Source organism: Acetobacter fabarum (assembly GCF_040702925.2).
In the GTDB taxonomy this organism is placed as follows: Bacteria; Pseudomonadota; Alphaproteobacteria; order Acetobacterales; family Acetobacteraceae; genus Acetobacter; species Acetobacter fabarum_B.
The window spans coordinates 341,398-398,158 of the sequence record NZ_JBFCXX020000001.1; the positions used below are offsets into that span (position 1 = coordinate 341,398).

A 56,761-nucleotide genomic window follows, 5' to 3' on the forward strand; every position below is an offset into this window, starting at 1 on the left:
CTCATGACACGCTTTGTCTTTATTACTGGTGGTGTGGTGTCCTCTCTTGGCAAGGGCATTGCTTCAGCCGCTCTCGCAGCGCTTTTGCAGGCGCGTGGCTACAAGGTCCGCCTGCGCAAGCTGGACCCCTACCTGAACGTGGACCCCGGCACCATGAGCCCTTACCAGCATGGTGAGGTGTTCGTAACTGATGACGGAGCGGAGACGGACCTCGACCTCGGCCACTACGAGCGTTTTACTGGCGTTAACGCCACGAAAGAGGACAACGCGACAACCGGGCGCATTTACTCCGACGTGATCGTGCGTGAGCGGCGTGGAGATTACCTGGGGGCCACCGTGCAGGTCATCCCCCACATTACAGATGCCATTAAGGACGTGGTGGTTGCCAACACGGATGATCTGGACTTTGTTCTGGTCGAGATTGGTGGAACCGTCGGGGATATTGAAAGCCTACCGTTCCTTGAAGCCATTCGCCAGTTGCGGAATGATCTGGGCATGGACCAGACCATGGTGGTCCATCTGACACTGCTGCCGTGGATCCCTTCTGCCGGGGAGCTTAAAACAAAGCCGACCCAGCATTCGGTCAAGGAATTGCAGAACGTAGGCCTTCAGCCGCAAATCCTGCTCTGCCGCTGTGATCGCCCGATCCCGCCGACCGAGCGCCGCAAGATTGCAAACTTCTGTAACGTTCGCCCCGAAGCGGTTATTGCCGCACGGGATGTGGATACGATTTACGCCTGCCCCCTCTCCTACCATGCGGAAGGGATGGATACGGAAGTTCTGCGCTACTTTGGCCTGCCATATGCTGAAGAGCCCGATCTTTCCAACTGGCAGAATATTGTGGACGCCCTGCGCCATCCCGCGGGGGAAGTGCGCGTGGCTGTGGTGGGTAAATACACAGCCCTGCTCGATAGCTACAAATCCCTGAACGAAGCCCTGCTGCATGGGGGGATTGCCCACCGTGTTAAAGTGACGCTCGACTGGATTGATTCTGAGCAGTTTGAAAAAAATCCGGCCACGCTGGAAGAAAAACTGAGCGGTGCAGATGCCATTCTGGTGCCCGGTGGTTTTGGTGAACGTGGCTCTCAGGGTAAAATTGAAGCCATTCGTTATGCGCGTGAAAAAGGCATTCCGTTCCTTGGCATCTGTTTTGGCATGCAGATGGCTGTTATTGAATGTGCCCGCAATCTTGCCGGTTTGAGCGATGCATCTTCCACCGAATTCGGCCGGACAGAAGAGCCGCTGGTCGGCCTGATGACCGAGTGGGCGCGTGGCAATGAACGTTTGCGCCGGAGCGAAGGCGGCGAACTGGGCGGTACCATGCGTCTGGGAGCTTATCCGGCCACTCTGGTGCCCGGCTCCCGTGTTGCGGAAGCTTACGGAACCAGCACCATTCGCGAACGTCATCGCCACCGGTATGAAGTGAATATCCATTATAAGGATCAGCTTGAAAAAGCGGGGCTGCGTTTCTCTGGTCTGTCTCCAGATGGTATTCTGCCAGAAGTGGTCGAATATCCCGATCACCCGTGGTTTATTGCCGTGCAGTACCACCCTGAGCTTAAATCCCGCCCCTTTGCGCCACATCCCCTGTTTGCCGGGTTTGTGGGGGCTGCTGCAGCCAAGGCAAAACAGGCATGATCCCGGCCAATGGCGTGCCAGTTGAAATTGGCGGGCTGAGTATTGGGAATAATTTGCCTTTTGTGCTGATCGCAGGGCCATGCCAGATTGAATCGGCTGCCCATGCCATGGAGACAGCCGCAGCTCTTAAAGAGATCTGTCAGGCTGCTGGTGTGGGGTTGATTTATAAAAGCTCGTTTGACAAAGCCAACCGTACCAGCCTTTCCAGCGCACGAGGGGTCGGGCTGAAGGATGGACTGGCTATTCTGGCCGATATTCGCCAGACATATGCTCTGCCGGTCCTGACAGATGTGCATACGGCAGAGCAATGCGCCCCGGTGGCGGAAGCGGTGGATGTGCTGCAAATCCCCGCTTTTTTGTGCCGACAGACTGATCTGCTTCTGGCTGCGGGCGAAACCGGTGCGGCAGTCAATATTAAAAAGGGACAGTTTCTAGCCCCATGGGACATGCAGCATGTTGCCGCCAAGGTTGCCTCAACCGGTAACCAGCGCGTGCTGCTGTGCGAACGCGGGACCAGTTTTGGCTATAATACGCTGGTGAATGATATGCGGGGCCTGCCGATTATGGCCCAGACCGGTTTCCCTGTGGTGTTTGATGCAACACATTCGGTGCAGCAGCCGGGTGGTATGGGGACGGCAAGTGGTGGGCAGCGTGAGTTTGCCCCCATTCTCTCCCGCGCGGCGTTAGCCATTGGCGTTGCCGCACTGTTCATAGAAACACATGAAGACCCGGACAAAGCACCGAGTGATGGGCCAAACATGTTGCCCATCAGCCAGTTGCCTGTTTTGCTTAAACAGTTCCGTGCCATAGATCGCCTGATCAAAGGCCCGTAACAGCCTCATGAATGATGCATAAAAAAAGACGCCATGGTTATCCATGGCGTCTTTTTTGTGAGCGAGTGGGGATTTTCCTTACACGTCCAGATTGGCGACCTTAAGTGCGTTACCCACAATAAAGTCACGCCGTGGCTCAACCACATCGCCCATCAAGGTTGTAAACACATCTCCGGCCTCTTCCACATCCCCAACGCGTACCTGCAAAAGGGTACGCATGGCGGGGTCCAGTGTGGTTTCCCAAAGCTGTGCGTCGTTCATTTCGCCAAGACCTTTAAAGCGGTTAATGGCAAGGCCACGGCGCCCCTGTGCAAGCAGGCGCGTAAACAGGTCAGACGGCCCGTTCAGGCGGTGTTCCGTGGTTTCAAACTTCAGCACAACGCCGGTTGCAAAGTCTTTCTGCAACCGCAGCAGTTGGGATGTCAGCCAGCGTGCATCGGCCCCTGCCAGTGTAGTGGGGTCTATGCGGTACATTTCGCCAACGCCACGGACATTGCGCGCGAGTTCCACGCCATCCACGCTGGCAACGGCTTTCCAGCCCCGCTCGGTGGAGGGAGACGCCGCATCCAGCCGCTGCTGGAGTGCAGGCATGCGCTGCTGGAGCTGTTCAAGATCAGCACTCAGTGCGCCAGCAAGAACAACCTGCTCGACAATCCATGGGGGAATACGTGTGGAAATACGGGAGATAGCCTGACACGCCTGCCGGATAAACGGCAGATCAGCCTCAAGCTCCGCATTGCTGACCGTGCGGCCATCGGCATAGACAAAGCTTGCATTGCTGAGCGCTTTATCCAGCAGATACTGCTCCAGTGCCGCATCGTCCTTCAGGTAGGTTTCCTCATTCCCGCGTTTGGCCCGGTATAGGGGGGGCTGGGCAATGTAGAGGTAACCGCGTTCGATCAGTTCAGGCATCTGGCGGAAGAAGAAGGTCAGCAGCAGGGTACGAATATGGGATCCGTCCACGTCAGCGTCAGTCATGATGACAATGCGATGGTAACGGAGTTTTTCTATGGAAAAACCACCCTGATCAACTTCCCCACGGCCAATGCCTGTGCCCAGAGCGGTAATCAGCGTGCCAATTTCAGCAGAGCCAAGCATGCGGTCAAAACGGGCGCGCTCGACGTTCAGGATTTTACCTTTGAGTGGCAGAATAGCCTGAAAGCGCCTGTCCCTGCCCTGCTTTGCCGTGCCGCCTGCGGAATCCCCTTCCACAATAAACAGTTCAGCTTTGGCGGGGTCGCGGGCCTGACAGTCTGCCAGCTTACCCGGAAGGGACGAAACATCCAGAATGCCTTTGCGGCGTGTGAGTTCGCGCGCCTTGCGCGCAGCCTCACGGGCAGATGCGGCATCCAGCACCTTGGAAACAACAGTCTTGGCTTCCTTGGGATGGGTTTCAAACCAGTGGGCAATAATATCGGCCGCAGCCGCATGCACCACAGGCTGCACTTCGGAGGAAACAAGCTTGTCTTTGGTCTGGGACGAAAATTTGGGGTCCGGCACTTTAACTGACAGAACGGCGGTCAAGCCTTCACGCATGTCTTCACCCTGAAGGGACTGGGCGTCTTTTTTGGCAATGCTTTCAGCATATTTGCCAACAACGCGGGTCAGGGCCTGACGGAACCCTGCCAGATGCGCCCCACCATCCCTTTGAGGAATATTGTTGGTGAAGCAGAGCATGGTTTCATGAAAGCTGTCGTTCCAGCTCAGTGCAAATTCAACCTTGATCCCATTGTCCGGGTTTTCCAGACTGCCGGTAATTGGCGGGGTGATCAGGGATGTGCGTGAACGGTCAAGCCAGTTTACAAAGGCTTCCAGTCCGCCTTCATAGTAGAATTTTTCTTCCCGCACGGGGGTAATGCGGGCGTCCCGCAGGACAATTTCCAGACCGGAGTTCAAAAAAGCCAGTTCGCGGAGCCTGCGTTCGAGAATGGTAAAATCGAACTCGATCCGGGGGAAGGTCTGCAAACTGGGCTTGAAGGTGACCTGTGTACCGGTTTCTTCAGCCGATGGGCCAACAACCTCAAGCGGAGCATCCCGCTCGCCATCATGGAAGCGGATGCAGTGTTCATGACCATTGCGCCAGATACGCACATCCATCCATTCCGAAAGTGCGTTCACAACGGCTGCGCCCACGCCATGCAGGCCGCCAGAAACCTTGTAGGAGTTCTGGTTGAACTTGCCGCCCGCATGTAAGCGGGTCAGCACCACTTCGGCAGCACTGATGCCTTCCTCATGGTGCATATCGGTTGGGATACCGCGTCCGTTATCGCGGACAGTTACACTGCCGTCTGCGTTAAGGGTGAGAACACAGCGCGATGCAAATCCGGCCTGCGCCTCGTCCACCGCGTTATCAATGATCTCGAATGCCATGTGGTGCAGGCCGGAACCATCATCAGTATCACCGATGTACATTCCGGGCCGTTTGCGGACAGCATCAAGCCCCTTCAGCACAGAGATAGACGCGGCATCATACTCTTCGGTACCAGCAGATGGCGTGGGCTGAGAGAGGTCTGTCATAAGAATGCTGCACTCCGCAAAAAAAGAATGGAAGCCATTGTGGTCTTATACTCCGCCCACGGCATTGCGACCAGCGCCCGAAGGCCCCTTTTGTCAGTAGATCGACAAAAAAGCGCCCTGCCGGAGTGTCGCGAACTCGGCATGCCCCTGCAATGGCGCAAACGGAGCCCGATCCGTGCCGGTTATGAGCACAGTACTTTGAAAATCTTGTAGAATTTTTTGCAAGGACAACCGGCGCTGTTCGTCCAGATGGACCAGAGGTTCATCCAGCAGCAAGAGCGGGGCAGTTCCCCTGTGATCCCTGACCAGACGGGCATGGGCCAGAATAAGCCCGATGAGCAGAGATTTCTGCTGGCCAGTGCTGGCCAGTGCTGCCGGGAGCTGTTTTTTAAGATCGGTAAGCGCGAAGTCGCTCTTATGCACCCCAAGGCTGGTGCGCCCTTTTTCCCGGTCCATCATGCGTGAAGTGGCCAGTTGTTCCCTGAGCCAGTCTTCCACCTGCAGGGCAGGATTCTGGCCCAGCCTGTCCGCTATGGTGCAGAGCAGCTTGATCTGCACTGCGGGAAATGCCTCCATGTCCTGTCGGGCGTAGAGGTTGATCTGGCGGACAGTCTCGTTCCGTGCGGCTGTGACCGATACGCCATGCCGCGCCATGGCCGCCTCCAGCCCGGATAACCAGACGGGTTCATTGGCGCGGGTTTGCAGCAGGCGGTTTCGCTGGCTCATGGCACGGTCATAGGCTGCCAGTTCGCGCGCATGATGGGGATAAGCCGCCATGACCAGCCGATCCAGAAAACGCCGCCGCCCGGATGCGCTTTCGCTGAACAGCCGGTCCATCTGCGGGGTTAGCCAGACAGCGGCCAGAGGATTTTCCCACGTGTTCTGGTTACGCAGGGGTTTGCCGTTGAGCAGAAAAATGCGACGTGGGGCATCGGTTCCGGGCTGAAGCCCCGTGCCTAGTTCCATGGGGGCGCCATCAACCAGAATTTGGGAGGCAATGCCCCAATGGGTACTGCCATTCTGGCCAAACTGGCCAAGGGATGCGCCGCGCAGGCCACGACCGGGTGTCAGGAGCGAGGCCGCTTCGAGCAGGTTGGTTTTCCCGCTGCCGTTTTCCCCCGTCAGCACAACAATAGGAGCCTGGGGGCAAAGGGTGAGCTGGTCGTAGTTCCGAAAGCGGCAGAGGGTCAGTCTGGCCAGTTGCAACCGTGTGGAAGGTTGCCCCACCTTGCTGGTGAACAAGGTGGGTAATGTGTGCAGGTGTGGTGCGGCGCTTGTCACACGCGCATCGGCATCAGAACATACAAAGCGGACGGGCTATCCACATCCCGGACAATGGTGGGGGATGCACTATCCGCGAAGCAGAACTCGACCTCTTTTTCCACCTGATCAGTAATATCGTTGAGGTAGCGGGCCTGAAAGCCGATTTCCAGCGCTTCGGCGTCATAGGAAATCCGGTTGTCGTCCAGTTCTTCCTTGGCGGTCCCCTGCTCTGCGCTGCTGGCGGAGAGGGTAAGCAGGCCGGGCTCGAGCATCAGCTTAACCGGGCGGGAGCGTTCCTGGCTAATGGCGGCCACACGGGCCACGGCATCGGAAAAGTCTTTTTTGCCAACGCGCAGAATACGCGTGTTATTGCGCGGAATAACCCGTTCGTATTCGGGGAAGGTGCCATCTATCAGTTTGGAGGTCAGGGTGATCGGTCCAACCGTGAACTGAATTCTGGTTTCAGAAAGGGCAACGCCAATGTCTTCCGGCGCTTCATCAATCAGCTTGCGCAGTTCTGCCACGGTTTTGCGCGGGATGATCACACCGGGCATGCCTGCGGCACCTGCGGGCATTTCTGCCTCCACCCGTGCCAGACGGTGGCCGTCCGTGGCAACGGCGCGCAGTTGCGGCTTGCCCTCAATGTCTGCGGCATGCAGGAAAATGCCGTTCAGGTAATAGCGTGTTTCTTCCGTGGAAATGGCAAAGCGTGTGCGGTCGATCAGCGAACGCAGGACCGCACCATTCAACTGGAACTTGTGCGGGAAGTCTCCTGCCCCCATGGACGGAAAATCGTCAACGCTCAGCACATTCAGGTGGGTGGCATAGCGGCCTGCGCGTAGGTGGAGCTGGCCATCGCTGTCTGTCTGGTCGAGTTCAACTTCAACGCCATCAGGCAGCTTGCGCACGATTTCGTACAGCACGGATGCGGGAGCAGTCGTAGCCCCCTCCCGCGTGATGGTGGCGGGTATGGTTTCAACCACCTCGATTTCCATGTCGGTGGCTTTCAGGCACAGCTGCCCGTTTGTAGCCTGCATGAGCACGTTGGCGAGAATGGGAATGGTGTTACGCTTTTCCGCCACGCTCTGGATATGAGCCAACGCTTTAAGGAGCGTTGCGCGCTCTGCCGAAAACTTCATGTATCCCTCTTTCCTGCACAGCAAGTTCTGCACTCCTGAGCGGAGATGGAACCCGTCTTATCCATTCTAAAACTAACAGGCCGCATTTATCCGTCAATCTTTTTGAAGGTACTGGTTCTAGCTCTCCAGCATGCGGCGCATCAGTTCCACATCTTCTGCAAATGCCGCGTCACGCTCCATCAGTTCCGTTACGCGATTAACCGCGTGCATGACGGTGGTGTGGTCACGATTACCAAACTTGCGGCCAATTTCAGGCAGCGAACGGCTGGTTAACTGCTTGGCCAGATACATGGCCACCTGACGCGGGCGGGCCACGTTGCGCGCACGGCGGGCGGAGGACATGTCCGTTAAGCGGATATTCCAGTGTTCAGCCACTTTTTTCTGGATTTCCTCAATGGTCACGCGCCGGTCGTGGGCCTTGAGAATATCGTGCAGCACATCCTGTGTGGCTTCGAGCGTAACCGGACGGCCAAACAGGTTGGCATGGGCGATCAGGCGGTTCAGTGCGCCTTCAAGTTCACGCACATTGGATGTGATCTTGTGTGCAAGGAACTCCAGCACCTTTGCCGGAACCACCACACCGGATGCAGCCGCCTTGGCTTCCAGAATGGAAATGCGCAGTTCAAATGTCGTGGCGTGAATATCTGCCACCATGCCACAGCCCAGACGGGTGCGGAGCCTGTCCTCCAGCCCGGACAGGTCCGAGGGGGACTTGTCGGCTGAAACCACGATCTGCCGCCCTGCATCCACCAGAGCGTTAAACGTATGGAAAAACTCTTCCTGCGTATTGTCCTTGCCGATCAGGAACTGGAGATCGTCGATCATCAGGACATCCACGGAGCGAAGCTGCTCCTTGAACTCGATCGTGGACTGGGAGCGAATGGCCGCAATAAAGCGGTACATGAACTTTTCGGCGGACATGTAGGCCACCGAGACATTGCCACTTTTAACCAGTTCCGCACCAATGGCGTGCATGAGGTGCGTTTTACCCAAACCTACGCCACCGTACAGGAAAAGCGGATTAAAGCCGACGCTGGAGGGTTTTTCGGCCACCCTGCGCGCGCAGGCATAGGCAAATTCATTGGGTTTGCCGACAACGAACGTGTCAAACGTAAACCGGCTGTCCAGCGCGGTTACAAGGTCACTGCGCACTTCGGCAACGGGGCGGCTTGCCGGGCTGCTGTCTTCCGTGGGGAGGGGGGCACTTGCTGGGGCTGCGGCAACTTCAGTGACAGGGAGCGGAGCCGGGTCGCCGGCGCGTGCGACCTGCAATTCAACCCGCCGAAGGGAGGGAACCTCATTGTGCCACAGCTCGTTCAGCCGGTCGCCGTACTGGCTGCGGACCCAGTCACGCAAAAAGCGGGTGGGCAGAAGGAGCGTAATTTCGTCACCATCAATCGGCCCGAGGGCAATCTGGGTTAGCCAGGTGCGGTATTCAACCTCCCCGACCTCACCTTTCAGGCGGCCACAGATACGCAGCCACGATTCCGCAAGGCCTTTATTGTCTTCCAGTCGGGAAAAGGCGCTTTCGTCATCGTCCACTCCGATTGTCATTTTTGCTCCCGAGCGGTCATTAAAGGCGCATATGCTGCGCAAAAAAGTCAACGGCGTCCGTGCTCTGGCACAGGCTGCCGGTGCTAGTTTATCCTGATGCGTATACCTTGCCTCAGCAGGACCGTGGATACTCTTTTTGGTCTGGCTTGCTCAAGGGTATTCTAACCAAGATAAAGCAGTGTCATGCCTGCGGGCAACGAAAAAGCATTTCCGGGCTGCAAGACAGGATGATAGCAGGAAATAGCCCTATACAAAAAACAAAGCCGAACCATCAGCCTGATGATTCGGCTTTGCTGCAAACAATCGCATGGGCTCCCCCTGCGGGGTGCCCGATCGCCTGATTACGCTGCTGCCAGCGCTTTGATACGGGCAGACAGGCGGGAAATCTTGCGGGCAACCGTGTTGTGGTGTGCAACGCCTTTGCTGGCTGCACGCTGGATTTCCGGCTGTGCAACGCGGAGGGCTTCACGAGCGGCTGCCTGATCCCCGGCTTCAATCGCGGTTTCCACTTTCTTGATGAAAGTACGCATGCGGGATTTGCGGGCCGTGTTACGGGCAGTCCGCTTTGCGGTCTGCCGGATGCGCTTACGCGCCGAAGCGATATTCGCCATGAGTTTCTATTCTGTCCAGCACTAAGAAAAAGTAAGGTGCCAACGCGCCGCAATGGCTCGTCAGCACAAAGAGTAAGCGGTGCTGTAATGCACGCATGCGCTTTCAGTCAAGCATGTTCCGGTCCGAACGCTCGAATTTTACCCGTTTTTCTGATGTTGCGGGCAGAAAAACGTCGTGCGACCGGCTTGTGTCATATGCTGCACACCCGCGCATCCGGGGCTGCCCGGGCAGGTGGGGCACGGCTGGTTCTTTTTGCCGTAAACCTGCCATGCGTGCTGGAAGTAGCCGAGCCCGCCCTCTGGTCGCACGTAGTCCTTCAGGCTGGACCCACCTGCGGCAATGGCGTCCTGCAGAACGGCGCGGATGGCGCGGACCAGCCCCCCTGCGGCTCCGGGTTTGAGGTCGCAGGCGGGCATGGTTGGCGCAATGCCTGCACGGTAAAGGGCTTCGCATACATAAATATTACCCAGCCCGGCCACTACATGCTGGTCAAGCAGGAAGGGTTTTATGGCTGTGCGCCGCCCCTTGCCTGCGTCCAGCAGGGTTTGTGAGCTGAACCGGTTGCCCAATGGTTCCGGTCCCATTTTTACAAAAGCACGGTAGGTGCCTTCCTCATCGGTGGGAACAAGGTCCAGCATGCCAAAACGGCGCGGGTCTATGTATCCGCAGCGTTTGCCGTCATCGGTTACAAAAACCACATGTTCGTGCGGTTGGGGCGTTTTGGGAGAATCGAGTAGCACCCGCCCGGACATGCCCAGATGCAGCACAATCGACTGGCCACAGGACAGGCGGATAAGAATATATTTGCCCCGTCGATAAAAGTTCAGGATCGTGGAGCCCGTAACCTGCTGTGAAAAATCGGCAGGAATCCGCCATCTCAGGTCATGGCGACGGATGATGGTCTGTTCAATGACGCGATCTTGCAGGGCTATCTGCATACCGCGCATCACGGTTTCTACTTCGGGGAGTTCCGGCATGGCTATAAAGCAGGGTATAGAGGAAACCCATGACCGACAACTCTTTTGCGCCCTCCCCCGCTCCTTCTGACGTCACTGTGGAAGAAACGGATTTTGGCTTCCGCTCCGTCAGGAAGGAAGAAAAGAAAAACCTCGTCCGCGGCGTGTTCGACAGCGTGGCCGGACAATACGACGTGATGAACGATATCATGTCGCTGGGTATCCACCGAATATGGAAGCGCATATTCGTAACGGAACTCGGCCCCCAGCCCGGTCTGACACTGCTCGACCTTGCCGGTGGTACAGGCGATATTTCGTTCGGCTGGCTCAAGGCAGGTGGTGGCCCTGTTGTTATGACCGACATCAACCGCAGCATGCTCTCTGTCGGGCGTGACCGGGCTCTGAACCGTGGTCTGGTCTCTGACCTTTCCTTCTGCGTCGTGGATGCCGAGGCTATTCCCGTGCGCGATATGTCTGTAGATCGCGTTTCCATCGCCTTTGGTTTGCGCAACTGCACGGACAAGCTGGCCGTGATCCGCGAGGCGCGCCGCGTGCTCAAGCCCGGTGGACGCTTTTTGTGTCTGGAGTTCTCGCGTGTGCAGGTTGCCGCGCTGGCTCCTATTTATGATGCGTGGTCCTTCAAGGTGCTGCCTGCCATGGGCGGGATCGTAGCCAAGGACCGGGAAAGCTACCAGTATCTGGCGGAAAGCATACGCATGTTCCCGGATCAGGAAACACTGGCGGATATGTTCCGTGAGGCTGGTCTGTCCCATGTGCGTTATCAGTCCCTGTCTGGCGGGATTGCGGCCATTCATTCCGGCTGGCGTATCTGATCAGGTATGTCCGCGTCCTCCCCTGCCCGCTCGGTTTTGCTGATTGTTGGCGGTAGTATTGCCGCCTTCAAAACCCCGGAACTGGTGCGCCTGCTGCAGGCGGAAGGCATGAAGGTCCGGTGCGTGCTCACCGAAGGGGGGAGCCAGTTTGTAACGCCCCTCACCTTACAGGCCCTAAGCGGACAGTCGGTGCATACGGACCTGTTCTCCCTGACCGCTGAGCAGGAAATGGGGCATATCGCCCTTTCACGCTCGGCGGATCTGGTGCTGGTCTGCCCGGCATCGGCCAATCTGCTGGCGCGCATGGCCGGTGGTCTGGCGGATGACCTTGCCGGGGCACTGCTCCTTGCAACCGATGCCCCAGTTATGGCCGTGCCTGCCATGAACGTGCGCATGTGGGAGCACCCCGCAACACAGGCCAATGTTGCTTTACTGGCCCAACGTGGCGTGCACATCCTGCCGCCAGCTAGTGGGCCAATGGCCTGTGGCGAGTTTGGGCCGGGGCGTATGCCTGAGCCTGTTGAAATTAAAGACGCGGTTCTGGCTTTTTTCCGTCAGAAGCAATGCCAGACAGGGCCTCTGGCGGGGTGCAGTATTGTGGTTACGGCGGGACCAACGCATGAGCCACTGGACCCCGTGCGTTACCTTGCCAACAGGTCGTCCGGCCAGCAGGGTTTTGCTCTTGCCTCGGCTCTGGCTGACATGGGAGCAAAGGTTACCTTGGTGAGTGGCCCTGTATCCCTTCCCCCTCCTGCCGGGGTGACGTATCTGGCGTGCGAAACCGCGCGGGAAATGCAGGCTCTTGTTATGGGGAGCGGGCCGTTTGATGTGGCGGTGTGCACGGCTGCGGTGGCCGACTGGCGGCCTGAGCATGAAGCCGGGCAGAAAATCAAAAAAACCGGTGCCCCCGAAGCGACCCCTTCCATAAAACTTGTTCCCAACCCTGATATTCTGGCCGAACTTTCCGCTCCGGGTGTGGGCAGGCCCCGGCTGGTAGTGGGGTTTGCGGCCGAGACTGAAAATGTCGTCGCGCATGCTACCGCCAAGCGGCAGCGCAAGCAGTGTGACTGGATTGTGGCGAATGACGTAAGCCCCCAGACCGGCAATATGGGTGGGGCGAATAACGAAGTTGTACTGATAACCGCCAGTCACGTTGAGCACTGGCCCAGAATGAGCAAGGCAGACGTGGCAAAACAGCTTTCTGTGCGTATAACAGACTGGCTTTCTGAATAACGCTGATACAATATTTGGTTCAAATCCTAAGGAGTAGTGCATGTCCGTCTCTGAAAAAACGTCCGGGACCGTAGGCATAAAGGTTCGGCGGCTTTCTCATGGACAGGACCTGCCTCTGCCAGCATATGCCACGCAGGGTGCTGCGGGAATGGACCTTCTGGCAGCGCTTGATGCGCCCCTGCGGCTTGAGCCGGGGCAGAGAGGACTGGTCCCGACCGGGTTGAGCATTGCCCTTCCTGCCGGGTATGAATTGCAGGTGCGGCCCCGCTCCGGGCTGGCTCTTAAACATGGAATTGTCCTGCCAAACGCGCCGGGGACCATTGATGAAGATTATCGTGGCGAGATTGGCGTGATTGTCATGAACGCCGGGAAGGAAGCGTTTGTCGTTGAGCCCGGCATGCGTATTGCGCAGGCTGTTATTGCGCCCGTTGTGCGCGCAACCTGGATTGAATGCGATGACCTGGACGAAACCGAACGTGGAGCGGGAGGGTTTGGCAGTACAGGAACGGGAGCGTCATGAGCGATCGGCAGCAGGAATTTCCGTTTTCTCCTGAGTTATGTTCCTCACTGCCCGCATCCTGCGAGAAAAGGCATGGGGTCTGGCTGGCCGGGTTTCTTGTTTTTTCTGTTATTCTGCTGTGCGTCGCGTATCTTCCGTTTAATATGCCCGTCTTGTCTGGTACCGTGGTCTCCTTGCCGCTAGGGTTTGTGTATCTGCCTGATTACGCGGTGCAGAGCATCGGCCGTATGCTGCTTGGGCTGGGTTTGTCCCTTGTTTCGGCTCTGCTGTGCGTAGCACTTATCTTCCGGAGCCGCTGGGTCGCCAAATGTCTGCTCCCTTTGCTGGATGTCGGGCAGTCTTTCCCTGTTCTGGCTATTCCGCTGCTTGTTCTGCCTTTTGTGCAAAGCCACATGCGCACACAGGCTGTGGGCGCAGAGGTGGTGGTGATCATGACCATCTGGTGCAGTCAGTTCTGGGGTATGGTGCAGGTTCTCTGCCAGCGGTTTTATGGCGTTCCGGCTGAACTGGATGATGTGGTCTGCAGCTTTGCTCTTACGTCGTGGCAGAAGTTCTGGCTGTTGGAAGTGCCTTTTGCCATTCCTGCACTCCTGCGTAAAACCATGCTTTCCATGGGGTGGAGCTGGTTTGCCGCATTGTATGCCGAGAGCGTGGTGCTGGATAACCATAACTGGCTTTTTGCGGGCATTGGTTCTTATGTCCGGCAGGCGGCCTGTGAGCGCAACGTGGGGGCTCTGCTGGCAGCACTTGCCTGTATGTTGGTGATTGTTGGCGTTTTCGACCAGATTATGTTCCGTCCGCTTTCAGTCTGGGCGGTGCGCTTTCAGCCTGGCAAGGTTGGAGAGCCGCACCCTGTGGAACCGTGGTTTCTCAGGCTTTTGCGGCGTACGCATCTGTTCCGTCAGTGTGTTCTGTTCTGTGTCAATGCCGCGCGCAGAATTAGCCGCCTGCCCATAGGTGCGCGTTATGTGCAGGAACACACGGTTGATGGAGATGCACATTGGGGCGGCTGGGTTGTGGCAGCTTTAGCCATTGTAGTCGCTCTGTTTGCTTTAGTTCTGGCATGGCCATCCTTGCACGCTGCCTACGGGTTGCCTGTTCTTTTTACTGTTGTGCTGTGTGGCGGCATGACCGGGCTGCGTGTTTTTGTCATGGTGGGGCTGGTCTCTCTGATCTGGATACCCCTTGGTGTCTGGCTTGGGCTTAAATCATCTTATGCCGGGCGCATGCAGCGGCTGATCCAGTATTGCACTGTTTTCCCTGCTAACCTGCTGTTTCCATTATGGGCGGCTGGTCTGGTGGCATGTCCGTTTGTGCCCATGTTCTGGCAATCTCCGCTGATTGTGCTGGGGGCGCAATGGTATATTGCGCTGGGTGTTCTGGCTGGTGCGAGTGCCTACCCGTCTGACCTGCTGGAGGCTGCGCGTAACCTGAATGTTACGGGTGGTCTGTGGTGGCGCAAGGTGCTGTTGCCCGGAATTTTACCGTACTATCTGGCGGGGCTTGTAGCTGCAACCAGCAGCGCATGGAATGCCGCCATTGCTGTGGAGTGGCTCCAGTGGGGGCAGACCACGCTGGGTGTGCAGGGTCTTGGCAGCTTTATGGCCATGGCCGCTGCCCGGGGTGATGTCAGTGCCGTAGCTCTTGGCGCGGTTGCCATGTGCCTGTTTATGATGGCCTTGAACACTTTTTTCTGGCGCCCTTTGTCTGACTATGTTTCTCGCCGTCTGAAACTGAATTGAACGGATTAACCTGCAATGGTCTTTCCCTCTCAACCTGGGCGTATTCCGCCGCAACAGACAGTTCTGGCGGAGCTGCGCAATGTCCGGCAGTTCTATCATAAGGATAGCACTGCGGATGTGCAGGTACTTGATGACGTGAACCTGACGATTCATGCCGGTGAGATTGTTGGGCTGCTGGGACGTTCAGGGTCGGGTAAATCGACGCTGTTGCGGATTATTGCCGGGCTGCTCCCGCCAACGTCGGGGGAGGTGTTGTGGAAAGGTGAACCCCTTAAAGGGCCAACACCCGATGTTGCCATTGTTTTTCAGTCCTTTGCTCTTTTCCCGTGGATGACCATTGAAGAAAATGTGGCTCTTGGTCTGGATGCAAAGGGTGTGCCAGCTGCTGAGCGTGATCCGCTGGTGGAAAGTGCAATCGACCTGATCGGCCTCGGTGGGTACGAAAATGCATGGCCCAAGGAGCTTTCTGGCGGTATGCAGCAGCGCGTGGGGCTTGCCCGGGCACTCGTGGTCAACCCTGCTCTGCTGCTGATGGACGAGCCGTTTTCCGCACTGGACGTCCTGACTGCCGAAAACCTGCGGACCGATCTGGTCGAGCTTTGGTCAGACAATAAACTGCCCGTGCAGAGCATGCTGATTGTGACACACAACATTGAAGAAGCCGTGTTGATGTGTGACCGGATTGTGATTTCCTCCTCCAACCCCGGGCGTATTGCCCATGTGCTGCCTGTCCCCTTTCCTCACCCACGGAACCGGGAGGATGCGGCTTTCCGCCAGTTGGTCGATCATATTTATGCACTGATGACACAGCGCGCGCCGATTATCTCGGAAGCGGATCTGATGCACCGCTCCTCGGCGGCATCTTCCGTGGTGCCGGGGTTCCGGGCTTTGGTGCCTGTGTCCATTACCATGATGATCGGCATGATGGAGGCTCTGGCAGCCCCTCCCCTGAACGGGCGAGCGGATCTGCCGGTTCTTGCAGAAAAATTACAGCTTGAACTGGATGACCTGTTCCCGCTTGGAGAATCTCTGGAACTGCTGGCTTTGGCTGAACTGGAGGATGGAGATATCCTGCTGACCAATGAGGGCGTTCATTTTGTATTGAGTGATCTGGATGAGCGTAAAGCCATTATGGGCCATGCGCTCAGGCACCATGTGCCGCTGGTTAAAATGATTTGTACCCTGCTGGACGAACGTCCGACACACAGCGTTAAAGCCGAGCGCTTCCGTGACGAACTGGAAGCCTGCATGTCCCCCGATTATGCGCGGCAGACACTCCAGACCATTATCGGCTGGACCCGTTTTGCAGAACTGTTCGACTATGATGAAGAGAGCGACCGTTTTTTTCTGCCAGATGACAGCCGCGAGTAATTATTCCCCAGCCTGTAACATCATGGCACCAAGAGCCTGCCGGGCCTTGGCGACTTTGGGCGTAATAACCGCCTGACAGTACCCGGCATACGGGTGCTTGGCGTAGTAATCATGATGTTCGGGCTCCGCCGGCCAGAATGTATCCAGTGGCTGCACTTCAGTTACGGGTTTTGCCCCCCATAAATTGCTATCCGTGACGCTGCTTATGGCGTTCTGGGCAATGTCGTGCTGCTGCGGAGACGTATAAAAAATTACAGACCGATACTGGCTTCCCACATCGTGCCCCTGTCTGTTCAGGGTTGTGGGGTCATGGAGTGTAAAGAAGCAGTCCAGTATCTGGCGGTAGTCTAGCAAGGAATGATCCCATTCCAACTGTACAACCTCGGCATGCCCCGTTTGTCCAGAGCAGACCTGCTGGTATGTGGGGTGTAAAACCGTGCCTCCCGCATAACCGGGAACAACTGAGGTTATGCCACGCATCTGGCGATAAACGGCTTCCAGACACCAGAAGCAACCTCCCCCCAGCACTGCTGTTTCCGCCATGCGTATGATCCCCTTCAGTCAGGTGGCCCCACGAATATGTTAGGTCCGTGGGGCCTGTTTGTTCAGGCTATGCGGGACAGGGCCGCTTTGAGACGTACACATTCACCCTGCTGGCTTTCCAGACGATCGCGCATTTCCTGCACGATTTCCGGTTTGGCACGGCTGACAAAGTTTTCGTTCCCGAGCTTTTTTTCAGTCTTGCCGACTTCATCTTCCGCTTTGGACAGTTCTTTTTTCAGCCGCTCGCGTTCAACGGCCAGATCAATCAGCCCTTCCAGCGGGATGATAACCGTAGCTTCATCCACTACAGCCTGAGCGGAGCCTTTGGGAATATCACCGGCAAGCGGGCTTGTCTGTGTTACGCGGGCCATGCGGCAGATGGCTTCTTGCCACCGGCCAATGCGTTCCAGCGTTATTGGTGCTGCATCCTTGAGAAGAACAGGAGCAGTCTGTGATGGCGGAACGTTCATTTCCGCCCGAACCGTGCGGATTTCCGTAATCAGGCGAATGATCTGCCCGCATTCTGCCACGGCGTCGTCTGCGCCGGTGGGGGCAATGGGTTCAGGCCATTGCGCGGCGATCAGGCTGCCTTCCTCACCAAAGCCAAATTCGTGCCACAGTGTATCTGTTACAAATGGCACAACAGGTTGCAACAGGCGCAGGATAATACCCAGTACATGGCCTGCAACGGCGCGGATTTCTGCCGCTTCCTGATCATTGGCGGAATTAAAGACCGGCTTGGCGAATTCCAGAAACCAGTCACAGAAGCGGTTCCAGACAAAGCGGTAGCAGGTCAGTGCGTATTCATCAAAACGATAGGCATCCAGTGCGCGGGTCGCTTCGGCAATGGTGGTCGCTGCCTCGGCCAGAATCCAGCGTCCCAGCGGGGATTGGACCTGCGTCGGGTCAAAGTTGACGGGTGCACGCACGCCATTCATTTCGCAAAAGCGGGCGGCATTCCAGAGCTTGGTAATAAAGGAACGATAGTCTTCCACCCGTTTGCGGCCGAGTTTGACGTCCCGCCCAATGCCGGTCAGTGCGCAAATGGTAAAGCGCATGGCGTCTGCGCCGTAATCCTCGATCAGTTCCAGCGGATCAATGCCGTTACCTTTGCTTTTGGACATCTTCTGCCCATGCTCATCACGCACCAGACCGTGGATGAAGATGTTGCGGAAGGGCACATCGTGCATGAAGTGCTGGCCCATCATCATCATTCTGGCGACCCAGAAGAAAATGATGTCGAAGCCGGTTACCAGAACATCCGTTGGATAATACCGGTCGAGTTCGGGTGTTTTGTCCGGCCATCCAAGCGTTGAAAATGGCCATAGCGCAGACGAGAACCACGTATCCAGTACGTCTTCGTCCTGTGTCAGGGGTTCTGCCTTGCCGTAATGCGCCTGAGCCTGTTGCTGCGCGTCTTCACCGTCATGGGCAACAAACACATGGCCGTCCGGCCCATACCATGCGGGGATGCGGTGCCCCCACCATAACTGACGGGAAATGCACCAGGGCTGGATGTCACGCATCCATGCAAAAAAGGTATTTTCCCACTGTTTGGGAATAAAGCTGGCCCGGCCAGAGGTAATGGCCTCAATGGCAGGTCCCGCCAGTTTGTTAGCATCGCAATACCACTGGGTGGTCAGGCGGGGCTCGATAACAGCGCCTCCACGTTCCGCATGCGGAACCTGATGGCGGTGGGGTTCAATTTTTTCCAGCCAGCCGGTTTCTTCCAGCTTGGTAACAATAATCCTGCGTGCGTCTTCACGCGTGGCGCCAGCAAGAGAGCGAACAAAGGCAGGCTCGGCCAGACCATCCTGCGCGCTCAGTTCTTCTTCTATCTCGTCCAGCACAATGCGGGCCTGCTCGTCCAGAATGCTGAGCATGGGGAGCTGGTGCCTGCGGCCTACTTCAAAGTCATTAAAGTCATGCGCGGGCGTAATTTTGACCGCACCTGTCCCTTTTTCCGGGTCGGAATATTCGTCCGCCACAATCGGGATCAGGCGACCTGTCAGGGGCAGGCGAACAAATTTGCCAATCAGGCTCTTGTAACGGTCATCTTCAGGGTGAACAGCTACGGCCGTGTCGCCCAGCATGGTTTCGGGGCGGGTGGTGGCAACAGTAATGGTTGCCTCGCCCTGCCCTTCAACCGGATAGCGGATGTACCACAGGTGACCCGCGACATCCTTGCTTTCCACCTCCAGATCAGAAATGGCGGACCGGAATGCGGGGTCCCAGTTGACCAGCCGTCTGTCCCGATAAATCAGACCGTCCTTATAGAGAGAAACAAAGACTTCCTTGACTGCGCGGGAGAGGCCTTCATCCATGGTAAAGCGCTCACGCGACCAGTCGAGCGACGAACCAAGGCGGCGCAGCTGGCGCGTAATGCCACCGCCGGATTCTTCCTTCCACTGCCACACACGCTCAATAAAGGCATCGCGCCCCATATCCTGCCGGGTAGTTTTACCTTCGGCTGCCAGTGTGCGTTCGACAACCATTTGCGTTGCTATGCCGGCGTGGTCCGTTCCGGGCTGCCAAAGGGTGTCAAACCCCTGCATGCGCTTCCAGCGGATCAGGGTATCCTGCAAGGTCATGGTCAACGCATGGCCCATATGGAGGGTGCCGGTAACGTTGGGTGGCGGGATCATGATGGTAAAAGGTTTTTTGCCGCTTGCTGGCTGGGCAGAGAAAGCCTTCTTGCTTTCCCACAGTTCGTACAGCCGGTTTTCTGTTTGTGCAGGCTCAAAAGTCTTGTTCAGCATATTTATCCAACCACACCACGTAAAAAAGGCGGAAGGCATCTAGCCCCCGCCTTTGCAAAGCAATTAACAGACCACAGGATTCCCCGCCATCGGCCTGCTTCCATAGGGTTGCAGGCCGGTGGAGAGGAAGAAAACCTTACAGACCGCGCTGCGTCAGGCGTTCAACTTCCTTGCGTACAGCAGCCTGCACGATGCTTGCCAGATGGGCATCAAGCCATTTTTTGAGGAAAACGCGCACTTCCTGGCGCACGATGTCTTCAACCGTCAGAGACCCTTCATGCGTGACAGCCACTTTTCTCTCCTCATGTTCTCTAAGATATTTTTCCTGCAGGCTTTTCTGCAGCACGGCAAATGAGTTGGCGGTATCGGAAACCGTTTCGTCATTCAAAGGGATGGGCAGTGGACCAGACATGGTATGTTCAGCCTTTTTGTTGAGTTCGATCTGCCTGAGATCCGTTACAGATAATACTTCATCATGATCCACGGCCCGCGGTTGCACAAGGTCGGCCTTGCCGCCTGCCTGAGCTGTATCCGTGGTACGGGTGGGGGCAGCGGGAGCCTCTTTTTCCCCCTGTGGCGCAGAGTCCATCATGGACGGAGAGAGGACAAGCACATCGTCGTCCTGCTCATCCTGCGGCTCCGGGGCATGTTCTGCTGTAGCCGAGAGGTGCTCATCATGCAGTACCTGCCGAATGGAAGACAGGGTATCCGCGACAGATTTACCTGTTTCTTCTGATGAGTCCTGAGGCGACACCATACAAACATCCCTGCCACTGCTGGCTTAACATTATCGACCCGGCTGGTTGAGCGCGTCATCGTTCAACCCCCATAACCGATCCTTTACCGCGTTATAGTATGCTTTGTCATCATAAAGGGGAACATTCAGCTTCAGATCAGCAGCAGTCAGGCGTCCAATAGCGGCTGCCACGCTGTAAGAGGACAGGACCATGTTGCTCAGGCTCTGCACAAGCGCCACCTGCGCCTGCAACAGACTCTCCTGCTGCTGCAGGACGGAAAGGGTTGTGCTGGTGCCAACCATGGCCTGCCGCTCTACCCCGCCAAGTGCTACAGTACCGGCCTTGATCGCAACCCGATTGCTTGCGATGGACGCCCGATAAGTGACCAGTTTCTGCCAGTTGGAAACAGCATCCTGTGCCGCCGCGCGGCGCTGGACATCCACCTCCCGGTGCGCCTCCTGCGCAAGCTGCTTGGCCTGACGGACCGCCGCATACTCCGATCCTCCCTGATAAATGGGGATATTGAAGTTGAGGGCCGCGTATTTGCTGTCATTGATCTGGTTGTTCAGGGCCTGATTAACCTGATGCTGATACCCCATTGTTGCGGACACTTTGGGGAGAATGGCAGCCATGGCAACGCCCACGGAATCCTTGTGCGATGCCTCTGTAAAAAGTGCGTGAATAACATCAGGGTTATTCCGGACCGCCAGTGCGGCGGCAGTCTGCTCATTTTTAACGGGCAGGACCAGGGGTTGTGGAGGCACCAGATTGGGGGGCGGTGCCATGCCAATAACCTGCATGTAGGTTGCCTGAGCAGTCTGCAACGTGCCCTCAGCCTGCTGGCGTGCGGCCTGTGCGGAGGCGTAGGCTGCTTCCGCCTGAGCAACATCGGTCCGGGTAATTTCCCCTACCCTGTAGCGCTCACTGGTTGCGCGTAGCTGCTGCTGCAAAACCCGTTCATTGTTAATGTTCAGTTGCAGGAGCTGTTCGTCTTCAATCACGCCCACATAGGCGCTGACGACCTGCTTGAAGACCTGCTGTTCAACCGAAATCAGATGCGCCCGTGCTGCCATGACCTGATTAACGGCTTCATGCGTGGCCGCTGTGGTTTTACCCCCGGTGTAAATTGGCTGATTGATTGCAACACCCGCCGAATATCCCGGCGTATCGTAACGACGCAGGGACTGATGGGTGCGAGGGTGCCCGACCCCCTGATAATCATTGATCCCGTTATAGTAAGAAAGGCCAACCTGCCCGGTTACCGTAGGGTGCCAGCCTGCAAGAGCCGTTGGCACAGTCTCATCCGTGGCGCGGAGCGAGGCACGTGCTGCTTGCAGGGTCGGGTTGGTCAGATACGCGGCGCCCAGAGATTCCTGAAGTGTATGCGGGATAAAGGAAGGGGAGCCGCTTCCATCGTATTTTTGCGCCCATGCGGTTGTGCCGCACAGTATGACCGCCAGACTCAGGCCGGTTTCGCAAATACGTCGCATGAGGCTGCTCCCGCTTGCAGTTACCGCAATAGGCTTGCGGCACTGTTCCTTGCCATGATGCGAGATTAAATTCCATTTTATAGTTTGTGACGGTTTGAAAATGAGACGTCCTTCTGAGCCGTCCTTTAAAAGGAAAAAGCGTGTTCAGGCGCCATACCGGGCAGGAGTGGCGCTTGCGCTTCAAACAGGAATGTCAGCCTGAATGGCTTGGAATAACCGGGTTCCCTGACTGCACTAAAGGCTTCAGGGAGGGATGACCCGCTCTGGAGCAAACCTACAATGCGGCCTTTGGCGGAAAGCTGCCGGTCACAGAAGTCGGGAAGCGTTGCAATGCAGCCATCAAAATAAATCAGGTCATAAGGAGCCGATTCTGCCGCCCCTTCGGTCAGAGCACCTTGCTGCCATACAACGTCCGGGGCCTGAGCCTGACAGAATCCCTGCCCGATCTGGGCCAGTTCGGAATTGGATTCGAGTGCTGTCACATGCAGGCCAAGCCGCGCAAAAAGGACAGCGGTGTAACCGGTGGAGGCTCCCACAACCAGAACACGCTGCCCGGCTGCTGGTTCTGCCGCTTGCACAAGGCGGGCAGTCAGAAGGGGCTGTGACAAAACACGGCCCTGCGTCAGAGGCAGGCTGGTATCGGCATAAGCCGCATTGCGCAGGTCGGGGCGAACACAGTCCTCACGCGGGAGGTGGCGCATGATTTCCAGAATACGCGAATCGGTAATCTCGGATGGGCGCAACTGGTCGTCCACCATCAGGTTGCGTGCTTGGGCATACAGGGTTGCATCCATTGACTGTTCTCCTTGAAGCATGGCGGTGGCCGTATGGGCATTCATGCTGCGTACACTCCTGATTGGCCATCTACCCGGTTGACCCGCGCCGACCATGGGCAGGAGTCTGTCTGACATACTGTTTTAAAATTGGCACAACACAACGGCTTGACCAATTTGAAAGAAAAGGACATAACGCTCCCACCATACACCGTTGGTCCGGTGGCAGAATGGTGATGTAGCGGACTGCAAATCCGCGTATGTGGGTTCGATTCCCGCCCGGACCTCCACTCCCCCTTGAAAACGTTAAATGTGTGTTCCCGGCGCAAGTTGTCGTGCCAAAGAGCATATCTGAAGTGGCGAATATTCTGGTGCAGATGTGTGCTCAGGTGTAGCTGGCTAGCGGGTGCCTGCTATCCGGCTTATGGCTGCTTGAGTTTTCTGTACCGTGCCATAAGGCGGCTACGCCGGAGGCTGGAGAGCTTTTGTAGCCAGAATACGCCATCCAACTGGTCAATCTCGTGCTGTAAGCAGACGCTACGAAGGCCATCTGCCTCCTTTTCCTGCATATGGCCATTCAGGTCTGCGAAACGGAGCTTCAGTTTTGCCGGGCGCATGACTGTGGCGGATATGCCCGGCATGGAAATGCTTCCCTCTTCATTCAAAGCGGTATTTTCGGACAGCCAGATAATTTCTGGATTAATGTAGATTTCCGGCTCATCACAATCTGGCAGGTCAAGAATAACCACGCGCTGGCCAACGCCAATATGTGGGCCGGTTATGCCTAGCCCCTGAACAGCGCGGAGTGTGTCCAGCAGGTCCGTCGCAAGGATGCGCAACGTGCTGTCAAACGAGGTGACCGGCATGGCAACCTCACGCAAACGCTGATCGGGGAAAAAGACAACAGGCTGTACGGTCATGGCGTATCTTCTGACAGAATAAAGCAGTTTGCTGGCGGTCGTGCGTGACCTGTAACGCGTTATTATACACAGCATAAACCATGAGGGCACAGCCCGGCTGGATTTTACGGGTTAACCGTTGCGTTCAAGAACGCGTTGGGGGCTTGCCCAATGGCATATCTGTTGCCACATTCCTAGAATGAGGACCAATAAAGTACTTATTCCCGAAATCTGGTCTTGTGCCTCTGGGCAAGGCATCGCCTATGCTGTGCAAGCCGGATTGCCTGAGTGCCAGAAATAATGCAGCCACCTGTCTTTCATCCCGATCACGCCGATAGTCGGCATTCCTTGCCGGAAGCCTTTGCCAGTATCCGTGTGCCGAGGGATGATACCCATTGGATGCGGCGCTTTTTAAGCTACGTGGGGCCGGGATATATGGTGTCCATCGGGTATATGGACCCCGGCAACTGGGCAACGGACCTGCAAGGGGGGGCGCGGTTCGGCTACGTTTTGCTGTCTGTTATCCTTTTATCCAACTTCATGGCCATTTTATTGCAGGCTCTTTCTGCCCGTCTGGGTATTGCAACCGGGCTGGACCTTGCTCAGGCTTGCCGGCAGCGTTTTCATCCCGTGCTCAATGCGTTTCTCTGGGTTGCCTGCGAGCTGGCGATCATTGCATGTGATCTGGCGGAGGTTATTGGCACCGCAGTTGCATTGCAGCTGCTCTTCCATATTCCCCTGCTTGGCGGTGCGCTGATTTCCAGCTTTGATGCCCTGCTGGTGCTGTTCCTCATGAACCGTGGGTTTCGGTATCTGGAGGCATTTATCATTGGGCTTTTAAGCATTATCGCGCTGTGTTTTGCCGTGCAGCTTATCGCGGCAGCTCCCCCATTGGCGGCTGTGCTGGCAGGTATGAAGCCTTCGCTCTCAATCCTGACCAATAGCGAAATGCTCTATATTGCCATTGGCATTATAGGGGCGACCGTTATGCCCCATAACCTGTACCTACATTCCTCCATAGTACAAAGCCGGGCGTATGAGCGGACAGAACGTGGCCGTAAGGACGCCATACGCTGGGCCACATGGGATAGCTCAATCGCACTCATGCTGGCCCTGTTTATTAACGCTGCCATTCTGATTGTTGCCGCGGCAGCCTTCCATACAACAGGGCATCAGGATGTGGCGGAAATTCAGGATGCCTATCACCTGCTCTCCCCCCTTCTGGGCTTGGGTATTGCCTCTACCCTTTTCGCTCTGGCCCTGCTGGCTGCGGGCACAAATTCGACCATTACGGGAACGCTGGCCGGACAGATTGTGATGGAAGGGTTTCTGCATCTCAGACTGCCACACTGGGCGCGGCGGTTTTTAACCCGTGGGCTGGCAATTGTTCCGGTCATGGTCGGCATTGTGTTGTATGGTAACGCAAGTGTTGGTCAGTTGCTCATGGCCAGTCAGGTTGTGTTGTCCATGCAATTGCCCTTTGCGGTCATTCCTCTGGTTCTGTTTGTTTCAGACCGCAAAATGATGGGTTCTTTTGCTATTTCCCGCCCTCTGGCGGCTCTTTCCTGGTTTGTTGCCGGGGTCATTCTTATTCTGAACTTTAAATTACTCTACGATACACTCGCGCTGTGATGTCTGGAGCAAGTCTGCCGACATTCTGTACTATGGCCACAGGTAGAGGAATTTTACGTAGTAAGCGTTTGTTTCCGGCGTGTTGCGGCCTTCTATGGAATGTGCGTAACGCGCCGTAAAACTGATTGTCCGGCTGATATTGAACATAACGCCCAGCCCGGGGGCTATTTCCCGACTGTTGGAGTTACTCAGGTCTGAATGGATGCTCTGGTCATATGTTCCGCCAACATTCTGCCAGTCAAAGGCAAAGTAAGGCTCGATCAGTTTTGTCGCTTTCCAGCTAAACCGTAAATTGCTGTAAAAAACAACGCCGGGTGAATAGCTATGTTGGCTGGTTTTATGTTTTGTTGAACCAACAACAGTGCCTATATCGCCGTCAAAGCTAAAATGCTTCCATTCATAATCAAAAATAATGCTTGATATATTGGCCCAGTACCCCGTGGCCAAAGTATCCCGTGTGCCCGAAGGTGTTTGCAGGAATGTCTGAAAACCAAGAGTGCTGTGTGTATTGGGTTTAAACCACGCAGCAGGCCCTACGATTGTGCCCCCCAGCCCACCGTAATTTGTGCCGCCTGCCAGAGTATAGTTTTCAGATTGGATGACCTCAAAAGCAAAGCCAACATGCGGGAGCGCGTCAAATGTGCGAAAATGCACGTATTTGGTGAGTCCGGACCATGTATGGCTTCCTCCATGGGCAGGTACACGCTGGCCGGTGCTGTTATAGGTGTTGCCCGACGCGTTACCATTCCCATACTGGACCAGTACGTTAAATGGCTTGTAGTCCACGGGGAGGTCATATTCATGCGGACCAATGATCCCCAGGGTAATATCCGCTGCATAGGACAGGCCGGGTGTTAATAAAGGCATGCTGGCTCCATACAGACTTAAGGTCAGCAGGAGCCGCTTCGGCTTTTTGCCAAACAGCATGAAGGATCTCCATCAAGGAGGCTGCCGTTGTAAAAACAGGCGCAGCGTGTTGGGGTTATTGAATAATCTGTCCTGATCGCCAACCGTTGCGCTGCATGGAGGCTGGGCTTTTGGAAGAGATATATAAAATAAGAAGATATAATATAGTTGGAAACCGTATGAGTTCACGCGGCTGTGTCCTCAAGCTATAAAAACTGTCTCATTCCTGGAACAGAATGCTCAGTGCACATGTTTTGAGAGGTCAGCTATGGCAGGGCCTTAAAAGACCGGCCAAAAATCCCTTGCAGTAAAATAGAGCTGCAAGGGAAAAAAGCTGTGATTTATTTTGCAAACTTTATGAGTGCTGCATTTACGTCCGCTGCTTTTTCCAGTTGGGGCATATGGCCGGTCTGGGGGAGCAGGGTTACGGGTATGGTATCCGGCAGGTTTTTGGCATCATTGGATGAGAGAACCTCGTCCGCCTCCCCCCAGATGATCTGGGCTGGCCCGGCGAAACTGGTCAGAACGGGCCTGAGGTCCTCCGCCTGCCTGCCATTGGGGAAGCAGGCTTTGGCAATTGTCTGCAAGCCCTGAAGTGCTCCATCCAGACGTTTGAAGCGGATAATGTCTTCAACCATTTTGCGAGAAATCAGGGTTTTATCATGTACCAGATAATTCAGGACAGGCTCAAGCGTTTTGCGACGATCTGCGGAGATAAACCCTTCAATGAAATCCATATTAATGCTCTGCCCCAAACCTGCTGGCGCAATGAGGGAAAGAGATGCCACTTTTTGCGGGCAGGTTTTGGCAAGCTCCAGTGCAATAGCCCCTCCGAGTGAGTGACCAACAACATGAACGCTCGTGATTTCCAGCTTATCCAGCAAAGCCGCAGTTGTTGCCGCAAAGCCTGCGGGGGTTCCATCCCCCACGTTTTTGGATGACCCTCCGTGGCCGGGCAGGTCAAAAGCGAGCGTACGCCGGTCGGTGGAAAGAGCATTCTGGTTGAGCATCCAGTTGCTCAGGTCCCCACCAAAACCATGGATGAACAGGACAGGAGTAGCATCACCCTGCCCGGCTTCCTGCACACGGAGTGTCAGATCTCCAACGCTGATCATAATGGGTTCTGCGTGATCAGCCTGCGTGTCGGCAGCGCTGTCGGATGAAAAATCAGCCTGAAACTTTGCAATAAATGCATCAATATCCGCATCGCTCACGGCAGGTTCGGCCAGAACACCCAAAAGAGCACCTACGGGCAGGGTTTCTCCCTCCGTTGCAATCTGGCGGCGTAGCGTGCCAGAGGCCGGGCTTTCGTAACCATTGGTGATTTTGGTGGTTTCTATGTCTGCAATTTCCTGCCCGGCTTCCACCTGTGCGCCGGAGGGAATGTTCCAGCTTGTAATTTTCCCCTCGGTCATGGCCAGACCAAACTTGGGCATTGTAATTGGGGTAATAAGGTCTGTCATTGCTCAGGCATCCTGCTTTGCTTTTTTATAGGCCATGACGGAGCGAACCGCCGATTCAATGCGGGCGGCATCGGGGAGATAGAGTTTTTCCAGCACGGTAGCGAAAGGGACCGGCGTGTGCGGGGGCACAACCTGACGTATGGGGGCCCTGAGCGCGTCAAACGCCTGTTCGGCCACCAGTGCAGCCACATCTGTTGCCATGTTGCAGCGGGGGCTTGATTCATCGACAATGACCAGCCGCCCCGTGTCTTCCACACATTCCAGTATGGTGGCGCTATCCAGCGGGGATGTGGTGCGGGGGTCTATAACCGTGCAGCTTATGCCGTCTTTTTCCAGCCTGTCGGCAGCTTCATTGGCAAAATTGACCATGCGGCCAAAGGCAACAATGGTTACATCATCGCCTTCCCGCGTCAGATTGGCTTCCCCGAACGGGATGGAATAGGGCTCATCGGGCACTTCCTCTTCATCATCATACATGACCTTGTTTTCAAGGAAGATCACGGGGTCATCATCCCTTATGGCCTCGATCAGCAACCCTTTTGCTTCGTAAGGGGATGATGGAACAACAACCTTGAGCCCCGGAATATGGGTAAAAAGCGGGTAAAGCGCCTGACTGTGCTGTGCAGCCGCATTAAAACCCGCGCCATACATGGCCCGGATAACCAGTGGCGTGCGGGCCTTGCCACCAAACATGTAGCGGAATTTGGCGGCCTGATTCATGATCTGGTCGAGACAGCAGCCAACAAAGTCCACAAACATCAGTTCAGCCACCGGGCGCAGGCCAGTGGCGGCCGCTCCAACGGCTGCGCCAATATAGGATGCCTCGGAAATGGGGGTATCAAACACCCGTTCGGCACCAAATTCGGTATAAAGCCCTTTGGTAACCCCCAGTACGCCGCCCCATGCGTCTACCACACCGGCAGAACCACCCTGCCCGCCTGCAATATCTTCCCCCATGAGAATAACACGTGGGTCACGCTGCATTTCCTGACGCAAGGCTTCGTTAATGGCCTGACGGAAGCTTTTTTTGGACATGAGAATACTCCGTATTGCGCGTGGCTCAGTAAGAAACGTAAACGTCTGCCTGAAGGTCGGCAGGTTCAGGCAATGGGGCGTTTTTGGCGGCTTTTACGGCAGACTCGATTTCGTCCTTTACGCTGGTATCAATGTCATCCAGTGCAGACAGGTCGAGCAGGCTTGTCTCCGTGACGCGTTTGCGGAAGTTCTGTAAGCAGTCATGTTCGCTTCTTTCTCTGGCCACTTCGCCATTGGCGCGGTAGGTCATGGCGTCACCTTCAAAATGGCCATACCAGCGGGCCAGATGAACATGCAGCATAACCGGGCCGTGACCTGCGCGTGCATGGGCTATGGCCTGCCCGGCGGCCTCATGCACGGCAAAAAAATCCGTGCCGTCGCAGTCAAAATAAGGCATGCCAAAGCCTGCTGCGCGCGCCTTTTGTGTGCCTGCGCAGGCGTAGGATGCTCCTGTTGCCTCGCCATAGCCGTTATCCTCACAGACAAAAACGGCGGGTAGCTGCCAGACCATGGCCAGATTCAGGCTTTCCAGCGTTGTGCCCTCGTTGGAAGCGCCATCGCCGTAAAATGCTACGGCAACGCCACCATCCTTGAGCACCTTGTGCGAAAGGGCGGCGCCGCAGATCAGCGGTGGCCCACCCCCAACAATGCCGTTCGCACCGAGCATGCCCAGAGACAGGTCCGCAATATGCATGGACCCGCCTTTGCCGTGGCATACCCCGGTTTTGCGCCCATAAATTTCGGCCATCATGCCCTCTACGCCCACCCCTTTGGCAATGCAGTGGCCATGGCCGCGGTGAGTGCTGGCGATTGTATCCGTGTCGCTCAGATGAGCGCAGACACCCACGGCGGATGCCTCCTCACCACAGTACAGGTGAACAAATCCCGGAATTTCTCCGGTAGCGAACTCTACGTGAAGACGTTCTTCAAAATCGCGGATGGTCCGCATGGAACGGTAGGAACGCAGAAGAATATCGTGTGCAATCTGCATGTCTGCCCCCGGGCGATACTGCCGTGTGGGTTGGAAGATATAACGGAATTATTCCGCCCCACTCAGCATGAAAAAACAGTGCGAAGCGGGTATGCGCTCAGTTATGGGGAGATATGCCAAAGGGTGAAGCCAGAGGATAACTCGGCTCACGTGTATTTGAGATGGCAGAAGACGAAGTGTCGCATATCCGAAACGTAATACTCGCCAGATACATTTTTGTGGACGGACAGGCGCACATGAACTCACTCACTTTGTCCTCTGGCGTGTGGTCCGGGCTACCCCCGCTGCTCCGCAACTCATGGCGTCGTTGCGCGGAGCAATATGCCATTCCCACAGATACCACGCTGGGTACGGATATTCTGTGCTCGGCCGAACTGCGGCAGGCACGCGAGCGCATGGGAGTGACCATGAAAATAGCCGACCCGGAACTGGACCGGCTGCATGGGATTGTCTCCACACTGGATTATAATGTTCTGCTGGCCGACCCGGCGGGTATAGTTGTTGCCCGTCGTGGCGCTCCTCCGTCTGAAAAAGGGTGCCGCCGCTGGCATCTGTGGCCCGGTGCCAACTGGGCGGAAGCCGTAGCCGGAACCAATGGAATAGGGACCTGTCTGGTCGAGGGGCAGCCAGTGACCGTGCACCGGGACCAGCACTGGTGTACAAATTTGCGATACCTGACCTGCTCTGCCGTGCCGTTTTATGGGCCTGATGGCCATGTTGCCGGAGCACTGGATGCCAGTTCCATTCGTTCTGACCCTTCTGGCCGAGTGGCGCTGATGATGGAGGCCGTGCTGGTTGATGCTGCGCGGAGGCTGGAGCGACGGAGTTTTTTAGAAGCATTCCGTAACAGGACGGTCTTACTGCTGGGTGAAGGAGATGGCATATCCCTCCCCATGATCGCTCTGGACGACAAACGTATTGTGGTTGGTGCGACCTACGCCGCACGCTCCATGTTGGGGATAGCCAACCCGGAGGCGACCAGTGTCTGTTTTGATCTGGGAGCCAGAGCCGCCGGTGTGCCGGATTTTCAGGAGGCGGAACGGACGGTCATAGAGGGGGCTCTGGCCATGGTGCAGGGCAAGATTGCACCGGCAGCCCGTCTGCTTGGTGTAAGCCGCTCGACCTTGTACCGAAAGCTGAAAAACCTGCCGCCTGCTCCGTCTTCCATAACCGGGTAGTTATGGACTGTTCTGCAAAAAGGGCAGGACGTTCTGGCATATGACCAGTTCCTCATGGGTTGGCTCAACACGTACGCGGATTGCACTGTCGGGACAACTGATGATGCTCGCATGGTCCGCATTGGCCTTATGGTCCAGCTTGAGACCCAGCCAGCCCAGGGCCAGACAGACATCCTGACGCAAAAGAGCGTCGTGTTCGCCAATGCCCGCGGTAAAGACCAGACCATCCAGCCCCCCCATAATGGCGGCAAGAGCGCCCGTTTCTTCCACAATCCGGTAGGCGGATAAGGCAAGGGCCTGCTGGATATGTTCCCGCAATGTGGGGTCCTGCTCCGCGTCCATATGCTCGCGCAGAACGCGCATGTCAGACGATACGCCAGAAACCCCAAGCAGCCCGGACTGATGGTACAGTGTGTTGACCACAGTGTCCCAGTCCGCTTTTTCTTCCCGCATCATGTAGAGCAGTGCGCCGGGGTCTATCATTCCGCAGCGGCTCCCCATCATTAACCCGTCCAGAGCGGAAAAGCCCATTGTGGTTTCAACACTTTTGCCCCCTTTTAATGCACACAGGCTGGCACCGCTGCCCAGATGGGCCAGAACAGTGCGGCCCTTTGCCAGTGCGGGGTCGATCTGGTGCAGGCGCTGGGTTAGAAAATCGTAGGAAAGACCGTGGAAGCCATACCGGCAGATGCCTTTTTCTCCATACCGGCGTGGGAGTGGTAAAAGACGGGCGATTTCTGGCATCGTGCGGTGGAAAGCCGTGTCAAAACAGACAATCTGGAGCAGGTTGGGCCGATAGGCCATGATGGCGTGGACCGGAGCAAGGGTCTGCGGCTGGTGGAGTGGTGCAAAGGGTGTCAGGGCTTCCAGTCGGCGCAGGATTCCTGGCGTAACCTGTACGGGAGCTAGAAAATCTGGTCCTCCATGAACAATCCTGTGGCCAACCCCAACAATGTTGTGCTGACCCTGCTCATGGTCGGCCAGCCAGTCCAGAAGATGCTCCAGCGGTTTTTTCTGGCTGAGTGGGTAAGTCGTGTGCTCAATAAGCTGATCGTTCTGGTCTGATGCAAAAAAATGAAATGTTTCAGCATCATACTCAAGCCGTCCCTTGATCAGCTTTTGTATGAGCGGGTTCTGGCCGATCTGAAAAACCGTGAACTTGAGGCTGGATGACCCGGCATTGAAAACAAGAACAATGTCTGACATGGGTGGTTTTCCGCGAAGCTGGGCGATTTAAAAAGCGGCATTCTGTTGCGCCAGATGTCTGGCGTACAGCGCACCAATGGCAGCGGACGCCAGACGGGCCTGCACGCTGTCTGCCCGGCTTGTCAGCACAATGGGAACCTTGGCGCCAAGTGCTATGCCAGCAGAGTCCGCCTGAGCCATGAAGATCAGGTTTTTGGCCAGCATATTCCCTGCCTCCAGGTCTGGAGTGACCAGAATCTGCGCCTGCCCGGCAACGGGGGAGGACAGGTTTTTTATTCTGGCCGCTTCGGGGTCTATGGCGTTGTCCATGCCTAGGGGACCATCAAGTATCCCCCCTGTTATCTGGCCGCGTTCGGCCATTTTACACAGGCTTGCAGCATCTACTGTGCTGGGGATTTTGGGGTTGATGACTTCCACAGCGGAGAGAATGGCCACTTTGGGCACTCCCAGCCCAAGCCCCGTATGCAGGTCTATGGCGTTCTGAACAATATCGCGCTTGGTTGAAAGATCGGGCGAAATATTAATGGCGGCATCGGTCACAAAAAGCAGTTTTTTATAACCCGGAACAGCAAGCAGAAAAACATGGCTGATCCTGCGGCCCGTGCATAAACCATTGGTGGGGGATACCACGGCATGCATGAGGGCATCTGTATGCAGGCTGCCTTTCATCAACCCCTGCACATGGCCTACCCGGGCCAGTTCTACAGCTTTTTGAGCGGCGGCTTCCGGTGTTGGTGCTGGTATGAGCTGGTAGGGGCTCAGGTCTATCTGGTTTTTGCGTGCGATGGCCTGAATACGCGGAGCATCCCCGATCAGGACAGGGCGGATGATACCTTTTTGCGCGGCATCCAGTGGTCCTGCCAGAGCGTGATCCTCGCACGGCCAGACAAGCCCGTAAGGAACCGGATCATGAGCAAGGGCGCGGCTTATAAGATCCGAAAAAAGCTGGTGGGACGTTGGCTGGCGTGATGGAGGCATGGACCCCGTAAAAAGGGGTGATGTGTGTCTCATATCAGATATGGCCCGCTCTGTGTGTTCCACCAGTTTGCAACATGGCAGAAAGACGCGCCATTTGGCCGCGATCAGCCTAATGAATAGGCGAATTGGGTATTCTGGCAGATACAAGATTGGGTGATGGGGCCTGCGCTGTTGTAACATTGGGCGGAGATGCACTGTCCACCACAATAACGGCCATTCCGGCAAGGGAGGATGGTGTTCTGTCTGGCCGCAGAAGAGCACGAAAACGCTTGTCGGTTGCGGCCTTGCGCTCATACTCCAAGTCCAGCAGACCATTTTTATCGATGTAGATATTCAGTGCGGCTGGAATGCGAATACACCCGGCTGAAGCCATATGCCCCAGCTTGCGTTCCAGAAACACGGGGTCGGTCGCGTGCATTTCCAGACGGATCGGACCTTGTTCACGACTTGGGAGCCACCCTTTTTCCGCAACCTGCCAGCCAAAATCCCAGACACGCATACCTTTGGTGCCATTCCCCATGATCCCGTTTTCATTTTTGGTGCCCTGCGCCCGGTAGCCTAGTCTTTCTGCCGTATTCGTAAAAATACCAACGGGCGTAATGTAGTGATGTTTACGGCCGATTGTGCCTGTGGATATGCGTGTGCAGCCAATAATGGTCCATTCTGGTGTGTCAGGTCGGGCCACAATAACGCAGGCACGCTGCACGGAGGGGTTGCGGTCTGCAACCACCACGGCCTGCGGGATCTGAATAGCGTAACCAGACTGGCTGATCTGCTGACGCGCCAGAGCCAGCCATGTGTCTTTTTGGGTAATGGTTGGGGTAAATGCGGCGGGCACGTCTTTTTGAAAAAGACTCCGGAGCCGGTCTATTTCCGCTTGTATCTGCTTTTCATCCAGCTCAACGACTGGTGCTGGTGCTGGTGCTGGTGCTGGTGCTGGTGCTGGTGCTGGTGCTGGTGCTGGTGCTGGTGCTGGTGCTGGTGCTGGTGCTGCGTTAACCGGCACGGGCACCTTGAGCAGTGGTGTAACAGAAGCTGTCTGTACGGGGGTGGTCTGCACGGCCTTGGCCTGTGGCACCGGTACGGGAGCCTTTTTGGCCGGGGGAATATGCAGGGGTGCTGCTATGTCTCCATTAGGAAAGAAAACATGCGGAGAGGACTCCCCTACAGCTTTAGAGAGTTCTTCAGCAAAATCCGCGCTGGCGGAATACGGTGCTGCCTGAAGAGTTTGAGCAGCAAATAGGCAGCCAAACATAATCGGAAAGATTAAATGTCTCGCCGCGTACACCGGGTTCTGTTCTCCTGTTCTTTTTTAAGTGCTGGTAACTATGGCACTTCTTTCTGGCAAGCGGAATATCCAAGATGACGAGTTTATTCTCACCATAGTGCATGCAAGGGCTGCGCTTGGGTTGAGTCTTGACTTTGAAAGTCAGGGCAACCTGCATAGGTCGGATGAGAGAACTGGCGGTTTGCTTAGGGTTGCAACATGATTACTCTTGAGTATCCGCGTGCTCGACCCGTCAGGAATGGGGCGTGTTCTTCTCATTGTCAGGCTGAGAGATAACATGACTGAGCAGAACTTATGTCGGATTGTGTCCTAAACACAACAGGACGGGTCAGTCGCGGAGTTGCGCTGTACGGATTTTGTTGACAGTAATTATTAGTTGCATATACCTCCCCTATTCACATGATGTGGTGGGGTAGACTTATGAGCCACATGACCTTGCTGGCACGGTTTGTTGGAGCAGCCATGATGCATCGCCGGTGTCTGATCGTCAGAAGTGGCTGGGGCAGATCTCTGGTCAGGTGGAGCCCTGTTATCTCTGGCGGAGTGGCATGGTCTGGCTGGCAGGCAGGCACACTCTACCCCATAGCGAGGCATAAATCATGGGGCTTGGCAGACAGGGTACGGGTTTGATGGTGTGTATGAAGCATGGAGGATGTTGATGTCCGCCCTGCTTCTGTTTGGAGCTGGAGGGTGCACTCTGCTGTGTGGGGTGCTGTGTTACCTTTCATCCCGGCATCAGTGCATTTTTACGTGCAGGCCCAACCCTTGGTTTTGCCGCTTTTCCGCCACGGGGCTGGGTGTACTGGCTGTCTGCCTGCTTGGGAGCATGGAAAGTACGCAGAACGCCTGTTTTATGGTCGTGCTTCTTCTCATGATCGTTTGTAGTTTTTTCCCCCTTCTTGCGGTCGTGCTTCAGTCTGGGAAAAAAAGGTCATGACTGATCGGCCACTGACCAACCGGCAATGGCCTGCCAAGCTGGTGGCAGCCATGGTGCCCGGAATTATATTCTCCTTTGGCTGCATGGCTGTGGTGGGGCTGCTGTGTCACACCACGGGGGAAACACGGACGGTTTCCTCCCAGTTTTTAATGTGGCTGGCTGTGCTGGTGTGGCTTGGCGTTATGGGGAGCTGTTTCCTGTTTCGTTCTGGCCTGCGTGCATGGATCGTGCTGGGGGGAGCGGCCACACTTGTCTGGGCTCTGTTTGAAATACTGGCGAAAGTTACGACAGCATGAAAATCCGCCCCGACATTGTGCAGGTTTATCGGGAAGTTCATAGCTGGGTCGGTATTCTCTGTAGTCTGTTCCTGTTCGTCGCGTTTTACGCCGGCTCCATCAGCATGTTTGAGCAGCCTTTACAGGTCTGGCTTACACCGGTTCCCTCTTTGCCAAAACCTGTAGAACTGGCTGACATGCCACAGCTTTTACAAAAAGCTTTTTCCCAATACCCGGATGCGAGTACACATTATATTATAGTGGTTAACCCGGATAATGCGCACCCTGCGCGCCTTATGTGGCCGCAGGACCCAACACACAGAGGCCATGGTCCACAGGATTATGTGCTTGGCGCACTCTCTTCCAACGGAGATCTGCACACTCTTGTTAGCCGTCCATCCGGGATTCCTTTTTTTATTGACCAACTGCATGAACAGATCGGCCTGCCTTTGCCACATGCTGCGGCGCGTTACACCATGGGGTGTGTGGCGGCAGGTTATTTTCTGGCGTTGGTTTCCGGCGTTATTGCATTTTTACCGGCTTTGAAAAAAATGCTGTTTGCTCTCAGGCTCGGCACTGCCACGCGCAAAGTCTGGCTGGATCTACATAATCTTGTGGGATTTTTTTCCCTGCCATTCCATTTTATTATGGCGATAACCGCATTTGTCTTTGCGTTTCATGGACCCATTTCTGCTCTACAGGGTAAATTGTTCCAGCAGGGGCAAAGGGCGAAACATGGCTTGATGCAACAGCATGACCATGCAGAGAGCAGAAGTAAAAATAATGCCCTCCACAATGTCGTCAGTCTGGAGGGACTGATGTCACCACAGGCTGTTCTGGCGGAGTTACAGAGGCAGGCTCCCGGTTTTGTTGTAGACACACTGGAATATACGACGCAGTTCAGCAAGGGAAAAAGCCGGACAATGCTCAGAGTCACCGGGCATGACGAACGTTATCCCACGCTTGGGGTCTCTAATGGTTTTGCTGCGGTGGACCCGGCAAACGGTAAAATTTTGTCGGCAGATTATCTGCCAGGGCATCAATCTGCCGGATTTGCGGCATTAACCGCTTTTATTGCACTGCATTTTGGCAGTTATGGCGGGCTTCCCGTGCGATGGGGATATTTTTGCCTTGGGTTGGGAGGAGCATTTTTATTTTACACTGGCTGCCGGTTATGGATTGTCGCGCGGCAAAAGCGGGAGCAGCACGCGGGAAAATCCAGTAAGCAGGCCAGAGCCTCATGGTTACTCGCCTGCCTGACAACAGGGTGTCTTACAGGATGCATAACGGGTATTGCCATTTTATTTATATGCGCACCGTTTTTACCCTTGGGTGGAACTTATGCGCAGGCATCTTTTCTTTATTATGCGGTTTTTTTGTTCTGTATGGGGCTGGCTTTTATTTTGCGCGAAAGCCTGCGTGAACCATTGCTGTTTCGTGTGGCTGGTTATGCCAATATTGCCATTGCGCCTGTCATGCTAGCCGCCATGGCTGGAGGACACGCAATTTTACCTTCCCTTGGGGTAGGTATGGTCGCGCTGGTGCTGGGAAGTTTTTTGCTGCATGCGGCCAGACGATCCACATGCAGGCTGTCTGCCTGATGCACGCGATGTTTCTCCCATTGTTTCACAAGAAAACAGCGGGAGAAACAAAAACAGGCCAGACTCAGTAAATAATAACGGACCGGATGGACTTGCCATCATGCATCAGATCAAATGCATGGTTGATATCTTCCAGCCCCATTGTGTGGGTTACAAAAGGTTTAAGATCGATCTTGCCTTCCATGGCATCTTCCACCATGCCGGGTAGCTGGGTGCGGCCTTTAACACCGCCAAAAGCTGAGCCTTTCCATGTGCGCCCGGTTACAAGCTGGAATGGACGGGTGGAAATTTCCTGCCCTGCTCCTGCAACACCAATAACAACCGATTGTCCCCAGCCACGATGGGCACATTCAAGGGCTGCGCGCATGACATTTACGTTGCCAATACATTCAAAAGTATGGTCCACACCCCATCGGGTTATATCCAGAATGACCTGCTGGATGGGTTTGTCATAATCCAATGGGTTCAGGCAGTCTGTTGCCCCCATGGATGTGGCAAGTTCAAACTTGTCCGGATTGGTGTCTATGGCAAAAATTCTGCCAGCTTTTGCCTGTCGTGCGCCCTGAATGACAGCAAGTCCAATGCCCCCCAGCCCAAAAACGGCAACGCTGTCACCTGGCTGTACTTTGGCGGTATTATGCACAGCGCCAATACCGGTTGTGACACCGCATCCGAGCAGGCAAACATGCTCATGGTCTGCATGGGGGTTGATCTTGGCTAGCGAGACCTCAGCCACAACCGTATATTCACTAAAGGTGGAGCAGCCCATGTAATGGTACAAAGGCTGACCATTGTATGAAAAACGACTGGTGCCATCGGGCATAACCCCTTTACCCTGCGTTTCGCGCACGGCAATGCACAGGTTGGTTTTACCCGAGGTACAGAACTCGCATTTGCCACACTCAGCCGTATAAAGCGGAATAACGTGGTCTCCGGGAGCGACTGAGGTTACACCTTCGCCGACCTCCACAACTACGCCGGCTCCTTCGTGCCCCAGAACACAGGGGAACAGCCCTTCCGGGTCATTGCCCGAGAGGGTGAACGCATCCGTATGGCAGACCCCTGTGTGCGTGATACGGACCAGCACTTCCCCTTTTTTTGGGGGGGCGACATCAATCTCCACAATTTTAAGGGGCTCGCCAGGAGCAAAAGCAACAGCTGCACGAGATTTCATGATTGTTCCTTGATGGTTATTTCAGATAGGTGCGTACGAGGGACAGAATGGTATCGATGCTTTTCTTTTTTCCTGCGTCGAGGTCTTGGCCAGAACCAAATTCCTCCTGCACATACATCCCCATAACTTCGGACATGAGGCCATTAACCGCTCCGCGTATTGCCGCGAGTTGCTGAAGCACTGGAGCGCAGTCCGAACCGGCTTCCAAAGCGCGTTCCAGTGCATCACATTGCCCGCGTATTCGCCGCAGGCGGGTCAGTGCTTTTTTCTTATCTTCTGGAGTATGGGGCATTCTGCATGATGATCCTGTTACTATAGGGGGGTATAGTATATTGCGATGGAGTTGGCTACGATTTTATGCGTAACTTCATGGCTGTGCCAAGGAAACCTAGGCTCAGGACCTAATTAATTTATTGAACTGAGCGAGAGGTTGTGATTCACAGGCTTACCGATGGAGGGTGGGTCTGTGAATGATGTGTTTATGCTGTCTGAGCGCCAGACGGAGCGGATTGAGCCGTTTTTCCCTCTGGCCACGGAGTGCCGCGCGTGGATGACCGGCGTGTTTTGAGTGGGATCGTTTATGTCATCCGCAACGGTCTTCAGTGGAAAGACGCCCCGAAAGCGTATGGTCCGCACAAGACTTTGTATAATCGCTTCATCCGGTGGAGCCGCCTGGGTGTCTTTGACAGGATCTTTGTCGCCCTGACAGAACAGGCAGGCCGTTCGAAGCGCCTGATGATCGATGCAACACACCTCAAGGCACACCGGACATCGGCGTCCCTGCTCAAAAAGGGGCTTTTCCCCGCCATATCGGACGGACAAAAGGTGGTCTGAACTCAAAACTTCACGCCGTGTGCGATGATCAGGGACGACCTGTCCGCTTTCATCTGACTGCGGGACAGGTCAGTGATTTCAAAGGGGCTGATGTTCTGCTGGCGGACCTGCCGGATGAGACAGAGGAAGTCATCGGTGATTTGGGATACGACAGCAATAAAATCAGACAGTCTCTCGCAGACCGGAACATCACCGGCTGTATTCCACCAAAGAAGAACCGGACATCAAAGCCACCTTACAATTGGCATCTGTATAAAAAGCGCCACCTCATCGAAAACATGTTCGCAAAGCTGAAGGACTGGCGACGGGTGGCAACACGATACGACCGCGGCACTCATACATTCATGTCTGCAATCCACATCGCAGCAAGCTTCATCTTCTATCTTAGAGAATAAGTCCCGAGCCTAGTTCAAAGTATGCGAACCAGTGGTTGGAAAGGTGACTCTGTCGATGTAGTGAAAATGCCCGATGGAAAGTTGACGAGTATGGATAACACCCGTATTGCAGCAGCAAGAGAGGCCGGAATTGACGTGAAAGCAACTGTGCGAGGTTTTGACGACCCTTTAACTCCGGCTGTTCAGGAGACCAGAGGTTGGCAACAGTACAATACTCGGGGTGAGGCCATCAAGGGGCGTATAAATAAGCAAAGTGGTGGATTTGCTAGTAGCAACGCTTATGGGGCTTCAGAGGTTCCACGAATTACAGGGGGCAAGAAGTGAAAGCATATCTGTATGACTCTTCCATCTTACCTGATGGTTTCAAATTACCACAAGAATATATTGATTTTGCTGTTAGTGGCTGCTCTCGAGATTTGTATCCTTGGAGGGTTCTGGCGGCAGATATGGCTGGCTCTCTGTATTATTTTGGCGCGATGCTTTTGAAGTTTCCTAATAACCCCTTGGTGCCCTTTGCAATAATTGATGATGAGTCGGGCTTGTATAATGACGGGTGGGTTGTTTTGGCGTGTTTTGATGGGGCGGATTTCTCGGGTAATCCGCCGGTAAGAATATATGACTACTCCAATCCCAAAGTGTCGCCTTGGGAGAATAGGTCTTATCAGAGTTTCTCAGATTGGCTTGAGGCGGCTAAGAAAGAGTCGTCAGATTATAGGTCATCGCTATGTTGACTTATGAACCCAGCTTGTACATGTGTGGTTAACCAGACTCCCTTCTCCCAGAAAACCGTCATCTCCAGATGTCAGGAAGCATGCCCGGCCCTGTCGCTCTGTAAAGAATTATGACTGTAAAGTTCGGGCCAGATCCGCCAGCGCCCCGATCTGTCTGGTCAGGAACGCACGAGTTGGTTCGTCTGTCAGACTTAGTGTTTGTGGGTCAAGTTTGCTTGTGGCAAGCCCGACCATGATTTCGGGTTTGTTCAGAACAAAGGCGTCCAGAAAGACAAGACTCTGGCGTAAATGATACTGCGCCCGCGCTCCCCCGATCTGCCCGGGAGATGCGGTTTGGATCGCAACAGGTTTTTTGGCAAAAGGCTGGGGTGTTACGCGTGAGAGCCAGTCTATGGCGTTTTTGAGCACACCGGGGACGGAATAATTATATTCAGGCGTAACAATGATCACGCCATTTGCAGCCTGAATCTGTTCTGCCATGGCCAGCACTGCGGACGGAAACGCCTTGTCCTGCACGTCCTGACTGTAGTGGGGGAAATCGGCAATGCTACCCAGCGCGGAAATGGATACGCCTTCTGGTGCAAGTTGGGGCAGGCTACGGGCTATGGCCGCGTTAAGGGAAGCACTGCGCAGGCTCCCCAGAAGCGTTACAAAATGCAGGTTTGCAGAGGGCGTCATGCTATTTGTCCTTTTTTGCACAGCATCGGAATGCCTTTTGATCGAGGGAAAGGCCGCCTAGCTGGGGATTCCGCCAAAATGGCCCTTATTGAAGTCTTCAATGGCCTGCCGGATTTCTGCACGGGTATTCATGACAAAGGGACCATACCCTTCGATGGGTTCGTTAAGGGGGGCCCCGGTTAGCACCAGCAGGCTGCTTTGCCCATGTGCATGAAGACTCACCTCTGTCCCCCTGTGTTCCAATAGAACGAGTTGCGCACTGCCAAGTTCCTGTGCGTCATTAATACTTAACTGCCCTTCAAGGGAGACAACAGCCGCGTTATGCCCTTCCGGAAGGGATAGGGTGACCGATGCGCCCTGTGCCAGTTGCACATCCCATACATTCAGCGGAGAAAACACTCGGGCTGGTCCTTGGGTCTGCCCAAATTGGCCTGCAATAACGCGCAAGGATCCCGCTCCATCAGGTAGATCCACTGTGGGAATATCCGTGGCCAGTAGCGTCTGGTAAGCTGGGGGAGTCTGCTTGTCTCTGGCGGGGAGGTTCACCCAGAGCTGGACCATTCTGAATGCGCCCCCGGTGGCGGCATAGACCGGGGAGTGGAATTCCTGATGCACAATGCCGCTGCCTGCGGTCATCCATTGGACATCTCCGGGGCCGATAGTGCCGCCTCCGCCAGAGGAATCGCGGTGTTCGACCTCCCCATCATAAACGATTGTCACAGTCTCGAAGCCTCTATGCGGGTGTTCCCCTACTCCGCGGCGCTCTTCGGTTGGCTGGAACTGGTGCGGACCAGCATAATCAAGCAGCAGAAACGGGCTGAGGTGTTGACCCAGAGTGGAGTAGGAAAAAAGGGAACGGACGGGAAAGCCATTCCCCACCCAATGCCCACGGTCGTTGCCGTAACGTCCCAGAATCTTTTTATGCATGGTTTTTCTCCAGATATTGGAACAGGAACCACTCCCATGCCCCATGTTGCTTAGCTTCAACATAGAAGTCGTGTAGTGTTCTACAAAGAGTTACGGATGAAACATTGCGTTGCATAAGTAGGACGATGCGAGATCTTAACGACTACTACTATTTTGTGCAGGTTGTGGATTACAGGGGGTTCTCGTCTGCTGCGCGGGCACTTGGTGTGCAAAAATCGCTGCTAAGCCGCCGGATTGCTGCGCTGGAAACGTTTTTGAATACCAGACTGCTGCAACGCTCTTCCCGTCATTTTTCCCTCACCCAAACAGGGCTCCGGTTTTACGAGCACTGCAAAGCCATGCTGGCCGAAGCGGAACTGGCGGAGCAGTCCATTGCCCAGTTACAGGCGGAACCGTGTGGTTTAATACGTATGAGTTGCCCTGTAGCATTACTCAATTTTCAGTTCGGGGCTATTTTGTCCCGGTTTCTGGTGCGTTACCCCTCAGTTACCTTGCAACTGGAGAGCACAAACCGGCGGGTTGATGTTCTGCAGGAAGGGTATGACCTTGCACTGCGCGTGCGGTTTCCCCCCATTGCCCCTTCTGATCTTGTTATGCGGGTTCTGGATACCAGTACGCAGTGTCTGGTCTGTTCGGCGGATGTGTTGACGGCGCATCTGGATACCCCTGCTGATCTGGCGTCTTTTCCCAGCATGGATTTTCATACCAACCCGGCGGAACACTTCTGGTGTTTGGAAAATGAGCAGGGGCAGTCTGCTACTGTTTTTCACACACCACGGTTGATAACGGATGATCTGGCCGTGCTGCGGGCGGCGGCGCTGGCAGGTGTTGGTATTGTGCAGCTACCAACGATTATGGTGTGGAAAGATATTCAGGCCGGGCGGCTCGTGCAGGCTCTGCCGCAATGGACGCCACGTGCCGGTCTCGTCCACGCTGTTATGCCATCCCGCAAGGGTATTATGCCAGCGGTGCGGGTCTTGCTGGACTTTATGGTCGAGGAATGCCGACAGCAACGGCAAATGGCGACATCTACCTTTCTGGCACAGAACCCGTGAGCATTTTTGGCTTCACGAGCTGGCTGTTTTATTTTTTGAGGGAAAATAATAAATTATTTGTTGCGATAATAAATTCCGGTGTTATCGCACTGATAAATGGTCTGGGCAGATGAAAAAAATCCAGTAGAAGGCTGCGTTCCAGTAATGACGCAATGGTGTTCCAGAACAAACTGGTCCCACTGCTTCTGACGGTAATTGTTCAGGACTTTAGAGCCGCCCCACATGATCCCACCAACAATGAGGAAAGCTGAAAACCACAAAATAAATTCTTTTGTGCTCTTAATCATGTTTCATATCCTTGCAGGATGTATCTGGTTTCAGGCACTTGATTTTGACCTTCGCCCATATGAAACAGAGCGACAAACGCTATCTAATTACTTTTTACCTGTGTGGCAAATAGCGTACCAATGCTCCATGCTAAGGTAATGACGGCCCCAGTTATTATGTTTATTTATAATTCAACGCGCAGTGATGTTGAAAGTTTTTTACGATCGCTTATGCCGCATATTGCTTTGCCTTTAATGGCGGGAATCAGGGCTGTTTTATCCGGTGCCTTTGGCTGGGCCATATGACAACAGGGCTGCCCACACAAACAAATGTGCGGACAGCCCTGTTGTCATCATTTCAGGAGCGCGTATTGCGCACGCCCGGAGGATTTAGGCTGCGGCGAGCAACTGGGCGTCTGAGGCAGAGCCAAAGAACTCATAATGAATCTGAGCGGGGACAACCCCCTGAGCTTTAAGGGCCAGAATGGCATCCAGCATGAACTGCTCAGGCCCGCAGACCCAGTAATGCGTATCCGGCTGAACCTGCGTTGCCAGCCATGCGGCTGTCATACGGCCAGAGTGAAAAGCCAGTCCGGGCAGAGGGGATGCGTCTGCCGGTGCGCCAGCGCTGTAAAAAATATCTGCCTTGATAGTACCCTGAGCTACCAGCTTCTGCACGTAGGGCGCAAAAGCCTGCGTGTCGGGAGCATGTGCCCCATGCACAAAGTGAATCTGCCCATGCGGAAGTTTTTCAACCGCACCCAGAGCAGAGATAAAGGGAGTCAGCCCAACGCCTGCGCTGATGAGCATATGCTTTGTGTTCGGCTCAGGCGTAAAGACAAAATCACCCGCAGGGGCGGAAACCTGCAATACGTCCCCTTCCCTGACCGTGTCATGAAACCAGGAGGAAACCACTCCCCCATCAGCCTTGCGGATGCTCAGGCGGTAATGATCGGACGCCGGAGCGGATGAAATGCTGTAATTACGACGCTGGGACCCATGGCCGGGAATATCAAGCTTGAAGCTCAGATACTGGCCAGGCTGATGCTGCATCACGGGCTTATGGTCGCTCGGTACAAGTTCAAACGAACGGATCGTGCTGCTTTCGACCACAATCCTGCGTACCGTAAAGCTGCGCCATCCGGTCCAGCCTCCGGGGGTATCAGCATGTTCCTGATAGATCTGCTTTTCCCGGCCGATCAGAACATCGGCCAGAAACCAGTATGCCTTGCCCCATGCATCCATAATTTCAGGCGTCGCGGCATCGCCCAGTACGTGAGCAATGGCGCCAAGCAGGGCTTCACCCACAAAAGGGTAGTGCTCAGGCAGAATGTTAAGGCCAACATGTTTTTCGGCAATACGTTCAACCATACCGCCAAGTGCACCCAAGTTATTGATATTACGGGCGTAGGCCAGCACGGCAAGAGCAAGGGCTTTGGGCTGCTCTCCGTCCTTCTGGTGTGACATGTTGAACAGATCACGAATTTCCGGATTGGACAAAAGCCTCCGGTACATTTCGTGCGTAATATCTAAGCCATGGGCTTCAAGGGCAGGAACGCAGGCGGAAACAATTGACCGGGTTTTGTCATCAAGCATTGTGCTCATGGGACGCATCCAAAAGATGTAAAATACAGATACCTTTACTAGAGCTGATTCAATAAGATGTCAATATCATACACCTTATGTTTGATGATTATGTGCAGCCGAAGCCATGAGCGTTATGAATAAAAAGAACGCAGGTATGCAAAACTTGCATGCCGTGTGGGTAATCCGTTACAAGGACAAAATTCAATAAAAAAGGATCCAATATGGCAAATTTGACAGCGCTTTTGACCGACGCCGCAATCTTTGTGTTTTTCCCTTGGGCTTTGTGGCGGCTCATGCAAAAAGTGCTGCCAATAGCCGTGTTGCCCATTCTTGTGGGTATTGCCCTTGCCGTATGGCATGTGCCCGTGCAGCAAATGGGTATTCCCTCCGTTTACGGGAACACAATTGGCTGGGTTGCCGTGCTGGTGCTGGCTTTTACCGCCGGGTTGGAAATGTGGCAGCACCCCGGTGGGGAGCCTTCGGGGCGGGACTTTGCTCAGCCCACAATCGGTCGGCTGTTTGGTGGAGCTGCCGTAGCACTGGGTATTCCCTTTTGTGTCGGCACATTTCTGGCTTACACGGTTTTTCTTCATCTTCATGGTTGGCAGGCACCAGACGCAACGCCTTGGGTGGCTGCGGCATCTATTGGCCTGTGCATGGCAGTTAGCGCCCTGCCGGTTCTGATCGGTGTTGTGCGGGAGCTTGATACCGCGCAAAAACCTTTGGGGCAGTTAGCGCTCAAGCTGGCCGTTGTGGATGACGCAGCATTATGGATTGGGCTGGCGACCCTGCAATTTGCCGCCCGTGGTTCTGCAGCCCTGCACGGCTGGACGGGGCTGGAAGCGCTGGCTGTTCTTTTGCTATTGGGGCTGGCTGCTGGAGGGTACTGGGCTTCTCGCCATTTCCGACATCCACCATTGGCGGTTATCTGGCTGGCCGTGCCGGTTTATCTGGCGGCCGGGTCATGGGCAAGCATGCAGCTTGGCCTGCATGAGTTGATCGGTGCCTATTTTGCCGGTGCGATCATGCCACCGAGCTGGGTGCGCCGCCTGCAGGTAGAAGCGGTGGGAACTTTTGCCTTGATCTGGTTCGCCCCGATGTTTTTCGGCCATAGCGGGCTGCATATTAACGGGGATGCCTTAACATGGCCTTCTGTTGTGGCATCCTTGTCGCTGGTTGTCATTTCTATGGTGACCAAAATTGCAGCCGTTTATATTTACCCACCCGCGGCTGGCCTTAAACCAAGGCAGGCGCTTGGCGTTGGTGCCCTGCTCCAGTGCAAGGGGCTGATGGAAATTGTGGCCGCAACCATTTTACATGGTCAGGGTATGCTGTCAGACTTCGGGTTTGCATCCCTTATGGTTCTGGCCGTTATTTCCACCACACTCACAGGTCCATTATTCAGGCTGTTTGCTCCTCGTAAGTCCGGATCTGCGTGACAGGTGGAGCAAACAGCGCCGCTCACAGCATTGTCATACAGATAGGTCTTGGCAAAAAGCCCGACTTGTCCAAGACCTGAACAGGTTTAAAGGCCATGCACAGGCACAATCGATATGGCGAAGGAGCTGGAACCCTGATGCCCAGCACTCCCACAACAGAACAGGATAGCGCGCCACGTTTGCTGGTATGGCTCGCGGTCGCTCTTTTTCTCTCTTACCTTGCTGTCGCCATGTCCATGCCAACGACCTCGGTCTATGTGGCCATGTCGCTGCATATGGGTAACGCCCTTGCCGGGCTGGCAGTTGGTGTTGCGTTTGTATCTACCATTCTGACCCGCGGCTTCGCAGGGCGGCTTGCAGACCATAAAGGTGGCAAGCGTTGCATGCTGTTTGGTCTGGCTTTTTATGCCGCAAGTGGTGTTCTGGCCCTTATGCTTGCGTGGCTGGCAAATCCCTGGGCGGCATTTGCCATGCTTATGATAGCGCGTCTGATGCTGGGACTGGGAGAAAGCCTGACCGTTGTTGGCCTGCTGGCATGGGGGATCGGACTGATGGGGCACCAGCGATCGGGGCGGGTGCTATCCATTGTGGGAATGGGGATGTACGGCTCTCTGGCAGCCGGTAGCCCTGTGGGTCTGGCCCTGTACGATCAGGGAGGATATCCACTGGTCGCCCTTGCCTGCATGGTCGTGCCATTGCTTGGGCTTGCTATGGCAGCACCTGTTGTGGCCGTGCCACCGCATGGGGGAGAGCGGCAGCCAGTCAGCCGGATTATCAACAAAATTTCCGATCTTGGTCTGGTAGTCTTTTTTCAAGGAATCGGGTTTGCAGCCATTGGCGCCTTTATGCCGCTTATGTTTTTGCACAGGCATTGGCCACATGCGGCTATGGGGCTGACTTTTTTTGGCGCAGCGTTTGTACTGGTCAGGGTGCTGTGCAGTCACCTGCCAGATAAGCTGGGGGGCGCGCGTGTCGCGTTTGTGTCCATGATGGCCGAAACATGTGGGCAGATTCTGCTGTGGCAGGCATCTGGTCCCACCGTGGCGCTGGCTGGTGCTTTTTTGACCGGCTGTGGCTGTTCCATGATTTTTCCCTCCATGGGGGTGGAGGTTGTCAGGCGGGTATCTCCGCAGATGCGAGGAACAGCCATGGGTGGATTTGCGGCTTTTCAGGACCTTGCCTATGGGGCCACTGGTCCTCTGACCGGGCTTCTGGCCGAATGGGCTGGAGACAGCGCCATTTTCATGGCTGGCAGTCTGGCGGGGTTGGGTGGGCTTCTGCTGTCTGCCCGTCTGGCATGGCATGAGCGCGCCGCAGCGACGGCGGACTAGAAACAACAGGAGGGATATGCATATGAAACCCGGAGTTATAGTCGCCGCACTTCTTTTAGGCTGCCCTGCTCTTGGCTATGCGCAGACCGTGCCTGTGGCGTTGACCCATATACGGATTATAGAGGGCACAGGTGCTCCACCTGTTGAGAATGGAACCGTTCTCATGCAGGACGGCGTAATTGTTGCAGCCGGCCGGGATATACCTCTTCCCCCCAACACCCGTATTCTGGATCGCTCGGGAATGAGCGTTTTACCTGGTCTTATTTCTGATCACAGTCATATCGGTCAGTTGCAGGGCGTGCAGACTGGGCCGCAGTTTTATACAGTAGACACGATTACAGCCGAACTGGCGCAATACAGGCGTTATGGGGTTACTACCATTACAGCGCTGGGGAACAATGTTCCGCGTGTGTTCGACCCCATGCGCAAGGACGCCCATATGGGGCTGCTGCCAGCAGACCTGTTCGGGGTTGATCAGGGGATTGGCGTGCCTAAGGGAGCGCCTCCGGTGCATGTCGCTCCGGATCAACTCTTCAGGCCCCGTACGGAGGCTGAAGCCCGGCAGGATGTGGACACCATGGCGGCGGAAGGCACTGACCTGATTAAAATATGGGTGGACGATTTCGACCACTCTCTTCCCGCTAAAATGGACCCTGCCATTATCAAGGCAGTTGTGGATGAAGCGCACCAAAAACACCTACGTGTAGCCGCCCATATTCATGATCTGGACGATGCGGAACATGTGGTGACAGCCGGGGTTGATATTCTGGCTCATGGCGTGCGCGACAGGTTTGTGCCTCCATCTTTTGTGGCCATGCTCAAGGAGCGGGGGATTTGGTACATCCCCACACTGGAACTGGATGACGCCACAACAGCATGGGCCGACCAGCCTGCATGGGTGAAAACTCCGTTTGTTGAAGCTGGTCTGTCTGCTCCCTTGCAGCAGCAGATCAATAATCCCGTCTGGCAACAGGAAAACAGAACAGGCGGCAAAGCCGATTTTGCCCGTCATTCCCTTGCGACCAACCTGCAGAACCTGAAGATATTGTGGACCGCGGGCGTTAAAATCGGATTTGGCACGGATAGCGGAGCAACACCACTGCGGGTTGCCGGGGTTGCGGAACATCGGGAACTGGCTCTGATGGTGCAAGCCGGTCTGCCTCCCCTGCAGGCGTTGCATATTGCAACGGAGGGAGCCGCGGCATTACTCGACCTGCACGACCGTGGCGTTATTGGTGCCGGTAAACGAGCGGACCTTCTGGTTGTTGCAGGTAACCCTGCCAATACGATTTCTGATACCGACCGGGTGGTGGAAACATGGGAAAATGGCTCTGCCGTAACCGGTCCCATACCACTCACAACCCGGTAGGGGCTGTTGGATAACACATTATGCCGGAAAGCGGGCAGATTAGGTGTGCCGGAATGGGGGGAGACAGGAATGAATAGATTGGGTCCTTTTTTGCTGGTGGCTGGTTTATGGGTGAGTCAGTTGCCAGCAGCACCTGTGCAGGCACAGACCATAACAGATAACAACGACCCTGCTTTTGGCCGTAATGGACAGGTCCAGATTATTGCCAGCATACCCACGCCAGACCCCTCTGGCATTGCCGTGGTGAATGGACGTCTGTTTCTGACTTTTCCCAAGCATGATGGCGATCATACAGGCCCGGTGCTGGCAGAGTGGAAGAATGGGCATCTGCTTCCATTTCCTTCAGCAGCATTTTCGGCCGGATCAAGCGGGGCACCGCAGGCTCGGCTGATTTCGCCTCATGGGATGACAACAGATAGCAAGGGAAACCTGTGGGTTATTGATGATGGTAAGATCAAAGGGCAACCCATTCCCGCAGGCGGCGCCAAGGTGGTTGGGGTCAACCCCATAACAGGGCAGATTATTGCCAGTGTGCCTCTGACCAATGCGTTGCTGCCCCAAAGCCATATGAATGACCTGCGCATAGACCTGACACACGGTGCAAAAGGCACGGCATACATTACGGATAGCTCGTTTGATGGGCACCCGGCTCTGGTTGTGCTGGACCTCGCCACGGGTAGGCAGCGCCGCGTGCTGGAAAATACGGTCTCTATTCTGCCTGACCCCGGGTATCAGACTGTGCTGGATGGGCGCGTGCTGCATTATGACCCGGCCCACCCGACCTTTCCCGCAGGTGGGGCGGATGGCATTACCCTGTCTGCCGGGTCCGAACGTGTTTATTACGCCCCCTTGGCCAGCCGACGATTATATAGCCTGCCGACAGACAAACTGGCTGACTTTTCCCTCAGTTCCGCCCAGTTGGCGGCCTTGGTTGTAGATGAAGGGGAAAAAGGGGCAGCCGACGGATTGGCGACCGACCCATGGAACCGGATTTACACCACAGCCGCCGACCATGATGCCGTGTTTCGCCGCAACCCGGATGGCACGTTTGAACTTCTGGCCTCGGACCCACGGTTTGTCTGGCCAGATGGTATTTTTGCAGATCATCAGGCCGTTTACGTGGTGCTGGGGCAATGGAACCGCCTACCTCGTTTGCATAATGGGCAGGACTTGCGCAAACCACCTTTTCTTGTAGCCAGAATTCCCATTACGGCCCCTTGAAAAATGGCGCGTGCAGAGGCTGTATCAGATTTCTTCCGGTGATAGGGGAAGAATGCACATACTGTCTGGCCGGGCGGGAGAGATGAGCGTAAGCCCGGCCTGCTGTGCCGTTCTGAGCGCCATAGCTGTAGGCGCGGAAAGAGAGACGAGTGCGCGCATGCCTGCGGCTATGGCTTTGCTTGCCATTTCATAAGAACAACGGCTGGTTAGCAGGCAAAACCCGTCTGCAAAACTCAGGGGGGTTTTAAGGCCGTGGCCGATAAGCTTATCAAGCGCATTATGCCGCCCCACATCTTCCCTGATTGCTGTGATGGAGCCATCAGGAGTACACCATGCGGCTGCATGGAGCATACCTATACCGGCATTGAGTGTCTGGTGGTCCCGAAGGTGCTGTAACGCGCCGCGTATGGCCGACAGGTCCGGGGTATAAGCCTGAACCGTGTTCTGGTTGCGGGTGACAATGCTGTTCATGTCTGACCCACAGATGCCACAGCCGGTACGCCCCGCGATCGGCCGCCTGCTGCGAGCCAGAACCGTGCGGAGTGCATCAGCGCTTAGACGCATGTCCACCTTTAACCCACCGGGTACAGAAGATACGGCAATGTGCCTGATTTCAGAAATGTCTTTAACAAGACCTTCAGTTATTGAAAATCCAAGAGCAAAGTCATCAATATTATGGGGGGTTATCATCATGACGGCATAGTCTATGCCGTTATAGATCAGAGAGAGCGGCACTTCTTCTGCCAGATTCAAAGTCTCATTTACGGTTTGGGGGGCGCTGTCCTGTGCATTTCCCCAGATCATTCTTTTGGCATGGCAGGATTCTGAAATGGCAAAAGCTGTTTGTTCATGTGCCACGGTAGCGGCTCCCGGCCTGAGCCTGCCCAAGCGTGCGGACTTCCTGCAGGTCTTCGGGTGTATTGATATTCACGAACGGATCAAACGGATAGAGGTGAGAAAAGTCCATTGCCCGAGCATTCAGCGCATTCGCCAGTGTGCAAACCCGCGTTGTCTGCTTTCGGTTCTGCTCTGTTACGCTGGCCAATTGTGCCGCTAATAATGTACGGGCCTGGCTAACGGGCCATAATGCGACCAGAGAATGACGCTGTTCCGCATAAGCAGCATAAGATGGTGCAGGCAGCAAAGTGCCAACCAGATCATGCGGGATAAAAGGTGTATCAACTGGCACACTCAGCAACGCATCAAACCCTGCGGCTTCGGCCCATTCCAGACCACTTAACAGCCCGGCCAAAGGGCCAACGTCAAAATATGTATCAGCCAGAACCGGGTAATTCCATGCGTCAAACCTTTGCGCGTTGCCATTCGCACTTATAGCAATGCTGGTGCATTGTTGTTCAAGGCGGGTCATAACCCACTCAATGCAGGGTTTATGGTCGATTTCCATAAAAGCCTTGTCAGCATAATGCATGCGTCTGCCCTGCCCGCCTGCCAGCACTAATCCTGCAATTTTTAACATGTGCGGCATGATAAGCTGTGTCTCTACCCGTTTAAGCTGGTTATTGTGCGTGTGCCCGCGTAAAAATCAACGACTCTTTTTAATATTGTATGGACTGGCCCGCTCGTGACATCCCCTTATCGCAAACAACGGGTTTTTGGCATTATCGGGCGGAGTGGTTCCGGTAAAACGCATCTTATCAGCCGCCTTGTTCCTCTTTTTTGCCAACAGGGGTTAAGTGTTTCCACAATTAAACATACCCATCATGGCGTGGATATGGATACACCGGGGAAAGATACATTCCAGCATAGAGAAAGTGGTGCGGTGGAGGTCATGCTTGCAACGCCGACGCGCTGGTTTTTGCAGCATCAAAGCCCAACCCCTCCCAAATTGAATGACCTGCTCAAGATCATGAAACCCGTAGACCTTGTTTTGGTAGAGGGCTTCCATGCCGAGGTGCCGGCCTGTCTGGAAGTCTGGCGTTCCACAACAGGCAAAGAGCCCCTCTTTGCAAAGACCACCCATATTCAGGCTGTTGCGACAGATAGTGTTCCTTTGCAAAACCCCGAAGGGGGAAAAGTTTTTTTCTCTCTGAACGAGACCCAATCTATTTTTGATTATATTCAAAAAAATCTTTTTTCTTGGGAAATAACGTAAAAAACGAATATATTTACTTTTATATGCTGCAAAACCGCGTTGTGGAACACCAGTCCCCAATCGTTATGGCTTGTCCGGGTGGGATCAGCAGGAGGCCATCGGCTCGGGAAAAGCAGAGAACGTCAGACGCACCTTTTGAAGGTACAAGAGAAAACACTGTTTCCTTGCCACTCTGGGCACAAGTGACCGGCACAAAACCAGTCGCATCTGATAGGGAAGGATAGGAAAAGCTGCTCCTTCCGTGCAGCACGGGGAAGCTCATCAGCGCTTGCCTGTGCTCCATAAATGAGCGGAGGAACGGCAGAACAAAAACCTGGGCACATATCGCCGTAGCTCCCGGATTGCCGGGCAGGCAAAAGACAGGCACGGAACCTAACTGCATGAGAGTAAAAGGCTTGCCTGGGCGAATTTTGACACGCCGAAACAGACAGGTCGCGCCAAGCTGTTCCATAACTGGCAGGACGTTATCTGTCTGGCCAACAGAAATGCCCCCCGTTGTCAGCAGGATATCCGATTGTTCCGCCAGTTCAGATATGGCAGCCAGCAGGTCCTCCCGGCTATCGGAGCATACGATACGGCTTGTAACATGAGCCCCCTGACGCGTGAGCATTGCATGGAGCAAAGGTGTGTTAATTTCTGCCCGGCTGTCTGGGGCTGACTGGGCGAATTCGGCACCACTTGCAATCACACCAACCCGACAAGGTTTATAAACGGGAACCTGCCTGATGTTCTGGCTGACAAGGAGCGCAATATGTCGCCAGTCAAGTTTCTGGCTGGCAGTAAGGAGAAGTGAGCCAGCAGCAAACTCCTCTCCTGTCTGACGGATGTTTTTGCCTACGGCTATGTCGGACGGGGTAAGGTGCAATAACCCGTTACGCACTTCCACCCGTTCGCGTGCAATAACACAGTCTGCACCTGCTGGCAGGCGAGCACCGGTTAGAATTGTAGCGGCTGTGCCCCTATGATGGGGGGCGGGCTGATCCCCGGCTACGACGTAATCCCGTAGGGGAATGGTATTGATTGCCTGCCCGGTATCGGCAATATCCGCACAGCAGAAAGCATAGCCATCCATGGCGGAAATATCGGCTTCTGGCCGTGGAGCGAGCGCTTGCAACGCCGTGGCCAGAACGCGTCCATCAGCTTGATGGACGGGGACGTGCTCAATCTCAGGGGCAGGTAACGTCGTGACCAGCGCTGATAAAATACGCAGTGCATGTTCATAGTCCACCATGGCCGGGGCTGGTGTGCGGTCATGAGTAGCCGATGGTTGGAGTGAATGCACGCGACAGTCCGTAATGTTGTTATGCGGGGAAGGAGAACGGGTTTATACCGATGCGCATGAAGCCTTCAGCCTCCATGGCACTGTCCAGCAGCAGGCTGCCCAGATCATCGGCCACGGCTTCCAGTTCCGGGTCATAATCCAGACGGAGTGTTTTGATGTAATTCCTGCAATCCCCACAGGTTTCGATCTGGATAGCGGATTTGGCGTCATCCAATGTCCAGTGATCCATTTGCCCGCTGGCATCACACGCTACACAAACAGCACGGACCCGGTGCCAGCGTACTTCGCACAGGCTGCATTGCAGGTAGCGTAACCCCTCGCGCGCACCTCCCATGACAAGACTGGCAACTGGTGGCGCATGGCAGCACGGACAATGCGTAGCATGCGCCAGAGATTGTATAATCCCCTCCCCTTGCTTGAGCGTAACCGCCTGAGCCCAGCAGGTAGAAAGGGCTGCCCACAGTATAACGGCGACACCTGCATCAACCTGTGCATAATCAGCTTGCAAAAGATGAGCGGCAGCTTTGGTGAGTCCTGCTTTGTCAGCCGATAGAGAGCCAAGTGCCTGAGCCACCTTTTGCGGGAGCATAGGTGTAAGCTGTGTTGCCAGTGTTATATAGGCTGCCTGCCAGCACTGTATGCTGCCAAGGCTATGTTCGAGTTGCGCTGTGTCAGCAACACCCTGTTTGAGCAGGCTGTGAATGGCCTCCACATCCGCCTGCTCAAGTGGTGTTTGCGCAAGAATATCCTGCTGGACCTGCACCAGATGCGTTAGAAAACGAAAATATTCTCCGTTTTCCCCCTGCAAAAGGATCTGCGCCTTCAAACGGTCAATCCGGCGCGCATAAAGCTTGTCCAGCATGGGGTAAATGGCTGGATCAATCGCTACGACACCGGGTGTCCGTTTATCTGGGGCAACAATATCTGAACTGTCCAGCATCAGCCATGCCTTTTGGATGGCAAAGGTTTGGTTGGGGCGATTTCTTCTTCGTACCAACGGTCATGATGCTGCCGGGCCCAGGCCCGCGAGACATAACCGCTGATCATGCCGCCAATGGAGCCACGCACCCAGATACCCATGTAAATATGCCCAATAACCAGCAGGATAAGTGCCAGCCCGGCAACGGAATGCGCCAGAAGTGCAAGGCGGAGGACAGGAATGGGAAACAGCGCTGCAAAATAAGCCCGCCAGATCATCAACCCGCTGACAAACAGCAGGCTGATCAGGGACATAATACCCCAGAACAGGATTTTTTGCCCTGCGTTGTATTTGCCAATCTGGAGTTTTTGCCCATGTTTGTTCAGCAGCACTTCCATAATATGCTTGAACCATGTCAGGTCCGTGCGCACAAAAAGATTGTGGTGCACAAAGCGGACAAACATGCACATGAGCAGCCCGAAAACGGCAATACCCAGAAAAGGATGGAGCACACGGGCAAGCTGCGGCGGGCCAAGCACATAACCCAGCCAGTTCAGGCTCGGGAAGAACCAGGACAGCCCCGAAAGGGCGACCAGCATAAAGCATGACACCATGCTCCAGTGGAACAGGCGGTCAACAAGCTTGGTGCGTAAGACCAGATTATTATTGTCCATTATGCATCCCTCCCGTTGTCGTTCGGGCCCTGTCCCGCATCTTCCAGTTCTTTTTCTGGCTCCGCTGGAGGTGTTTCGTCAGTCGTATTGGCACCAACGCCCATGTAGTGGGCAAAGGCCCCGGCCAGAGTTGCAATAAACCCAAGTGCGCCTACGGGTTTAAGCCATTCTTTCCAGCCCCGGACAACGGGGCTGATATGCGGGTCATCCGGCAGGCGATGGTACAGGCTGGGCTGGTCGGCATGGGTGAGAACATACATGACATGCGTGCCGCCCACGCCCGCAGGGTCATAAAGCCCTGCCCCATTGTGGCCGCGCCCTTTGAGTTCTTCAACCCGGGTTGCCGCAAGGTCTTTCATCTCGGCTTTGGAACCGAAGGAGATTGCACCTGTTGGACATGTTTTAACGCAGGCAGGCTCCTGCCCAACCGCTACCCGGTCTGCACAGAGAGTGCATTTATAGGCCCGGTTATCTTTCTTGCTGATACGCGGAATATCAAACGGACAGCCTGCAACGCAGTAACCGCAGCCAATACATTGTTCGGATTGAAAATCCACAATGCCGTTTGCAAACTGCAAAATGGCCCCCGGGCTCGGACATGCCTTCAGGCAGCCCGGCTCGGCGCAGTGCATGCAGCCTTCCTTGCGTAACAGCCATTCCAGTTTGCCCGCCTCATCTTCACGCTCATCAAAACGGATAACGGTCCATGTTTCTGGCGTCAGATCGGCAGGGTTGTCGTATACCCCCACGTTATGCCCGACTTCATCGCGCAGGTCGTTCCATTCTGAACAGGCGACCTGACACCCCTTGCACCCGGTGCAGAGGGAGACGTCAATCAGTTTGGCCACTTCCTGTTCGTGACTGCGGGCCTGTGGCAGCGGCGTCAGTCCGTTGGTGGCGGAGCGGCGGATAATGTCTTGTGACTGCATACCCATCAGCGCACCTCAGACTTTCTCAACATTAACAAGAAATGCTTTAAATTCCGGCGTTTGGGAATTGGCATCCCCAATGGCCGGAGTAAGCGTATTGGCCAGATACCCTTTGCGGGTCGCCCCCTTGAAGCCCCAGTGGCAAGGCACGCCAATCTGATCAAGGTCTTTGCCCATAACACTCAGGCGCTTGAGTCTTTTTGTAACCACGGCTTTGGCCTCGATATAGCCCCGGTGGGAGGAAACGCGCACCATATCGCCTGCAACAATACCGAGCTTACCTGCCAGTTTGTCCCCAATTTCTACAAACTGTTCAGGCTGCATAATAGCATTCAGTCTGGAATGCTTTGTCCAGTGCCGGAACAGTTCCGTAATGGAGTACGTCGTGGCCACATAAGGGTACTGGGCCGGGTCGCCCATACGGGGCTTTTCATCCGCATAAAAACGTGCAGCCGGGTTCCGGAGCGCGGTTTTACCGAGCGCAGAGGAGAGAACCGGGGTCTCGGTCGGCTCGTAATGTTCCGGGAATGGCCCGTCAACCAGCTTGTCTCCACCGGCAAACAGGAGGCCAACACCTTCGCTGTGCATGATAAACGGACCAACGCCACTATTGGGTGGAGAAGTGAGCGGGTAATCCGGTACATCGCCACCGCCCCAGCGTTGTCCGTCCCAGGCAATAAGTTGCCGCTTGGGGTCCCATGGATGCCCCTGAACATCGAGCGAAGCGCGGTTGTACAGAATGCGGCGGTTAGCAGGCCATGCCCACGCCCAGCCAGGGGTGGTGCCCAGACCTGTATCTGTATTGTCGCGCCGGGCCATCTGGTTACCGGCCTGAGTCCATGAACCGGCAAAAATCCAGCAGTAGCTGGCTGTAGTACCGTCATCTTTCATAACCGAGAAATCAGGCAGCAACTCACCCTTGCGCACAACAATCC

At 55.1% G+C, this 56,761-nt stretch carries 51 protein-coding genes, 1 tRNA gene and 1 pseudogene (1 of these 53 cut by a window edge); 21 read left to right on the plus strand and 32 right to left on the minus strand.

Annotation, left to right across the window (positions count from 1 at the left end):
* The first annotated feature begins 3 nt into the window (after window positions 1-3).
* Complete coding sequence (locus AB2L51_RS01610) at window positions 4-1,638, plus strand: CTP synthase (RefSeq protein ID WP_395580839.1); 1,635 nt, start codon at window positions 4-6, stop codon at window positions 1,636-1,638.
* Window positions 1,635-2,471, plus strand: a complete 837-nt coding sequence (kdsA, locus tag AB2L51_RS01615; protein ID WP_395580840.1) for a 3-deoxy-8-phosphooctulonate synthase — start codon at window positions 1,635-1,637, stop codon at window positions 2,469-2,471. The genes AB2L51_RS01610 and kdsA overlap by 4 nt, the downstream gene beginning before the upstream one ends.
* A gap of 78 nt (window positions 2,472-2,549) precedes the next feature.
* On the opposite strand, the gene gyrB is transcribed toward kdsA, so the two are convergent.
* From gyrB to mutM, 6 genes are all read right to left on the minus strand, one after another.
* Window positions 2,550-4,988, minus strand: a complete 2,439-nt coding sequence (gyrB, locus tag AB2L51_RS01620; RefSeq protein ID WP_395580841.1) for a DNA topoisomerase (ATP-hydrolyzing) subunit B — start codon at window positions 4,986-4,988, stop codon at window positions 2,550-2,552.
* Window positions 4,989-5,081: 93 nt separating this feature from the next.
* On the minus strand, window positions 5,082-6,215 hold the full coding sequence (gene recF, locus AB2L51_RS01625) for a DNA replication/repair protein RecF (protein WP_395580985.1): 1,134 nt from the start codon (window positions 6,213-6,215) through the stop codon (window positions 5,082-5,084).
* Between the two features lie 50 nt (window positions 6,216-6,265).
* Window positions 6,266-7,390, minus strand: a complete 1,125-nt coding sequence (gene dnaN / locus AB2L51_RS01630; protein WP_395580842.1) for a DNA polymerase III subunit beta — start codon at window positions 7,388-7,390, stop codon at window positions 6,266-6,268.
* 117 nt (window positions 7,391-7,507) lie between these two features.
* Window positions 7,508-8,944, minus strand: coding sequence for a chromosomal replication initiator protein DnaA (gene dnaA, locus AB2L51_RS01635; protein ID WP_395580843.1), 1,437 nt, complete (start codon window positions 8,942-8,944; stop codon window positions 7,508-7,510).
* Between the two features lie 341 nt (window positions 8,945-9,285).
* Window positions 9,286-9,555, minus strand: coding sequence for a 30S ribosomal protein S20 (gene rpsT / locus AB2L51_RS01640; protein ID WP_166109779.1), 270 nt, complete (start codon window positions 9,553-9,555; stop codon window positions 9,286-9,288).
* 138 nt (window positions 9,556-9,693) lie between these two features.
* Window positions 9,694-10,533 (minus strand): bifunctional DNA-formamidopyrimidine glycosylase/DNA-(apurinic or apyrimidinic site) lyase, encoded by an 840-nt coding sequence (gene mutM / locus AB2L51_RS01645; RefSeq protein WP_395580844.1) that lies wholly within the window; start codon window positions 10,531-10,533, stop codon window positions 9,694-9,696.
* A gap of 29 nt (window positions 10,534-10,562) precedes the next feature.
* Here mutM and AB2L51_RS01650 point away from each other — a divergent pair, with 29 nt between their 5' ends.
* Genes AB2L51_RS01650 through AB2L51_RS01670 form a run of 5 tightly spaced genes read left to right on the plus strand, consistent with a single transcriptional unit; the run spans window position 10,563 to window position 16,211 of the window.
* On the plus strand, window positions 10,563-11,345 hold the full coding sequence (locus tag AB2L51_RS01650; RefSeq protein WP_025825263.1) for a class I SAM-dependent methyltransferase: 783 nt from the start codon (window positions 10,563-10,565) through the stop codon (window positions 11,343-11,345).
* Window positions 11,346-11,351: 6 nt separating this feature from the next.
* Window positions 11,352-12,578 carry a bifunctional phosphopantothenoylcysteine decarboxylase/phosphopantothenate--cysteine ligase CoaBC gene (gene coaBC, locus AB2L51_RS01655; protein ID WP_395580845.1) on the plus strand — a complete coding sequence of 409 codons (1,227 nt, stop codon included), beginning with the start codon at window positions 11,352-11,354 and terminating at the stop codon, window positions 12,576-12,578.
* Window positions 12,579-12,618: 40 nt separating this feature from the next.
* Window positions 12,619-13,098, plus strand: a complete 480-nt coding sequence (gene dut / locus AB2L51_RS01660) for a dUTP diphosphatase (protein WP_395580846.1) — start codon at window positions 12,619-12,621, stop codon at window positions 13,096-13,098.
* Window positions 13,095-14,840, plus strand: a complete 1,746-nt coding sequence (locus tag AB2L51_RS01665) for an ABC transporter permease subunit (protein ID WP_395580847.1) — start codon at window positions 13,095-13,097, stop codon at window positions 14,838-14,840. The genes dut and AB2L51_RS01665 overlap by 4 nt, the downstream gene beginning before the upstream one ends.
* Before the next feature lie 15 nt (window positions 14,841-14,855).
* Entirely contained in the window at window positions 14,856-16,211 is a 1,356-nt protein-coding gene (locus tag AB2L51_RS01670) for an ABC transporter ATP-binding protein (RefSeq protein WP_395580848.1), read from the plus strand.
* Here AB2L51_RS01670 and msrA read toward each other — a convergent pair whose 3' ends face one another.
* The 5 genes from msrA to AB2L51_RS01695 all read right to left on the minus strand — a co-directional run bounded on the left by msrA (window position 16,212) and on the right by AB2L51_RS01695 (window position 22,579).
* Window positions 16,212-16,754, minus strand: a complete 543-nt coding sequence (gene msrA, locus AB2L51_RS01675) for a peptide-methionine (S)-S-oxide reductase MsrA (protein WP_395580849.1) — start codon at window positions 16,752-16,754, stop codon at window positions 16,212-16,214.
* Between the two features lie 62 nt (window positions 16,755-16,816).
* Window positions 16,817-19,513: a valine--tRNA ligase gene (locus AB2L51_RS01680; RefSeq protein WP_395580850.1), complete on the minus strand. Its 2,697-nt coding sequence runs from the start codon at window positions 19,511-19,513 to the stop codon at window positions 16,817-16,819.
* 136 nt (window positions 19,514-19,649) lie between these two features.
* Window positions 19,650-20,270, minus strand: a complete 621-nt coding sequence (locus AB2L51_RS01685; RefSeq protein ID WP_395580851.1) for a DUF2497 domain-containing protein — start codon at window positions 20,268-20,270, stop codon at window positions 19,650-19,652.
* A gap of 30 nt (window positions 20,271-20,300) precedes the next feature.
* On the minus strand, window positions 20,301-21,740 hold the full coding sequence (locus AB2L51_RS01690; protein ID WP_395580852.1) for a TolC family outer membrane protein: 1,440 nt from the start codon (window positions 21,738-21,740) through the stop codon (window positions 20,301-20,303).
* Between the two features lie 125 nt (window positions 21,741-21,865).
* Window positions 21,866-22,579, minus strand: a complete 714-nt coding sequence (locus AB2L51_RS01695) for a protein-L-isoaspartate O-methyltransferase family protein (RefSeq protein WP_395580853.1) — start codon at window positions 22,577-22,579, stop codon at window positions 21,866-21,868.
* A 150-nt stretch (window positions 22,580-22,729) separates the two neighbouring features.
* Between AB2L51_RS01695 and AB2L51_RS01700 the strand changes: the two genes are divergently transcribed.
* Window positions 22,730-22,803: transfer RNA gene (locus AB2L51_RS01700), tRNA-Cys, on the plus strand.
* Between the two features lie 132 nt (window positions 22,804-22,935).
* Here AB2L51_RS01700 and AB2L51_RS01705 read toward each other — a convergent pair.
* On the minus strand, window positions 22,936-23,433 hold the full coding sequence (locus AB2L51_RS01705; protein ID WP_395580854.1) for a peptide deformylase: 498 nt from the start codon (window positions 23,431-23,433) through the stop codon (window positions 22,936-22,938).
* A gap of 279 nt (window positions 23,434-23,712) precedes the next feature.
* Here AB2L51_RS01705 and AB2L51_RS01710 point away from each other — a divergent pair, with 279 nt between their 5' ends.
* The gene (locus AB2L51_RS01710) at window positions 23,713-25,044 is read left to right on the plus strand and encodes an Nramp family divalent metal transporter (RefSeq protein WP_395580855.1); all 1,332 of its coding nucleotides are present in this window, start codon (window positions 23,713-23,715) and stop codon (window positions 25,042-25,044) included.
* A 30-nt stretch (window positions 25,045-25,074) separates the two neighbouring features.
* Here the strand turns inward: AB2L51_RS01710 and AB2L51_RS01715 are convergent, their stop codons facing one another.
* From AB2L51_RS01715 to AB2L51_RS01730, 4 genes are all read right to left on the minus strand, one after another.
* Entirely contained in the window at window positions 25,075-25,911 is an 837-nt protein-coding gene (locus tag AB2L51_RS01715) for a transporter (RefSeq protein ID WP_395580986.1), read from the minus strand.
* 380 nt (window positions 25,912-26,291) lie between these two features.
* Entirely contained in the window at window positions 26,292-27,413 is a 1,122-nt protein-coding gene (locus AB2L51_RS01720; protein ID WP_395580856.1) for an acetoin dehydrogenase dihydrolipoyllysine-residue acetyltransferase subunit, read from the minus strand.
* Window positions 27,414-27,416: 3 nt separating this feature from the next.
* Window positions 27,417-28,448 (minus strand): alpha-ketoacid dehydrogenase subunit beta, encoded by a 1,032-nt coding sequence (locus AB2L51_RS01725; RefSeq protein WP_395580857.1) that lies wholly within the window; start codon window positions 28,446-28,448, stop codon window positions 27,417-27,419.
* 25 nt (window positions 28,449-28,473) lie between these two features.
* A complete protein-coding gene (locus AB2L51_RS01730; protein ID WP_395580858.1) occupies window positions 28,474-29,439 on the minus strand; it encodes a thiamine pyrophosphate-dependent dehydrogenase E1 component subunit alpha in 966 nt (321 codons plus the stop codon).
* Between the two features lie 236 nt (window positions 29,440-29,675).
* On the opposite strand from AB2L51_RS01730, the gene AB2L51_RS01735 reads away from it, so the two are divergent.
* Window positions 29,676-30,617, plus strand: a complete 942-nt coding sequence (locus AB2L51_RS01735) for a GAF domain-containing protein (protein ID WP_395580859.1) — start codon at window positions 29,676-29,678, stop codon at window positions 30,615-30,617.
* Here AB2L51_RS01735 and AB2L51_RS01740 read toward each other — a convergent pair whose 3' ends face one another.
* The 3 genes from AB2L51_RS01740 to AB2L51_RS01750 all read right to left on the minus strand — a co-directional run bounded on the left by AB2L51_RS01740 (window position 30,618) and on the right by AB2L51_RS01750 (window position 34,056).
* Window positions 30,618-31,823 (minus strand): acetate/propionate family kinase, encoded by a 1,206-nt coding sequence (locus AB2L51_RS01740; RefSeq protein ID WP_395580860.1) that lies wholly within the window; start codon window positions 31,821-31,823, stop codon window positions 30,618-30,620. It abuts the gene before it with no gap.
* Between the two features lie 27 nt (window positions 31,824-31,850).
* Complete coding sequence (locus tag AB2L51_RS01745; protein WP_395580861.1) at window positions 31,851-32,834, minus strand: bifunctional enoyl-CoA hydratase/phosphate acetyltransferase; 984 nt, start codon at window positions 32,832-32,834, stop codon at window positions 31,851-31,853.
* 76 nt (window positions 32,835-32,910) lie between these two features.
* Entirely contained in the window at window positions 32,911-34,056 is a 1,146-nt protein-coding gene (locus AB2L51_RS01750; RefSeq protein WP_400920475.1) for a L,D-transpeptidase, read from the minus strand.
* 966 nt (window positions 34,057-35,022) lie between these two features.
* On the opposite strand from AB2L51_RS01750, the gene AB2L51_RS01755 reads away from it, so the two are divergent.
* On the plus strand, window positions 35,023-35,322 hold the full coding sequence (locus AB2L51_RS01755) for a hypothetical protein (protein WP_395580863.1): 300 nt from the start codon (window positions 35,023-35,025) through the stop codon (window positions 35,320-35,322).
* Window positions 35,319-36,902: a PepSY-associated TM helix domain-containing protein gene (locus AB2L51_RS01760; protein WP_395580864.1), complete on the plus strand. Its 1,584-nt coding sequence runs from the start codon at window positions 35,319-35,321 to the stop codon at window positions 36,900-36,902. Before AB2L51_RS01755 ends, AB2L51_RS01760 begins: the two co-directional genes overlap by 4 nt.
* A gap of 64 nt (window positions 36,903-36,966) precedes the next feature.
* On the opposite strand, the gene AB2L51_RS01765 is transcribed toward AB2L51_RS01760, so the two are convergent.
* On the minus strand, window positions 36,967-38,076 hold the full coding sequence (locus AB2L51_RS01765) for an S-(hydroxymethyl)glutathione dehydrogenase/class III alcohol dehydrogenase (RefSeq protein WP_395580865.1): 1,110 nt from the start codon (window positions 38,074-38,076) through the stop codon (window positions 36,967-36,969).
* Window positions 38,077-38,092: 16 nt separating this feature from the next.
* Window positions 38,093-38,368 (minus strand): metal-sensing transcriptional repressor, encoded by a 276-nt coding sequence (locus tag AB2L51_RS01770; RefSeq protein ID WP_395580866.1) that lies wholly within the window; start codon window positions 38,366-38,368, stop codon window positions 38,093-38,095.
* 174 nt (window positions 38,369-38,542) lie between these two features.
* On the opposite strand from AB2L51_RS01770, the pseudogene AB2L51_RS01775 reads away from it, so the two are divergent.
* The 3 genes and pseudogenes from AB2L51_RS01775 to AB2L51_RS01785 all read left to right on the plus strand — a co-directional run bounded on the left by AB2L51_RS01775 (window position 38,543) and on the right by AB2L51_RS01785 (window position 40,036).
* Window positions 38,543-39,305: pseudogene (locus AB2L51_RS01775) on the plus strand (IS5 family transposase).
* 90 nt (window positions 39,306-39,395) lie between these two features.
* On the plus strand, window positions 39,396-39,629 hold the full coding sequence (locus tag AB2L51_RS01780; protein ID WP_395580867.1) for a hypothetical protein: 234 nt from the start codon (window positions 39,396-39,398) through the stop codon (window positions 39,627-39,629).
* Window positions 39,626-40,036 carry an SMI1/KNR4 family protein gene (locus AB2L51_RS01785; RefSeq protein ID WP_395580868.1) on the plus strand — a complete coding sequence of 137 codons (411 nt, stop codon included), beginning with the start codon at window positions 39,626-39,628 and terminating at the stop codon, window positions 40,034-40,036. Before AB2L51_RS01780 ends, AB2L51_RS01785 begins: the two co-directional genes overlap by 4 nt.
* 108 nt (window positions 40,037-40,144) lie before the next feature.
* On the opposite strand, the gene AB2L51_RS01790 is transcribed toward AB2L51_RS01785, so the two are convergent.
* Window positions 40,145-40,714, minus strand: a complete 570-nt coding sequence (locus AB2L51_RS01790; protein WP_395580869.1) for an NADPH-dependent FMN reductase — start codon at window positions 40,712-40,714, stop codon at window positions 40,145-40,147.
* A gap of 57 nt (window positions 40,715-40,771) precedes the next feature.
* Window positions 40,772-41,641, minus strand: coding sequence for a pirin family protein (locus AB2L51_RS01795; protein ID WP_395580870.1), 870 nt, complete (start codon window positions 41,639-41,641; stop codon window positions 40,772-40,774).
* A gap of 125 nt (window positions 41,642-41,766) precedes the next feature.
* Between AB2L51_RS01795 and AB2L51_RS01800 the strand changes: the two genes are divergently transcribed.
* A complete protein-coding gene (locus AB2L51_RS01800; protein WP_395580871.1) occupies window positions 41,767-42,696 on the plus strand; it encodes a LysR substrate-binding domain-containing protein in 930 nt (309 codons plus the stop codon).
* A gap of 53 nt (window positions 42,697-42,749) precedes the next feature.
* Here AB2L51_RS01800 and AB2L51_RS01805 read toward each other — a convergent pair whose 3' ends face one another.
* Both AB2L51_RS01805 and hmpA read right to left on the minus strand, forming a co-directional pair.
* Window positions 42,750-42,983 carry a hypothetical protein gene (locus AB2L51_RS01805; protein ID WP_395580872.1) on the minus strand — a complete coding sequence of 78 codons (234 nt, stop codon included), beginning with the start codon at window positions 42,981-42,983 and terminating at the stop codon, window positions 42,750-42,752.
* A 369-nt stretch (window positions 42,984-43,352) separates the two neighbouring features.
* Window positions 43,353-44,567, minus strand: a complete 1,215-nt coding sequence (gene hmpA / locus AB2L51_RS01810) for an NO-inducible flavohemoprotein (RefSeq protein WP_395580873.1) — start codon at window positions 44,565-44,567, stop codon at window positions 43,353-43,355.
* A gap of 203 nt (window positions 44,568-44,770) precedes the next feature.
* Here hmpA and AB2L51_RS01815 point away from each other — a divergent pair, with 203 nt between their 5' ends.
* The 4 genes from AB2L51_RS01815 to AB2L51_RS01830 all read left to right on the plus strand — a co-directional run bounded on the left by AB2L51_RS01815 (window position 44,771) and on the right by AB2L51_RS01830 (window position 49,909).
* Window positions 44,771-45,988 carry a cation:proton antiporter gene (locus tag AB2L51_RS01815; protein ID WP_395580874.1) on the plus strand — a complete coding sequence of 406 codons (1,218 nt, stop codon included), beginning with the start codon at window positions 44,771-44,773 and terminating at the stop codon, window positions 45,986-45,988.
* Between the two features lie 137 nt (window positions 45,989-46,125).
* Window positions 46,126-47,319 (plus strand): arabinose transporter, encoded by a 1,194-nt coding sequence (locus tag AB2L51_RS01820; RefSeq protein WP_395580875.1) that lies wholly within the window; start codon window positions 46,126-46,128, stop codon window positions 47,317-47,319.
* Window positions 47,320-47,341: 22 nt separating this feature from the next.
* A complete protein-coding gene (locus tag AB2L51_RS01825) occupies window positions 47,342-48,688 on the plus strand; it encodes an amidohydrolase family protein (RefSeq protein WP_395580876.1) in 1,347 nt (448 codons plus the stop codon).
* A 69-nt stretch (window positions 48,689-48,757) separates the two neighbouring features.
* Window positions 48,758-49,909, plus strand: a complete 1,152-nt coding sequence (locus AB2L51_RS01830; RefSeq protein ID WP_395580877.1) for an SMP-30/gluconolactonase/LRE family protein — start codon at window positions 48,758-48,760, stop codon at window positions 49,907-49,909.
* 24 nt (window positions 49,910-49,933) lie between these two features.
* Here AB2L51_RS01830 and fdhD read toward each other — a convergent pair whose 3' ends face one another.
* Both fdhD and mobA read right to left on the minus strand, forming a co-directional pair.
* Window positions 49,934-50,767, minus strand: coding sequence for a formate dehydrogenase accessory sulfurtransferase FdhD (gene fdhD / locus AB2L51_RS01835; protein WP_395580878.1), 834 nt, complete (start codon window positions 50,765-50,767; stop codon window positions 49,934-49,936).
* Window positions 50,757-51,395 (minus strand): molybdenum cofactor guanylyltransferase, encoded by a 639-nt coding sequence (gene mobA, locus AB2L51_RS01840; protein ID WP_395580879.1) that lies wholly within the window; start codon window positions 51,393-51,395, stop codon window positions 50,757-50,759. The genes fdhD and mobA overlap by 11 nt, the downstream gene beginning before the upstream one ends.
* Window positions 51,396-51,491: 96 nt before the next feature.
* Here mobA and mobB point away from each other — a divergent pair, with 96 nt between their 5' ends.
* A complete protein-coding gene (gene mobB, locus AB2L51_RS01845) occupies window positions 51,492-52,022 on the plus strand; it encodes a molybdopterin-guanine dinucleotide biosynthesis protein B (RefSeq protein ID WP_395580880.1) in 531 nt (176 codons plus the stop codon).
* Window positions 52,023-52,041: 19 nt separating this feature from the next.
* Here mobB and AB2L51_RS01850 read toward each other — a convergent pair whose 3' ends face one another.
* The 5 genes in view from AB2L51_RS01850 to fdnG are tightly spaced (at most 19 nt apart) and all read right to left on the minus strand, a layout consistent with a single transcriptional unit that may run on beyond the window.
* A complete protein-coding gene (locus AB2L51_RS01850; RefSeq protein ID WP_395580881.1) occupies window positions 52,042-53,304 on the minus strand; it encodes a molybdopterin molybdotransferase MoeA in 1,263 nt (420 codons plus the stop codon).
* Between the two features lie 19 nt (window positions 53,305-53,323).
* A complete protein-coding gene (gene fdhE, locus AB2L51_RS01855; RefSeq protein ID WP_395580882.1) occupies window positions 53,324-54,244 on the minus strand; it encodes a formate dehydrogenase accessory protein FdhE in 921 nt (306 codons plus the stop codon).
* Entirely contained in the window at window positions 54,244-54,897 is a 654-nt protein-coding gene (locus tag AB2L51_RS01860; protein ID WP_395580883.1) for a formate dehydrogenase subunit gamma, read from the minus strand. The genes fdhE and AB2L51_RS01860 overlap by 1 nt, the downstream gene beginning before the upstream one ends.
* Window positions 54,897-55,832, minus strand: coding sequence for a formate dehydrogenase subunit beta (fdxH, locus tag AB2L51_RS01865; protein ID WP_166109683.1), 936 nt, complete (start codon window positions 55,830-55,832; stop codon window positions 54,897-54,899). Before fdxH ends, AB2L51_RS01860 begins: the two co-directional genes overlap by 1 nt.
* Before the next feature lie 9 nt (window positions 55,833-55,841).
* On the minus strand, window positions 55,842-56,761 hold the final stretch of the coding sequence (gene fdnG, locus AB2L51_RS01870) for a formate dehydrogenase-N subunit alpha (RefSeq protein ID WP_395580884.1). Its footprint extends 2,134 nt past the window's final position; 920 of the gene's 3,054 nt are visible here — the last part of the coding sequence; the start codon falls outside the window, past its right edge; it ends in the stop codon at window positions 55,842-55,844.

What these genes read in the sequence shown, in the direction of transcription:
- AB2L51_RS01820 (WP_395580875.1), top strand. Translation starts at nt 46,126, where the DNA reads ATGCCCAGCACTCCCACAACAGAACAGGATAGCGCGCCACGTTTGCTG.
- fdhE (WP_395580882.1), bottom strand. Translation starts at nt 54,244, where the DNA reads ATGCTGGACAGTTCAGATATTGTTGCCCCAGATAAACGGACACCCGGT.
- AB2L51_RS01730 (WP_395580858.1), bottom strand. Translation starts at nt 29,439, where the DNA reads ATGCAGATTGCACACGATATTCTTCTGCGTTCCTACCGTTCCATGCGG.
- AB2L51_RS01780 (WP_395580867.1), top strand. Translation starts at nt 39,396, where the DNA reads ATGGATAACACCCGTATTGCAGCAGCAAGAGAGGCCGGAATTGACGTG.
- AB2L51_RS01725 (WP_395580857.1), bottom strand. Translation starts at nt 28,448, where the DNA reads ATGTCCAAAAAAAGCTTCCGTCAGGCCATTAACGAAGCCTTGCGTCAG.
- hmpA (WP_395580873.1), bottom strand. Translation starts at nt 44,567, where the DNA reads ATGAGCACAATGCTTGATGACAAAACCCGGTCAATTGTTTCCGCCTGC.
- AB2L51_RS01710 (WP_395580855.1), top strand. Translation starts at nt 23,713, where the DNA reads ATGCAGCCACCTGTCTTTCATCCCGATCACGCCGATAGTCGGCATTCC.
- AB2L51_RS01690 (WP_395580852.1), bottom strand. Translation starts at nt 21,740, where the DNA reads ATGCGACGTATTTGCGAAACCGGCCTGAGTCTGGCGGTCATACTGTGC.
- AB2L51_RS01765 (WP_395580865.1), bottom strand. Translation starts at nt 38,076, where the DNA reads ATGAAATCTCGTGCAGCTGTTGCTTTTGCTCCTGGCGAGCCCCTTAAA.
- AB2L51_RS01695 (WP_395580853.1), bottom strand. Translation starts at nt 22,579, where the DNA reads ATGAATGCCCATACGGCCACCGCCATGCTTCAAGGAGAACAGTCAATG.
- rpsT (WP_166109779.1), bottom strand. Translation starts at nt 9,555, where the DNA reads ATGGCGAATATCGCTTCGGCGCGTAAGCGCATCCGGCAGACCGCAAAG.
- AB2L51_RS01860 (WP_395580883.1), bottom strand. Translation starts at nt 54,897, where the DNA reads ATGGACAATAATAATCTGGTCTTACGCACCAAGCTTGTTGACCGCCTG.
- dnaN (WP_395580842.1), bottom strand. Translation starts at nt 7,390, where the DNA reads ATGAAGTTTTCGGCAGAGCGCGCAACGCTCCTTAAAGCGTTGGCTCAT.
- AB2L51_RS01745 (WP_395580861.1), bottom strand. Translation starts at nt 32,834, where the DNA reads ATGAGACACACATCACCCCTTTTTACGGGGTCCATGCCTCCATCACGC.
- AB2L51_RS01720 (WP_395580856.1), bottom strand. Translation starts at nt 27,413, where the DNA reads ATGACAGACCTTATTACCCCAATTACAATGCCCAAGTTTGGTCTGGCC.
- msrA (WP_395580849.1), bottom strand. Translation starts at nt 16,754, where the DNA reads ATGGCGGAAACAGCAGTGCTGGGGGGAGGTTGCTTCTGGTGTCTGGAA.
- AB2L51_RS01795 (WP_395580870.1), bottom strand. Translation starts at nt 41,641, where the DNA reads ATGCATAAAAAGATTCTGGGACGTTACGGCAACGACCGTGGGCATTGG.
- AB2L51_RS01670 (WP_395580848.1), top strand. Translation starts at nt 14,856, where the DNA reads ATGGTCTTTCCCTCTCAACCTGGGCGTATTCCGCCGCAACAGACAGTT.
- coaBC (WP_395580845.1), top strand. Translation starts at nt 11,352, where the DNA reads ATGTCCGCGTCCTCCCCTGCCCGCTCGGTTTTGCTGATTGTTGGCGGT.
- mobA (WP_395580879.1), bottom strand. Translation starts at nt 51,395, where the DNA reads ATGCCGCACATGTTAAAAATTGCAGGATTAGTGCTGGCAGGCGGGCAG.
- AB2L51_RS01665 (WP_395580847.1), top strand. Translation starts at nt 13,095, where the DNA reads ATGAGCGATCGGCAGCAGGAATTTCCGTTTTCTCCTGAGTTATGTTCC.
- AB2L51_RS01735 (WP_395580859.1), top strand. Translation starts at nt 29,676, where the DNA reads ATGAACTCACTCACTTTGTCCTCTGGCGTGTGGTCCGGGCTACCCCCG.
- AB2L51_RS01750 (WP_400920475.1), bottom strand. Translation starts at nt 34,056, where the DNA reads ATGTTTGGCTGCCTATTTGCTGCTCAAACTCTTCAGGCAGCACCGTAT.
- AB2L51_RS01685 (WP_395580851.1), bottom strand. Translation starts at nt 20,270, where the DNA reads ATGGTGTCGCCTCAGGACTCATCAGAAGAAACAGGTAAATCTGTCGCG.
- fdxH (WP_166109683.1), bottom strand. Translation starts at nt 55,832, where the DNA reads ATGGGTATGCAGTCACAAGACATTATCCGCCGCTCCGCCACCAACGGA.
- AB2L51_RS01610 (WP_395580839.1), top strand. Translation starts at nt 4, where the DNA reads ATGACACGCTTTGTCTTTATTACTGGTGGTGTGGTGTCCTCTCTTGGC.
- AB2L51_RS01825 (WP_395580876.1), top strand. Translation starts at nt 47,342, where the DNA reads ATGAAACCCGGAGTTATAGTCGCCGCACTTCTTTTAGGCTGCCCTGCT.
- AB2L51_RS01800 (WP_395580871.1), top strand. Translation starts at nt 41,767, where the DNA reads ATGCGAGATCTTAACGACTACTACTATTTTGTGCAGGTTGTGGATTAC.
- AB2L51_RS01740 (WP_395580860.1), bottom strand. Translation starts at nt 31,823, where the DNA reads ATGTCAGACATTGTTCTTGTTTTCAATGCCGGGTCATCCAGCCTCAAG.
- AB2L51_RS01650 (WP_025825263.1), top strand. Translation starts at nt 10,563, where the DNA reads ATGACCGACAACTCTTTTGCGCCCTCCCCCGCTCCTTCTGACGTCACT.
- AB2L51_RS01770 (WP_395580866.1), bottom strand. Translation starts at nt 38,368, where the DNA reads ATGCCCCATACTCCAGAAGATAAGAAAAAAGCACTGACCCGCCTGCGG.
- AB2L51_RS01805 (WP_395580872.1), bottom strand. Translation starts at nt 42,983, where the DNA reads ATGATTAAGAGCACAAAAGAATTTATTTTGTGGTTTTCAGCTTTCCTC.
- AB2L51_RS01705 (WP_395580854.1), bottom strand. Translation starts at nt 23,433, where the DNA reads ATGACCGTACAGCCTGTTGTCTTTTTCCCCGATCAGCGTTTGCGTGAG.
- mutM (WP_395580844.1), bottom strand. Translation starts at nt 10,533, where the DNA reads ATGCCGGAACTCCCCGAAGTAGAAACCGTGATGCGCGGTATGCAGATA.
- AB2L51_RS01790 (WP_395580869.1), bottom strand. Translation starts at nt 40,714, where the DNA reads ATGACGCCCTCTGCAAACCTGCATTTTGTAACGCTTCTGGGGAGCCTG.
- dut (WP_395580846.1), top strand. Translation starts at nt 12,619, where the DNA reads ATGTCCGTCTCTGAAAAAACGTCCGGGACCGTAGGCATAAAGGTTCGG.
- AB2L51_RS01830 (WP_395580877.1), top strand. Translation starts at nt 48,758, where the DNA reads ATGAATAGATTGGGTCCTTTTTTGCTGGTGGCTGGTTTATGGGTGAGT.
- gyrB (WP_395580841.1), bottom strand. Translation starts at nt 4,988, where the DNA reads ATGACAGACCTCTCTCAGCCCACGCCATCTGCTGGTACCGAAGAGTAT.
- AB2L51_RS01715 (WP_395580986.1), bottom strand. Translation starts at nt 25,911, where the DNA reads ATGCCTTTATTAACACCCGGCCTGTCCTATGCAGCGGATATTACCCTG.
- kdsA (WP_395580840.1), top strand. Translation starts at nt 1,635, where the DNA reads ATGATCCCGGCCAATGGCGTGCCAGTTGAAATTGGCGGGCTGAGTATT.
- AB2L51_RS01755 (WP_395580863.1), top strand. Translation starts at nt 35,023, where the DNA reads ATGACTGATCGGCCACTGACCAACCGGCAATGGCCTGCCAAGCTGGTG.
- AB2L51_RS01815 (WP_395580874.1), top strand. Translation starts at nt 44,771, where the DNA reads ATGGCAAATTTGACAGCGCTTTTGACCGACGCCGCAATCTTTGTGTTT.
- AB2L51_RS01680 (WP_395580850.1), bottom strand. Translation starts at nt 19,513, where the DNA reads ATGCTGAACAAGACTTTTGAGCCTGCACAAACAGAAAACCGGCTGTAC.
- dnaA (WP_395580843.1), bottom strand. Translation starts at nt 8,944, where the DNA reads ATGACAATCGGAGTGGACGATGACGAAAGCGCCTTTTCCCGACTGGAA.
- AB2L51_RS01760 (WP_395580864.1), top strand. Translation starts at nt 35,319, where the DNA reads ATGAAAATCCGCCCCGACATTGTGCAGGTTTATCGGGAAGTTCATAGC.